This is a genomic window from Nostoc spongiaeforme FACHB-130, assembly GCF_014698475.1.
GTDB classification, from domain to species: domain Bacteria; phylum Cyanobacteriota; class Cyanobacteriia; order Cyanobacteriales; family Nostocaceae; genus Nostoc_B; species Nostoc_B spongiaeforme.
The window spans coordinates 1-57,671 of the sequence record NZ_JACJTB010000011.1 but is presented as its reverse complement, the minus strand read 5'-3'; the positions used below and the strand labels follow the sequence as shown (position 1 = coordinate 57,671).

Below are 57,671 nucleotides of genomic sequence, written 5' to 3'. Positions count from 1 at the left end.
AACAATTTTTGAGACAAATGAATTTTCTGGCTTCTCCAGTCTCCTGCTTACCATCCGTCTTCGTAGGTTAAACGATATTAGTTCCTGATGTACCTATACTCTTAACTGAGTAATGGCGATATTGCCAGAAAAGCAAACATCCACATCACTACCAGGAGTGCGATCGCGTTTCCCATATTCCCCTACATAATAAAATTCATTGCCATCCACACGATAATTAATCGGCAAAGCTTTATTACAGGGTTGACAAAATACCATTTTGGGGTCTGGTTCTCCTGGCTGTAAGTGGGGGAGATTTACATTCCAGAAGCATCCGGGTTCGAGAGGTCTTGGAATTAAATCAGCCAACACCTCAGCTGTTAATTTTGCGGCTAATTCCCAATCAAAATTTTGCTTGGCTTTGCGATAGTGAGAAATAGCAATTCCCCCAATCCCATTCATAGCGGCTTCGCGCACAGCAGCTACAGTCCCAGAAATATAAACATCGACACCCAGATTTCCACCCGCATTAATTCCAGATAAGACTAGTTTGGTCTCTGGGCAAATTTGCGATATGGCTATTCTCACACAATCCGCCGGAGTCCCAGCGATCGCATATTCCTGCTCGGAACGCTGTTGAATATTAATAGAACGAGTTGTAGTAACTTGATGTCCACAACCTGATTGATGATCTTTAGGCGCAGCAACAATCACATTTTCACTGTTCACAGCCCTCAGCAAAGCTTTGATTCCAGGCGCATCAATACCATCATCGTTAGTCAAAATTATCGTCATTTATCAGCCTAATGAATTGGAATAGTAATCGTAAATTCTGAACCTTTCCCTGGTACAGAATATACATCCAATTTACCTTGATGCTTTTCGACAATAATTTGATGGGCAATTGATAACCCTAAACCTGTACCTTGCCCAACTGCTTTAGTCGTAAATAAATGCTCAAAGATTTTTTGCTGAATCTCAGCAGACATTCCCACACCATTATCTTTAATCCGAATCAAAGCATTCTGTTTATCTTCACTTAGAGAAGTTGTAATCCAAATGCGATTCGGATGCTGCTCAATTTCACTATAGCTCCGCCCTATATTCGACTCTTCTAAGGCATCAATAGCATTAGTTAAAATATTCATAAATACTTGATTCAATTGACCGCTAAAGCAAGTCACAGAAGGTAAATTGCCATAATTTTTCATCACTTCGATTTCTGGGCGAATTTTGGAAGCTTTCAAGCGGTGTTTGAGAATCATAATTGTACTGTCTATACCATTATGAATATTACAGAAAACTTTCCGATCTTGATCAGAACGCGAAAAATTCCGCAGACTAGTACTGATGTTACGAATGCGCTGAACTCCTTCTTTCATTGAAGTAATTAAGTTAGGTAGGTCAGAGCGCATATAGTCTAAGTCTGTTTCTGCAATTTCGGCTTGAATAGCAGCTACAGGTTCAGGATAGTTTTGCTGATAAAGGTCAATTATCTTCATTAGGTTATTAAAATAATTTGTAGTATGAGCCAGATTGCCATGAATACAACTCACAGGATTATTAATTTCATGAGCAATACCTGCGACTAACTGACCTAAAGCCGACATTTTTTCTTTCTGAATTAATTGCAGTTGATATGCTTGTAAATCTTTTAATGCTTGGGATAGTTCGGCGGTTCTTTCTGCAACTCTTTGCTCTAAAGTTTTAGTTAAATAACGTAGTTGTAAGTGGGTTTTAATTCTTGCTAATACTTCTTCTTTTTGACAAGGTTTAGTAATATAATCAACAGCTCCTAAACTTAAACCTTTGACTTTAGTTTCTGTATCTGAAATTCCCGTCATAAAAATTACTGGGATATCTTGAGTTAAGGAGTCTGTCTTTAACTTTCGACAAGTTTCCAATCCATCGATTCCAGGCATCATTACATCTAGTAAAATTAAATCTGGTAACTTATCTTGAATTTGCTGAAGTGCTTTTTCGCCATTTCTCGCTGTAGTCACACTAAATCCCGCATTAGTCAATGCGTCAGAGATAATTTCTAGATTTGTGATAGTATCATCTACGATTAAAATTAAACTATTTTCTTGTAAATTCAGCATTGGGATGTTTTGGGTTGAGATATTAAAACCGGAATCAGCAAGTTGATAGCAGTCACAAGTATAAAAACTCTAGAACAGTTAGCAAATATTTGGTCAAATATACGTAGGAAAAATTAAGATAGAGAGAAAGCCTGTAACTACTATCCACTGTTAGTTATTTTTCCCAAAGCAGCAGCAGCAGTTACTATTGCTGTGAAAATTTTCTTCACCAACTCTGTCTTTATGGCAAATTTACAACAGCAATAGAAGAATCAGGATTTATAACAATCAATGCTGACTTCTCGATTCTGAATTCTGACTATATTATTTCTTTTCCACCCCAATGAACTTCAGAAACTTCCTTGGTAAATGGGAATGGTGATCACAAATTTAGCGCCTGCTCCTGGTGAAGCATCCACTTCTAAAGCGCCTCCGTGTTTTTCCACAATGATTTCCTGCGCGATCGCTAACCCCAAACCCGTACCTTTACCTAGGGGTTTGGTGGTAAAAAATTGCTCAAACATTCTCTGCTGGACATCCACAGACATCCCAACACCATTATCAGCAATCTCAATCAATACAGATTTTTGATCACTGTTAACTTTTGTGTTAATCCAAATAGTTGGAGTTTGCTCACTTGCATTTGACTCTTGCTTTTCTATCGCTTCATCAATAGCATCAATGGCATTTGCTAACAGGTTCATCAAAACTTGGTTAATTTTACCTGCATAGCATTCTACCAAAGGTAAATCACCATATTCCTTCACAACCTCAATCGCCGGACGTGCGGCTGTGGCTTTCATCCGACTGCTTAAAATTACCAAAGTGCTATCAATACCTTCATGCAAGTCAAATGCCTGATATTCTGTGTCATCTAATCGAGAAAATAAACGGAGCGATCGCACAATTTGTTCCACACGTTCCGACCCCTTCTTCATCGAAGATAAAAGTTGCGGTAGGTCTTGCTTGAGAAAATCTATTTCTATTTTCTTCGAGAAAATTTTAATTTCTGGAGTCGCACTATTTGGATTTTTTTCATATAGTTCTAGTAGTTTCAATAAATCATCAATATATCTTTCAGCGTGAATTAAATTACCACAAATAAAATTAACTGGATTATTAATCTCATGAGCAATCCCAGCTACTAATTGTCCCAACGCCGACATTTTTTCTTCCTGCGTTAACCTTAATTGCGTTCGCCGCAGTTCTAAATGAACATTAATTCTTGCTAATACTTCTTCATGTTCAATTGGTTTAGTAATATAGTCTACTGCACCTAATTGTAATCCCTTTATTTTATTAACTGGCTCCGATAGTGCCGTCATAAATATAATCGGAATATCTTTCGTTCTTGGGTTTGCTTTTAAAATCCGACAAGTTTCAAACCCATCCATACCAGGCATCATCACATCTAACAAAATTAAATTTGGTATTGCCTCTTCTACTTTTTCTAAGGCACTTTTACCATTTTTAGCCACAGAAACTCTGTAACCTGCTTGAGTTAATATTTCCAATAAAATCTTGATATTAATTGGAACATCATCAACAACGAGAATCGAATTATTAGGTATATTATTCATTGAAATATTGATTAAATCAAGATTTATTAATTTAAGTATGGTTTTAACATTTCTACAATAGCTTCATCTTCAAAATCTTCAATTAATTTTAAAACTTTATGAGTAAAAATTGCATATTTATAATCTAAGTTTTGAATCCGATTTATCTCTTCTTGAATACCCATCACATAACCAGCTTTAGCAGCTTGATATAAATTTATTAATTCGGTTGCAGGTGGAAAAATTATTTCCTCATTCACGTTGTCAGTAATCTCAACAGATGGCTGGCTATGTGCATAAATCCAATCTAAATTTAAATAGAACTTCAGTTGAGCAAATAGTTCTTCAGCTTGTACAGGCTTAGGTAAAAAATCATTACAGCCTGCTTCTAAACTTTGGATGCGGTTTAAGGTAAATACACTTGCAGAAGACGCAATAATCACTATTTCTGCAAAGTCTGGTTGACTACGTAGATTTTGTGTCATGTGTACCCCATCCATTATTGGCATTTCTAAGTCAGTAATAATTAAATCTGGTTGATACTCTTGTGCTTGAATAATACCTTCCTTACCATTCAGAGCTTCAATTACACAAAATCCTACGGGTTTGAGTAAATTTATAATCACAGCACGATTATCTGCAACATCATCTACCACCAAAATTGTTTTTTGATTTCCTTTGTATCTAATGATGTGATTGCTACCTTTGTCAAGATGTGGAACAGCAGATGATACGCAATCTTTAACTTTTGGTAAATCTAGATCAAACCAAAATTTGCTACCTTGACCATAGTGGCTTTCTACTTGAATTTGGCTCCCCATCATTTCTACAATTTGACAGCTAATAGCCAGACCCAAGCCTGTTCCTTCTACCTTTCTATAACTATCTCCTACTTGTTCAAAAGGTAGGAAAATTTTCTGTAATTCTTCTAAGCATATGCCAACTCCAGTATCTTCAACTTGAAATCTGATTGTGCTACATGGATAATCTGTAGTCATTACATCAGTTTCAATTACTTCTACACTGAACTTCACTGCACCATTATCTGTAAACTTGATGGCATTTCCTAACAGGTTTAGCAATACTTGACGTAACCGTTTTTCATCAGCATTAATAACGCTTGGAATCAAATCACTGATGTGATAGCTAAAAGGGAGATTTTTTTGCTCTGCTTTAATTCGGCAGATATCATATACACCTAAGAGAAAATCATGAAACTTAAATGTATGAGGATATAACTCTAATTTTTTTGATTCAATTTTAGCAATATCTAAAATATCATTAATTAACATTAATAAATGAGAACCACAGTGATAAATAGTTTGAATGGCATTTTGTTGTGTAGGGCTGGCTGTGCTATCTCGTTGGAGAATTTGTGCATAGCCAAGAATACCATTCAAAGGTGTGCGAAGTTCATGACTTATGTTGGCAATAAATTCGCTTTTTGCTTGATTGGCAGCGTCAGCAGCTTCTTTAGCAGTTTTTAATTCTTTGGTTCTTGATTCCACACGTTCTTCTAGCTCTTGATTGGTATTTTCTAAAGCCGTGAAAAAATCATTCAATTGTCCTGCCATTTTATTAAATGATTGAGCTAGAATACTGATTTCTTTTACACCAGAAAATTTAACTGTTTGATCAAGATTTCCAGAGGCGATCGCACTACTAGCTTGTGTTAAATCTAAAATAGGTTGGGTAATCCAACGAGCAGTATATATTCCCAAAACTGTAGCGAAAACCAATGCACCTACACAAAGCAAAATAGTCGTATTATTGTTAGCATCTATTTCTGCCATAAAGTCAGTTTCAGGCACAATCACAACTACTAGCCAATCTAATCCTAATTTATCCTGCCAAGGTGTGACCTTTACAAACTGCCGTTCACCTTGAAGTGTTAAGGTAAACTGTTGTGTATCATGAATTTTTTGAAAACTACCAAACTTTTGCTGTAAATAATCCGCAATACCTTTGATTAAATGATTATTACTATTAAATACTGATAGTCTATGTGCTTTACCATCAATTACATTGTATGGCGCTTCATTAGTTGAAGAAGCTACAATTAATCCAGACCTTTCTAAGAGAAATACTTTTCCTTGTTTACCAAATTTTAAATCTTGTAAAAAGTCACTAATTTGCATGAGCAATAAATCTACACTCAGTACACCTATAATATTGCTAGATTCATCATATAGCGGATAACTAGAAGATATGGAGAAAATTTCGGGTTTATCTTCCCATTGATAAATTTGACTCCATACTGGTCTACCTATTTTGACCGCATCAGCATACCAAGCTTCTACACGGGGATCATAATCTTTGATTGCTGTTAATTGATCACGATTGCCTTGATTATCTGTTGTATACACATAAAGTTTACCTAGTCCGTTTTTCTTAGAAACTTCATTAATTAACAGTCCACCATTATCTAAACGTTCAACCCCAATAAATTCACCTTTAGGATTAGCAAAGCTAATATAGCCAATATTAAACACTCGCATTTGTTTCCAGAAATAGCGACTTGCCACCTGATAGTCTTGGAGGTTTAATATTCCTAGGTTGATGGCTGCTAAATTAATTTGATTCACCTGATGCGGAGTTGCGAGATAAGTATTCAGATGCTGTTCTACAAGTCCATTCACTTTGGTAGTCAACTGATCTGCAAGGTTATTAACTGCTTTTTGACCATTTCTAAACGATAAATAACCTACTAAACTAACTGCGGCAAAAATTTGCAGTACAAAGGGTACAACCAAAATCAGTCGCAAAGGCAATTTTGATGAATGCAGAATACCAAAATGCTTCATAATTTTCTGAATAGTGAGAATTTTCAACTACATACCTATAATTAGTTTGCCCATTCTCCCAGTCTCAGTATCATCAGCTATCACTATCTACTGGCTAATACTTAAGGAATTTTTGACAGACACTAATAAATTTATTAATAATTAATCTTTTCATGTTTAGTTATCTTAAAATATTAAATTTGACAACTGTAATTATAATGAAATAAATTTCAGACAAATTAAATCTCTACCTGGAGAATGATTTTATTTTAATTGGGTCAAATAGTGTATCTTTTTTCTTTTAAAAAGTTTAAAATACCGATACTAACCAACTGAAGCAACCTCAATTTTATCGATAATAGGAAAAATAAATAGATGTTTATTTATCCTGGTCAATTCACTTCGGAAAAATAAATATTGAGCTCAACTTGATAGATGTTGTTAAACAACTGATATCAACATTACCAAAGACTAATCATTTCAAATTTACCTAATCTTTCGATTAGTAACAATAGGCTAACAGTCCGGCTAACTTTAGCAAAATAATTTTTGCTAGATATATACCTGTTTGTCTGTATACAAGGTATATGTACAAAATTTCGTTCTGTCTGTCTCTATTCTTTAACTAACTCCATATTCACTGGAATTCAGTTAAATTTCCGTTTCATAATTAGATCCAGTAACCAAAAGTATGCAGCAAGTTTTGGCATTAATCGAAACCAAAAAACAAGAGTTTGCTCAGTTGCCTCTATTCTCTTTTATGCAAAATCAAAGTATACACCCCAAAGATAGGCTTTGTTTTGCACCATTAATTGTTCCTTTGGCTATGGGTTTTGGTGAATTATGTAACTATGTTTTCCGCGAAGAACCAACGACTAACAAAGTTCAAAGCTTACTAAATAGACACACCTACGAAGAGCATTTTCATTGGCAATGGTTGTTAGAAGATTTAGAAAAGCTTGAACTACATCATTGTTCTAAACTAACGGATGCAATGTTATTTAGTTTTGGGGATGCTACTTTGAAGTCACGTAATGTCTGTTATCAACTACATCATCATAGTTTCCAAGCAGACCCGATTGTAAAATTCGCAGCTATGCAAGTTGCTGAAGCTACAGCAAATGTGTTTTTTAATGTCTCACAGCCGGTAGCTTTAGAACTAAAAGCAATCACAGGTAAAGAATATCGTTATTTTGGGATGTGTCATTTACACGAAGAAGAACATCACCATATCAATACCCCAAACATTGTGAGTTTCTTTCAACAAATAGAACTGAATGATCAGCAAAGACAGCAAGCCCTACTTGCAGTAGAGGCAATCTTTACAGCTTATACAGAAGCTATGAATTCTTTTTTGGACTTTGCTAAACAACAAATGTCAACACAGCAAACTAAAATTCTGCTGGAATCAGTTAACTAGCATCAGGAACTTTGAATTTAGTTAGAAGTTAAATTTCTTCCATAAAAAAGAGATAGTTACATCATAACTATCTCCTTCTTAATCAATGTTCCAATTAAGCAATAACCTGATCAACACCAGTGAGTACAACCTGTTGTGTTTGTGGCAATAAACGCTTCACACCTTGGTTAACAAAACCTTGCAGAAAAGCCATCTGCTGATTTTGCTGAAATACCTTTTGTAAAGTTTGGCGCAATGTGTCGAGATTGAAAGCATTTCCTGAATTGAATGCGATTTCTTGCTGCTCAAAATACTCTACTAAACTCAACCCTGCGACTCTGGTGAGATAAGCAGCACTGACACCTTGCACTAAACCACCAGCAACAAAGGTAATGGCGTTACTCTTAAGGACAGTACTTACCGCTTTTGTCGAAATTTCCACTAAACCCAACTTCAGCATCAAACTTCCCATCGTTCCAGCTACAGTTTGTGCCTGTTCTAGAGATAATTTCTGCTGATAGATATTACCTAAATCAACGACCATTTGAGCATTTATGGCCGCAGTTGCCAGTATATCTAAGGCGGGTACTGGGTTAGCAAAGGCTGTAGCCGCAGCTATCCATTGATATTGTTCAATAATGGGAGTAGCGCGATCGCACCTAATTTGATTTAACCAACTTTTTGCTTCAGCTTTCAGCGCCACAGCTTTTCTCATCGTCGTTGTCCAGACTAACTTTTGGCCTTGCTGTGCCGAAACTGCGTTTAATTGCTGTGTGAGTTGGCTAATATCCGGTGCTGGCTGTTCCAGCCATTCTTGCACAGAACCATCAGTTTCATGTTTCCGCACTTTGATCGGAACTGGAGATACCGCAGTGGCTACCACATTACCAGGAATTCTTTGTTGTAACGACAATAATAGACTGGCACGCTCATCAGCTAAATACTGGTCTTGTTTGTTAAACACCAGAATTGTAGACTGATTTGCTGCTTTGAATTTTTGTAAGGTTTGGTGTTCGGTTTGAGTTAAGTCACCGTTGATGAGAAACAGCACAACATCAGATTTGGCGACTTCTGCTAAAACTGCTGCGTCTGACTTGTCAGTTGTTTCCTGAAACAAAGGTGCTGTTTCTTGCAAATGGAATTTTGGCTGTTTTTCTTGCCAACCACTAGAATTCAGCACTTGAATTAAACTGCTTTTACCTACGGCTTTACCACCAGTCACAGCCACTTTAATTTCTTCTCTGTCTAACTCCAATGACAGGTAAGTTAATTTTTCTCGCAGTGTATTTAGAGAGGTGTGGTTTTCTGCTTCTTGTGCGAGTTGGTTAATGACTGCTTCTGCTTTGGCGATCGCACTTTCGGCTGCTGCCCGATCTACAGGTGTACAATCTAGTGGTTCCAAACTTGCTTTTGGACGATTTTGCTGCCATAACCACAAGCCACCACCAACTGCTAGGGTACTCAATAAACCCAATTCACCTAGCTGTACGATGGAATCATGCCAGCTTTGTAGTATCCAAAGGGAAAAGGAAAGTCCTAATCCTCCCACTAAAATAGGTCGTTCTAACTTCACAACCATGATTCTCCGAGCTTTTTGGAAGGTTTTCTTCAGAATAGATCAAAACCTTGCTTTGCGAATCAGACAAGCGAATGTACACAATTTTCTTTACTTACGGTTGCTTGTAAAATTAAATCCCAAGCGGGGTTTACGCTGTCTTTTTTCAGCTTCCACAAGGTGGATTTCGCTACCATATCCTATGAATACATCTACCGGGAAGAATGGTATCCCCAACTATGTCAACAGCAAAACAGATTACTTATCCAGCTACCCACAAAAGCGAACAAGTGGATAACTACCACGGAACTGTAGTTGCAGATCCTTACCGTTGGTTAGAGAATTCTGATTCTGAAGAAACGAAAGCTTGGATTGATGCTCAAAATAAGATTACTTTTGACTTTTTAGGTGAAATTCCGGCTATTGACAAAATTAAACAACGCTTAACTAAACTTTGGGATTATGAAAAGTACGGTATCCCATTTAAAGAAAGTGATCGCTATTTTTATTTCAAAAACAATGGGCTGCAAAATCAAAGCGTACTATACACCTTAAAAACCCTGGATGACGAACCGCAAGTTTTACTCGATCCAAATAAACTTTCTGCGGATGGAACGGTTGCTTTATCAGGATTATCGATTAGCGATGATGGTAAATTTTTAGCTTATGGTTTGGCAACTTCTGGTTCGGATTGGCAAGAATGGAAAGTTCGTGATGTTGCCACAGGCAAAGATTTAACCGACCATTTAAAGTGGATTAAATTTTCTGGTGCATCTTGGACAACTGACAACCAAGGATTTTTTTACAGTCGTTATGATGAGCCAAATTCCAAAACTCAATTAGAAGATGTTAACTATTATCAAAAGCTTTATTATCACAAATTAGGTACTCCCCAATCAGAGGACATTTTAATTTATCAACGTCCTGACCAAAAAGAATGGGGATTTGGTGGTGGTGTCACAGAAGATGGACGCTTTTTAATTATTTCTGTGTGGTTGGGAACTGATTCGCGCAATTTGGTATTTTATAAAGATTTAACTAATTCCGAAGCGGAAGTTGTGGAATTAATTAGCGAGTTTGAGGCAGATTATAGCTTTATTGATAATGATGATAGTGTTTTTTATTTCCGCACAGATTTAAATGCGCCACGGGGGAGGGTGATTGCTATTGATATTAATAAGCCTGATAAATCAGCATGGCAAGAAATTATTACCCAAAGTGCAGCCACTTTAGAAAGTGTCAATATCCTCAATAATCAGTTTGTGGCTGATTATTTACAAGATGCGCGATCGCAAATTAAAATTTTTGACCTTAAAGGTGCATTTGTCCGTGAGGTAGAATTACCAGGCGTTGGTTCAGTGGGTGGTTTTGGGGGTAAACGTCATGATCAAGAGACTTTTTATAGTTTCACTAGTTTTACTACCCCAGGCACAATTTACCGCTACGATATGGTAACAGGAAAAAGTCAGTTGTTCCGTCAACCGAAAGTCGGCTTTAATCCTGATGATTATGAAACAAAACAAGTATTTTATCACAGCAAAGATGGCACAAAGGTGCCAATGTTTATTACTCACAAAAAAGGGATTAAATTAGATGGGAATAATCCCACTTATCTTTATGCCTACGGTGGGTTTAATATCTCTTTAACGCCAACTTTTTCTGTGAGTATGTTGGTGTGGATGGAAATGGGTGGTGTTTATGCTATGCCAAATCTGCGTGGCGGTGGCGAATATGGCGAAGAATGGCATCAAGCCGGGATGAAAGACAAAAAACAAAATGTGTTTGATGATTTTATTGCGGCGGCGGAATGGCTAATTGCGAATAAATATACCAAAACTACCAAACTAGCGATCGCAGGTGGTAGTAATGGTGGTTTATTGGTGGGTGCTTGTATGACACAACGCCCTGATTTGTTTGGTGCAGCATTACCAGCCGTTGGTGTCATGGATATGTTGCGCTTCCATAAATTTACTATCGGCTGGGCTTGGACTAAAGAATATGGTTCACCCGATAATCCTGAAGATTTCAAAACACTTTATGCTTATTCACCCTTGCATAACCTCAAACCAAATACAGCTTATCCTGCCACTTTAATTGCTACCGCAGATCACGACGATCGCGTTGTACCTGCCCATAGTTTCAAATTTGCGGCGGCTTTGCAAGCAGCCCATCAAGGTGATGCACCAGTATTAATTAGAATTGAAACAAAAGCCGGACATGGTGCAGGTAAGCCGACAACTAAGATAATTGAGGAAGCGGCGGATAAATGGGCGTTTTTAGTGCGGACTTTGGATATTAAGATTTAAACGCAGAGTATTGAGGGTGTGTTTCTGCAATGGTAGAACACACCTTTTTTGTTAGAGAACCAAGTTACACTATTGAATAGATATGGGTAAAAGCTATGCAAGTTACACAACAGCAATACTACACCCCAGAGGAATATTTACAGTTAGAGGAAGCGGCTGAATATAAAAGTGAATATATTGATGGACAAATAATTCCAATGGCAGGTGGAACAGTTAATCACGCTCGAATATCACTTAATCTTGGTTCGGTGTTAAATTTTGCATTTAGACAGCAAAATTACGAGGTATTTGTGGGCGATGTCCGTCTGTGGATATCACAAAAACGGATTTATACATACCCAGATGTGATGATTATCGCAGGTGAATCGGAATTTTTTAAAAATCGCCAAGATATTATTACTAATCCGCAAATTATTGTAGAAGTGCTATCAAAATCTACTAAGAATTATGATTATGAAGATAAGTTTGCGGCGTATCGCACAATTCCCACGTTTCAAGAATATCTCTTAATTGACCAATATCGAATTCATGTAGAGCAGTTTTCTAAGATTGGGAAAAAACAATGGAATCTGCGTGAGTATGATGAAGAAGATAATGCGATCGCATTTGCATCTGTAGCTTTTGAGATTTCCTTGCAAGATTTATATAACAAAGTCAATTTTGATCTGGTTGAACCAGAAAATGAAACAATCTGAACACAGAATACAAGAATATCGCTGTGCTAATGATTCATCAGAAAAAAAGGCTTATTCACTGAAACTCTGGCAATCATTTAGTACAGGTTGGCATAAATAAATAGGCCATCTGGAATTGCTAAAAGGATTGTGGTAAGCTGTTGCACATTTAACTTGCATAATATAAGCGGGCAAGATGCCCCACCCCACAAGAGTTTAATATAATTTAGATATGCAAACTAAATGTTTTTTAGCTTATAACTATTCTTTCTTTTTCCTTTTACCTTTTTACTTTTGCCTTGTTGTACTAGTTTCAGCAAATAAGCCGGAAGCGTATTCAATTAAGCTTCGACTTTTACGCCCTTCCAGAAAGCGACGTAACCTTCAATATTTTTAGCTTTTTCCTTGGCGCTGGGATAGTACCAAGCAGCATCTTGATTTACCTGTCCATCAACTGCGATGCTGTAGTAACTAGCAACACCTTTCCAGGGACAAGTTGTGTGGGTGTTACTGTCTTGGAAATACTGCTTATTAATTGCGTCGGGAGGAAAATAATGATTACCTTCCACGACTATAGTTTTGTCGCTTTCGGCTAAAGTTGCACCGTTCCAGATTGCTTTAGGCATAATTGCGTTTTTGAGCAAAGTTTACACTTAATATTTTGACACTGTACTGCCTAAACTCGGAGTCTGCTGTAAGATTTTGCGTGGAAGTATGATTACAGTGAAAAATCCAGCTTGTATGGCTGAGAATGAAAATAGCTAGTTATCTTGAAATGTAATTAAGCAAAAACTCATAATAGATATATGAAAAAACGTTATTTTTTAGAGGCAAGTGCCGTGTTAGCAGGTGCAGCCTTATTATCCCAGTTTATTAATCCGAGGGCAGAAATCGTGACAAGTTCTAACACTGAGTTTGAAGTTACCAAATCTGAAGATGAATGGCGCAGTCTTTTAACACCAGAACAGTTTCGTGTTTTGCGTAAACATGGAACTGAACGGGCTTTTACCAGTCCCCTTGATAAAGAGTATTCACAAGGTACTTATGTGTGTGCAGCTTGTGACTTACCACTGTTTAAATCTGATACCAAATTCAATAGTGGTACTGGCTGGCCTAGTTTCTTTCAACCAATTGAAGGTGCGATCGCCACTACTGTAGATCGTTCATTATTTATGACCCGCATAGAAGTTCATTGTCATCGCTGTGGTGGACATTTAGGCCATGTATTTCCTGATGGCCCTGCACCCACAGGTCAGCGTTATTGTATGAATGGTGTGTCGTTGAAATTTATTCCAGCTTAATTAGTTAAGTGCGATCGCTCTCAATTATTGAACAATAAGATACCTGACTTCTTTAAGAAGTCGGGTATCTGAACCTCTCGATTTTTATAAATCAAATAAAATTGCTATCAAAGCTCAGTTTGTTTAAGCTGGGCTTTTCCTTTTTTACAAATCATTAAAAATCACTATATTTATTCTTTGAACAACAAGATTCTAAAATTCTCAACAATTAGATATTTTGTAAGAATTCAGCACCCAGGAGTCAGAAGTCAGAATTTAGAGGTATCTAGCAGATTAGTAAATTGAGTCATCAAATATTTCTCCTCATTCTTTAACCCTTCTGGCTTCTGGATTCTGAATCCTGAATTATTACAATATTTTTATACCTATCGATATAATTAAATCCATCTTTGTTATGAGGATTTTTATACATTAGCTGCACTAATCTTCTTAAAGAGATACAACTAAAACAGAGTTTTTCTATGTCTCAAAATGTATTTGAGTTATCAGCACCACCAGTTAATTCTATTGTTGGTCATTTACTAGAACTGGGACAAGACCCATTAGGGTTTCTCAGTCGCTGTCGTGATTATGGTGATATTATTCCCTTGCAGTTGGGGTTAACACCTGCGTGTTTAGTGACTAATCCTGACTATATAGAAGAAGTTCTCAAAAATCGTCACGATTTTATTAAAAGCCGAGGTTTACGTAGCTTAAAAACTCTTTTAGGAGAAGGTTTATTAACAGCAGAAGGAGAATCTTGGTTTTGGCAACGTCGTCTTGCTCAACCAGTATTTCACCAAAAACGAATTAATGGATATAGCCAAATTATGGTGGAGTATGCCAACCAAATGTTACAAACTTGGCATGATGGCGAAACCCGTGATATTCATGCAGATATGATGCAGTTGACGTTAGAAATTGTGATGAAGTGCATATTTAGTGCTGAGGTGGATGCAGGTGAAGCCAAGGTTGTGGCTAATGCACTTGATATTGCAATGCACTGGTTTGAGAGTAAGCGGAAGCAGAATTTTCTGGTGTGGGAGTGGTTTCCCAGACCAGAAAACATCAATTATCGTCGTGCTATTACCCAGATGAATGAAGCGATTAACAAACTGATTCAAGAACGTCGCCATAGCCAGGAAAAAACGCATGATTTGTTGACGATGTTAATGGAAGCAAAGGATGAACAAACAGGTCAACAAATGGATGATAAATTACTACGGGATGAAGTTGCTACCTTAATGTTGGCAGGTCATGAAACTACAGCCAATACTTTATCCTGGACATGGATGCTTTTGGCGCAAAATCCGGAAGTTCGAGAAAAATTACAATCAGAACTTGATCAAGTTTTGCAAGGAAAGTTACCAACATTAGAAGATTTAGGCAAGTTAGTTTATACACAGCAAGTCATCAAAGAATCAATGCGGTTATATCCTCCCGTATCTTTGATGGGACGAGAAGCCGCCGTAGATACCCAAATTGGCGATTACGAAATTCCCCAAGGCACATCAATTATGATTAGCCAATGGGTAATGCACCGTCATCCAAAATATTTTGAAAATGCTGAAGCTTTCCAACCCGAACGTTGGACAGAAGAGTTAGAAAAACAACTACCCAAAGGGGTATATTTTCCTTTTGGTGATGGGCCGAGAATTTGTATTGGTAAAGGTTTCGCTCAAATGGAAGCGGCTTTATTATTAGCGACTATTGCTCAAAGCTTCCAAATAGATTTAGTGCCAGGATACCCCATTGTGCCTCAGCCTTCAATTACGTTACGTCCCGAAAGTGGACTGGAGGTGGAAATCAAGCAAAGAAAGTTGAACATTGCTGAAGATGGGAAAAAACCCATATCTGGTGCAGGTATTGTCTAATTATTGTTAGTTGCTTTTCAGAGAAAAGTTTAGCATCAATAATTAATTACACAGATTGTTGCTTGTTTTCTCTGTTCATCAACAAATAGCATGGCTCAACTACAACGAATCGCGATCGCACCTGCTCAATTTCAACAAGACCAAATTTTACTGACACCCCAACAACTACATTATCTAGGGCGAGTCTTGCGTTTGCGTGAGGGCGATCGCTTTATTGCGATGGATGGTATGGGTAAATGGTGGTTAACACAGCTAACAGGAAAACAAGCCCAGGTTTTAGAAACTCTTTCCGTAGAAACAGAATTACCTGTAACAATTACACTGATGATTGCGTTGCCCAAAAGCAGTGGTTTTGATGAAGTTGTGCGTTGCTGTACGGAAATTGGTGTAACTTGTATTGCCCCGGTGATTAGCGATCGCACTCTTCTTCATCCGAGTCCGCAAAAACTCGAACGTTGGCGGCGGATTGCGGCTGAAGCTGCTGAACAATCGGAACGCGCTTTTGTCCCCACAATTTTAGAACCAGTGGCTTTTAGTGAGGCTTTGTCAACAGTCAATGGTCATAAATATATCTGTGAAGCGCGGGGTAACTATCCTCACTTCCTCAACTGCTTACCAAACAAAGGACAAATGACAAATGACAGAGAACTAATTATTGCTACAGGCCCCGAAGGAGGATGGACAGAACTAGAAGTTGAAAATGCGATCGCTTCTGGTTTTCAAGCTGTATCCCTCGGTCGTCGGGTTCTCCGCGCCGTTACTGCACCCATCGTTGCTTTATCCTTAGTTACCGCAACCTGTGAAGTATAAATGATAATAAGCCGCTTCCAAAAATCAACGCGGGATGCAGGGAAACAAACTATGATTGAGCGAGTTGCAATCGCTTTTGACCGTAAAGATTATCACACTGCTGCTAAATTACTCCAGCAGTTGTCAAAAGAATCACCGGATAATCCTTGGGTGCAATTTTACATTGCCAGACTTTACGAAGTATCTCATAAGCAACAAGATGCGGAAAAAATTTATCGTCAGTTATTGCGGAGTACAACCAACTCTAAAATAGTTTCGCAAGCACGCCAAGGTTTACAACGCCTCAAAGAAGTTGAACAAGAACAACGACAACGCGCCATTGCTAAAGCCACAGCCGAACCTAACAGTAATGAACCAGGGATACTTGTTTTAGAGCCTTTGACTAATCAAGAAAAGTCAACAGTTGCAGCGCAATTTGCTCAAATTATGCAGCTAGACACCTATACAGCTAGACTAATTCTCCCCAGCCGCAGTTGGAGAGTATATCGCTATGGCCAAGTAGGAGAATTAAAATTTTATGGTGAACAGCTACAAGCGGCCGGAATTCCTTGTTTTTGGTCAACAATCAGTGCTGTTCAACAAATACAAGTTTATCAAGTTGAATATTTTTCGGAATCTGGCACACAAGCTACTGTTGTTTGTCGCAACCAAAATCATCAACTGGGTTCTCTGACTTTTAATTGGTCAGAAGTACAAGCCAGAGTTGCTGGATTATTACCAATTTTTGAAGAAGTTGTCGATATTAATGCTCGCCACAAGCTAGAGCGGAAAACTCAAACCCAAGATTACGCTCAGTTTTGTGATTTACATCTACCTGGGCGGCGTTGCATTCTGCGACTGTCTGATCAAAGTTATGATTTCCAACAAGGTGTAGAAATCGCTGCTCTAGCTAGTCAAAATACAATCCGCATTAACTGGAATAAAGTAATTAACTGGCTAGAACAGCATCTGCCACAAGTGAAGCTTTGGTCAGATTTCACACCTTTTGCGGAGACGATTCTAGATCAAACGGAAATGTTAAGCAATATCACACCCAATATCAATTTAATGCGTCGAGAACCGACGAATTGGGATGCAGCTTTTCAGTTGTATAGCGGATTAGTGTTTAATAAATGCTTGGCGATCGCTCACAATGAAAATTAAACCACTAAGCTTGGTTAGGAGTTTTAACTTGACCTGCCATATCTAAGAAAGAACTCATATTTGCCCCTGGACGGCGGCGACCATTAGAAGCACCAGAAGGCGCTAAATATTTGGGTGCAAATGTAGTTATGGCTGGTTCTTTCTTGACAGCTACAGCAGTTGCAGGTGCTTTTTCTGGTTCAGCAGGTGCAGCTTTACCATTTTGGGATGCTTTGACAGCTTTAGCAGCAGGTTTTTTGGCTGGCTCAGGTGCTGCTGTTGCTTTTGTACCGTTGGAAGTAGCTGCTGGTTTTGGTGTTTCTGCGGGTTTGGGTGCTGGTTTGACTTCTGCGCCACTTTCATCTAATTGCAGGTAGTAGCCACCATTTTTTTTCTTACCACCGAGCAAACCTGTAAAGAATCCTAAAATCCCAGCGATTAAATTTTTGATAAAACCGAACATTAGAATTTCTCCTGCCTTCTATATTTCTGTAAATCTGACCGTAATGTTAAAAATTGCAGCCTAATGCTACATTTCTTTGCGCCGTACTATGACTTTGACTAGCTTGATAGTTGAGTGTTTGAGTAACACTGGCATAAGACTACAGAGCAAATGTCTTTGATTTTTCAGGCACTTGCAGCCTGTATATATCAAGACTCATTATTAAATTTTACCGTTACTATAAGCAAGATTATGAAAGTTTGCTTAATAAAATTTAATAGTACTCTGCGGAAGTGGGGAATAGGGAGTTGGAAGTGGGGAATAGGGAATAGGGAGTGGGGAATATTCTTTTGTGATGTTCGGTTGTGAGATTGTCTGATGAATACCGAATGCTAAAAACACTAGTACAGGTCGGCAGAAATAAACAGACCATAAGGAATTGCTAAAAGGCTTGTGGTATCACTATTCTTTCTTTTTCCTTTTGACCTTTTACTTTTGCCTTGTTGTACTAGCCCCTAGCCCCTAGCCTCTAGCCAGTGGCTTGAGTGTCATAACTTATTCACAGATAGCAACATAACTTAGCTAGATTTTTGACAGAATTATGCAATCAAACCCAGCAATGAACTCAATTAATCAGCAATACAACCCAGTTTTATTAATACACGGGATTGGAGATACAGAAGCAGTATTCCGTAAAATGAGAGGTTACTTACAGGAGAAAGGTTGGTCTGTATATGCTTTGAATCTAGTACCGAATAATGGCGAAGTTGGTCTTGATGTGTTGGCACAGCAAGTAGCTAATTATATTGCCACCACCTTTGAGCCAGAACAGAAACTAGATATAGTCGGTTTCAGTATGGGCGGCGTTGTCAGTCGTTATTATGTCCAACGACTGGGAGGTATTGAGCGCGTGCAGCGATTTATTACTATCTCATCACCTCATCATGGAACTTATATTGCCTATGGTTCTTGGCGGCCTGGTTGTGAACAAATGCGTACTCACAGTAACTTCCTCAAGGATTTAAATTCGGATGCTGTGATGTTGAAGCAGTTGAATTTTACATCAATTTGGACACCTTATGATTTGATGATTGTCCCCGCCAACAGTTCCCAAATGCCCATAGGTACAGAGGTAATTATCCCCGCAGCATCTCATCCTTGGATGTTAACTGACTCTAGAAGTTTAGCCGCAGTCGCCACAGCCTTAGCCGAACCAATTAGGAATTACTCACAGAAATTGTCAGTTGAGACTGGGTTTAGGGGTGAAAGGGTGTAGGGTGTAAGGTTTTTGGATGCTTACACCTTTACCCTAAACTGGGTTTTTCATTTTTATGCGTAAGTAGCTTGGCGGGAAAAACAAAACTACGGTGAAGCTCAAACCCTCTTTCCTCTTGCCTTCTGTCAACTAAAAATGTTTACACAGTTATAGTTAAGTCCTAATTAAGCGCGATCGCCAATTTGGGTATACTCCTCATAACTCCCAAAAATCGCCTCTGGGTAGCGATAATATTTAAACTCCAGCAAATTATAAAAAGGATCTTCTAAAAAGAAAGTCCGATGTTCTAAAGGCGAACCCACAAAGCGATCTTTAGCTTCTTCTCGAAACAATAGTTGGTGCTTCTGTGCTGTTGCTAACAAACTTTCCCAGTCCTTTTCTTGGGGAAAGATTAACCCAAAGTGTCTAGGATATATCGTCCGTTGCCTTGTTAAAGGTTCTTTGGTAGTGTGCGCTACCAGTTGATGCCCATAAAGATTGAGAATCAAAGCATGGGGGTTTTCCCGCCCCGGAATACAGCCCAAACCATCGACATAGTAGGCTTTTGCCTGTTGGATATCACTCACAGGAAAAGCCAAATGAAATATAGGTTTATTCATACAGGTATTGTTTGTAGTTGCTATCTACAATTTATGCCCTGAAAACTTGTTTGTGGTTAATTGGAACACAGTTTTATATTGCTGTTACTTATATGCTGTTAGCGATATTTATGGACTGGAACAAGAAAGTGGTGAGTAGGGCGTAAGTCCTTAATCTGATTTACTAGCTTGTAGCCTCTAGCCCCTCTTTTCGCTCAAAATCTTGCCTGTTTTTTCTCTCACTAATAGTAAAAGTAAGAGAATCTATGGACTTTTAGAATTAAAAAATGAGGAATAACATCTCAGGTTTAAAATTAGCTATTCTGTTGGTATGCTGGCAATGACAACATTACTTGTGATTCACTGCTAATGTTACCTTTACTTGACTCTGCGAATCCCTGGTTAGTGGGAGTAGGATTAAACACCGTTTTATTGGGTTTAGTTGCGATCGCTCCTAAAAAGCTGCTGACCCCAGCAGGTATATTTCATGCTGGAATACTGGGTGTCATCGTTTGGGGAACGTTGGGTTGGCAGGGATATTTAGTAGTGGGATTTTATTTCCTGGTGGGTTCCGGCGTGACGCGCATCGGTATGGCACAGAAAGAAGCCCAAGGTATAGCCGAGAAGCGTTCTGGTGCCAGAGGCCCGGAAAACGTCTGGGGTTCAGCCTTAACTGCGGCGTTATGTGCTTTGGGTGTAGGGGTAATCAATTCAGGGTGGTTGGTATCTGATCCCCAATCTTTAGTTCCCAATCCTGTATCTTTGCTGTTGTTGGGCTATGTGGCAAGTTTTAGTACCAAGCTATCAGACACATCCGCCAGCGAAGTGGGGAAAGCTTATGGGCAAAGGACTTTTTTGATTACCTCATTCCAACCTGTCCCCCGTGGTACAGAAGGCGCAGTGAGTTTAGAAGGAACCTTAGCAGGTGTAGTGGCATCGATCGCGATCGCCTTGGTGGGCTGGACAGTAGGATTGATAGACTTATTAGGGGTTGTTTGGTGCATCTTAGCCGCGTTCATTGCTACCAATTTAGAAAGTGTCATTGGAGCCACACTACAATCTAAATATGCTTGGCTAACAAATGAACTGGTCAATATTTTAAATACATTAATTGGTGCGATCGCTGCCATCATTTTTGCTTGGTTGTGGAAAATTGCGATCGGCTAGTACAACAAGGGAAAAGGCAAAAGTCAAAAGGAAAAAGGCAAAAGGGCAGATTTTTAATCAAAGGTAAAGCCTTTTGCAACGCCCATTTGAGTTTAAGTCTCCCGCCACAATCTGAGAATTTGGCGGTCTCCCCTATGGGATGCTACTCGAAAGATGAGAGACGGGTTGAATCCCCTTGAATCTAACTCCTGCCTTCTTCAATACTATTTTGGATTTGAGATTTTGAATTGGGAATTGTAGTCTCTATCTGACTTTCAGCCACTCCATCCGTCTGAATCTTGTTTCCCATCTCTCGGAATTATGAACTTTTAGCTGTTTTTCTTGAGTTATTTCATGGAATCTTTATCATTTCTGTCAATAAATGATCATCCACTCCCAATCACACAGGCAGTAAAATATCTCCAAGCTTCCGGCAAATTATCCCAGTTTATTGGTGATATTCTCCGGCAGTATGTGATTGAGCAAGAAATCCAAACTAGAGATGATTTAGATATCAATCCAGCTTTAACCGAACAAGCAGTTATTGACTTTCGTTTAAAAAATCAACTCACCCAACCCCAAACTTTTCAAGAATGGTTACAAACAAATGGTACAGATTATGAAACATTTCATAGATCAATTACATTAGGTTTCAAGTTAGAAAAACTTAAAACATTAGTTACACAACCTCACATTCCCGAATACTTTATTGAAAGAAAAATTTATTTAGATCGCGTTGTTATTTCTCGCATTATTGTTGATAGCCAAGAACTTTGCGAAGAACTCAGAACTCAAATCGAAGAAGGAGCCAGCTTTGAACAACTAGCCAGAGAATATTCCCTAACAGACGATCGCATAATGAACGGCATGATGGGAGCAATCAGCCGTGGCACCATGCCAGATACATTGCGGGCAGCGATTGATGTTGCTAGTTCTGGACAATTGGTGGGGCCAATAGAACTAGAAGGACGTTATGGTTTGTTTCGAGTCGAACAATTTCTGCCAGCGTCTTTAGAAGATACTCAACTCCAACAAGCATTACAAAATGAGTTATTTGAAAAATGGCTAGCAGAGAAAATTCAAAAGCTAACAGTGAAATTACAGATGGGTTAACAAATCTGGATCATGAATCTTTAGAAATTAACGCTATAGCAGAAATACCTTGGCAGCAAGGGCCTTTATGTTGGCTAAGTAGCGAACAACAAGCCAGATTGCGTAATCAGTTAGTTATCCATCGTTACCAATTAGGAGAAAAAATCTGGTCAACGCAAAAACGCGGCTACCAATACTACATAGTCTCAGGTAAAGTCAGGCTCAGACAAGAACAAGATAGCAAAGCGATCGCCGCCTTACAAACTGGAGATTGGTTCGGCGACCTCTACAAAATCGCATTAGACTGCAAAGCCGTAGCCGCCAGTAAAGAAGTCATCGTGGCTTGTTGGGACAGTTCCCTGTGGACAGAATTTAGCACTCCCGAAATTGAACAATTCTTCTCTGGTTCCCCAACCGCAGCCGCACCCAGCAATTCTGAACCCCAACCCAGCCTCGAACCACAACTGCCCCTACCAGCCACAACTGTTACTCCCGAAACTCAGCCACCAACTCTCCAAGAATTACTCAACCGCACTCCAGATAATTCCAATTACCCTTTTATTGCCCACGCTAATACCGCAGCCGCTTGTCTGACAATGGTGGCGCAACACCTAGACAACCCAGTACAACTGGAATGGGTGCAGCGTCAACTGCGCGGACAAAGCCCCAAACACATCGTCGAAGCTGGCGAAAAACTGGGACTGGTGTTGCGACGACTCCAAGTGAGTTGGGAAGAACTACCCAAACTTTCCTTTCCGGCTTTGATGTTATGGCAAGGTGAAAATCAATCCCAACCGACTTGGGTAGTTGTTTACGCCATCAAAGGTTCCCGCTTAATTGTGGCGAATCCCCTCAATCCAGGGCAAATCTGTGAAACTCTGCCCCAATCAATTGTCGAAGCAATGTGGGATGGGCAACTATGGCAAGTAGAACTGATTAATAAACATGAAAAGTTCAACCTCAGTTGGTTTATTCCGGCTGTCTGGAAATACAAGGGATTATTAGGGGAAGTTTTACTGGCATCCTTAACCTTACAACTGTTTGGGTTAGGTACACCCCTCATTACTCAAGTCATCATCGATAAGGTGATGGTGCAAGAAAGCTTGCCCACTTTGGATGTGATGGCGATCGCTTTATTGTTAATTGCTTGCTTTGAGGCGGTTCTGGGTACTTTACGTCTCTTCATCTTTACCCATACAGCTAGACGCTTGGATTTAAGCTTGTCGGCGCAGCTATTTCGCCATCTTATGCGCTTGCCTTTAGCTTATTTTGAATCTCGGCGGGTGGGTGATACCGTTGCCCGTGTTCAAGAACTCGAACAAATCCGGCAATTTCTCACAGGTACAGCTTTAACAGTCATTCTTGACAGCATCTTTGCCGTTGTTTATTTGGCATTGATGTTTTACTACAACATCCCTTTAACTTTTGTTGCTTTGGCAGTGTTGCCATTGTTTGCCGCTTTAACGATTTTTTCCACACCTATTTTACGCAACTGGCTAAACGAAACCTTTAACCGCAGTGCCGACAGTCAATCGTTTTTGGTAGAGACAATTACAGGTATTCATTCTGTGAAAGCCCACGCGGCTGAACCAGTAGCGCGGGAACGTTGGGAAGGTTTATTTGCCCGATTTATCCGTACTGGGTTTAAAGCTTCTACTACATCGAATATCAGTAGTAATATTGGTGACTTTCTCACGAATTTTTCGACTTTACTGATTCTTTGGGTGGGTGCAAAATTGGTAATTGACCAACAACTAACAATTGGTCAGTTGGTAGCGTTTCAAATGTTATCGGGACGGGTAACAGCACCTCTATTGCGGTTGGTACAACTGTGGCAAAATCTCCAACAAGTCTTGCTGTCAGTCGATAGAATTGGTGATATTCTCAACACAGCCCCAGAAGCCGAACCAGGTACAGGATTAGTTTTACCCGCATTAAAAGGGCAAGTAAATTTTGAACAGGTATTTTTCCGTTACCAAGCCCATACTGAACCAGTGTTACGCGGCATTACTTTTGATGTCCAGCCAGGGCAGTTTATTGGCATAGTCGGACGTAGTGGTTCGGGTAAAAGTACGCTGTCCAAGTTGTTGCAACGCTTATATCAAATTGAATCGGGACGCATTTTAATTGATGGCTTTGATATTAAGAGTGCTGATTTAGCATCACTGCGGCAACAAATTGGCGTAGTTTTGCAAGAGGACTTTTTGTTTAATGGTTCAATTTTAGAAAATATTACTTTGGGCAATCCCAATATTACGGCGGAACAGGTAGTAGAAGCGGCGAGATTAGCTGTAGCCCATGATTTTATCAGTCAATTGCCATTCGGTTATGAGACGAATGTGGGAGAGCGAGGTACAGCTTTATCTGGTGGACAGCGCCAACGGATTGCTTTAGCACGCTTGTTTTTATCCGATGCTCCGATTTTAATTTTGGATGAAGCGACAAGTGCTTTAGATAGTGAAACTGAACAACAAGTACTCCAAAACCTCCAAAAAGTTTCGGCCAATCGCACAGTGTTTTTGATTGCTCACCGCTTTGCCCCACTTAAACGGGCTGATTTAATTGTGGTGATGGAAAAGGGCATAATTGCTGAACGGGGTACTCACACGCAACTTTTACAGCAGAAGGGTTTGTATTGGTCTCTTTATCAACGTCAACAGGCTAATGTGTAGGTAAAAGGCAAAAGGCAAAAGGTAAAAGGTAAAGATTTTAATTTCTAGGCTCTAGCTAATATAGGTCGGTGGAAATCAACAGACCATCTGAAATGAGTAAAAATCTTGTGGTATGAACACTCTTTCTTTTTACTTTTGCCTTTCTACTTTTGCCTTGTTGTACTAGTCCCTAGCCTCTTTTTCACATCTACCAACCTTGTTCGGCTTTTTGAAAAACGTAAGCAGCGACATCCAAAATTTCTTCGGGTGTTAACTTGTTTTTGAAGGGGGGCATGGCATTTTTGCCATTTTGGATTTGATGAATAATTGCCTGAAGGGAGTCGGTGTTATAGTCTGCCAAGTATTTTGATAATGCTTCTTGGTTTAAGGTTTTTTCGGCAACAAGAATGTTACCGCCACCTATGTGGCAAGAAGCGCAATTGGCGCTAAAAATTTTTGCACCGTTGGATGTTTCGGCGGCTAATGCTGGATAAGTAAATGTTAATTGGAAGAGCGCGATCGCTAGAAATAAAATTAACAACAGTCTTCTCAAGTTATTCTCCAGACTCTAGCGCCTAAATAGAGTTCTCATCTATACTTTGACTGCTACATTTTATCAGTTTTAGATTTAAATAAAATTAGCGGTGACGAGTTCATCTCTGACATCGCTGGGCGCTGTTGAGCATTTTGGGCGGAAATCAAACTCGTCACCGCTATTGATTGATTTGTTGTATATGCCAGATTCTGGCATTCTTTAGTTTGTCAATTTTCCTGAACAGCTAGAAAATTATCTAGTTTCGCCAGTGCTATTTCTACTATTGAACAATGATGTGACCAACCATACCAGCACCACGATGAGGTTCGCAATAGAAGGTGTAATCACCAGCAGGTGCATCAGATGGGATGGTGGTTGTTTGTGTTTGACCAGGACTCATTAACAAGCTTTTGTGAGATAGAGATTTAGCTAAATCTGCACTCTTAGCGGGGTTGAGAGCCGCATCAAATACAACGTTATGGGGAGGAACTTTGTTGTTTACCCATTCAATTGTATCGCCGGGCTTCACTGTTACCTTGCTGGGTTCAAATGCCAGCATTCCTTTATCGCTACCCAACTTGATTTGGTGGGTTTCAGCAGAGGCTGGAGGTGTAAAAATAGCAAAGCTGCTGACAACTAAAATCATGGTCAACACAGCTAGGCTCAAGCGTCTCAGACTTGCCGCAATCAATTTCATGACTTTCTCCTAACAGATGGTTTTATAGTCCCTATCTCATTTTAAATAAAATCAACGCCAAAGTTTGACAATATGTCGTAGATCCAATTTATTTTATTTATCGGGTCATAAATTAATATTCAGAAACCTAAAAATCACAAATAACTCTGATTTTTGTACACTAAATAGCTTTTACGTCAAGTAGGAAAAATCCCAAAAACCAGTTTTAATTCTTAAAAAAATATAAAAATTGGGAATTAGTCACTGTGAAGTATCAAGATTGAAGAATGAAGGCTGAAGAATAAAAGTAAAAATTAGTACTTTATCTTAGCCTGCGGCAAGCCGCTACGCCTCTACATACTTGTTTATTCCCAGTATCTAATTCCCTAAGACTCAGCAATTATGACTGAGGTTTAGTAATAGATTTTGCCACCGCCCCACTTAGTACCTACGACTTTAGGTTGTAGCAGGATGTGACCAGCTATGGCTACCAAATCGTCTTCGGTCAGATTTCGCATTGTTGTGAAAATATCTGCACTCTTGAGACTGGGGTGTAATTCAGAGATTTCCTCTTCCCCATCATAAGTGGTGGGATTTTTCATGTAATCTACCAAACCCTCAATGTTGTTGCGGTTTGGTGTAGCCAATGCTAATGCTTCTGGTTCCAGACCTACGTTTTGGTTGGTTTTGGTAACGCCACCTACATGACATTGAGCGCAAGCGTATTGAAATAAACGTTTGCCTTCTTTAACTTGTTTGAGGCTGAGAACAACGGTATCACCTTTGTCATTTAATGGCACTGTTCTGGTAGCTGCGTCTAGTTCCACAGCTGAAGCCGCACCAACCATTAACTGAAATGTCAGTAAAACAGTAACCACAACAACGCCAATTAATCTTCTAAACATGTTTCCCCTTAAAAATTTTGACGCTCAACACAGCTAAATAATGCGATACTCAATCTCTATGTTGCTAACGGTTGTTATATGTTGTTAAAAATTCGCTCCAGCCTGAAATCGCCCACAAGGTGACTCTGGTATCACTCACCGAGTCGCTAGTACCTTGCTGGTGAATTTCAGACGATGTTTGCGCCATAATTGCTTTTGCATTTTCTAACGCCCAATGAGCCTTGTGGCATTTATAGGCAGTTCTCAATTGGTTATCCAGAGAAAACACTTGCGCCACAGTCATACTGTAGTATGTTGCTATCTCTGCGATCGGTAGACCTGCAAAACCCATAATGTTTGGTTAACTAACAAATAGAGATTGAGTCGCTGTAATACCAATATCACGTTAGGAGTGCAATTTGTTGCCCAAAATTTGGATGAAGGGTGGGGATGGTTGGGAGATAAGGGGGACAGGGGAGACAAGGGAGACAGGGTAGACAAGGGGGAAATAGTTATGAGTATATTGGTTCAGGTTATCCTTTCCCGCCTGTAAAGGTGGCGCTTTGAATAAAGTAGCGGTTGAAGAAAGCATATATACCTAACGCTGGCAGGGTAAAGACCATCGAAGCTGCCATAATGTAGTTCCAATAGCTGATGTATAGACCTTTAAATGTGTTTAAGCCTAAAGGTAAGGTAAACATTTCGGGGTCAAATAAAATCACGACAGGTAGCAAGAAATTATTCCAACTACCCATAAAGACAAACACGGCTTGGGCTGCAAGTGCTGGTTTGGCTAAAGGTAAGACAATATGTCTGAAGATTCCCCAGGTATTTAAGCCATCTAATTGCGCGGCTTCTTCTAACTCCCTGGGAAAATTCACGAAAAACTGCCGCATCATAAAGATAAAAGTAGCGTTAACCATTCCTGGCACAATCATACCTTGATAAGAATTTAGCCAAGCGATCGCCTTTAAAATCAAAAATGTCGGAATCAAGGTAATTTGTGCCGGAACTGCCAAAACTGCCAAAATCAAGAAAAACCAGAAGTTTCTCCCAACAAAGCGCAGTCTAGCTAAGGCATAACCCGCCATAGAGTTAAATATCAAGTTTAATAACGTGACGCTGACAGCAATAAACACACTGTTGAACAACCAACGCCAAAATAAAGGTTCTTGTAAAAATATTTGCGTGTAATTATCTAAAGTAAAGTTTTTCGGAATAAAATTACTGCCACCGTTGACAATTTCTGATAGCGGCTTAAATGATGCTGACAACGCCCACAAAAAGGGGATTAGGGTAATAACTGCATACAGTGTCAACACCATGTATAACAATAATTTGAGCCAAGGAATGCGAGAAATTTTAGTCACATTTTTTCGCCTCCAAATAAACGCCGTTGGATTAAAGTCATGGTGATGATGACTAATGCCAATAAAAATGCGATCGCAGCAGCATAACCCATTTGTAAATTACGAAATACAGCTTGGTAAATCAATAACACTAAAGTCAGAGTTGCATTATTCGGCCCGCCAGTCCCACCAGAGAAAATATATGATTGGTCAAATAACTGAAAAGTCCCAATTATGCCAATAGCTACAACAAAAAAGGTTACAGGACGGAGTATAGGGATGGTGATATAGATAAACTGCTGCCAACCATTTGCTCCATCTAGTTCTGCCGCCTCGTATAATTTTTGGGGGATATCTTGCAACGCCGCCAAATAAATCACCATATAAAACGGCGCAGTTGACCAAATATTCATAATCATGATGCCTTTGAGTGCCACATTTGGATCACCCAACCAGTTATAAGTAGGTAAACCCACAAAAGCCAAAACATCATTCAGTAGCCCATCCGTGTTATAAATCCACATAAAAATCAGCGTCAGCACTGCGGAAGAAGTCACTGTGGGTAAAAAATAAAGGATGCGCCACCAATTTTTTCCCCGAATCCCGGAATTTAGAGTTACCGCCAGAACTAAAGCCAAAATTGTTTGCGACGGTACAACAATAGCCACGTATTCTGCGGTGTTTTTCAAAGCTATCCAGACGCGTTCATCTTCGATTAAGCGGCTGAAATTGCGAAAGCCGATGAACTCATATTCAATTCCGCCGAGAAGTTGCACTTTGTGTAGCGAAAGAAAGACGGCGTAGAGAATGGGTAACACAACAAAAGTACCCAAAATCAACAGTGTGGGTGCAAGGAAAAAATAACCAGCTAGATTTTCCGTCAGATTCCACCTAGCATTTTGCTGTCGCCTGCTAACTTGCCACACAATTCTACCTCCGCTTAATTATGTACAACCTTGTTGTAGCGATGGGTAATACATGATTATTTATGGTAGCGTTTGATGAAATATGTTTAGAAATAATGGCGATCGCTTATGTAAGTTACTGTATATCTCATTTTGGGAAGAATATATTTGGTGATTGTCAGGAGACAGAATGTTATATACAGCCTACTTAAACTCGATTAAAAACGAACTGCAAAGAACGGGTAAAACCAAAAAAAGCTTACGAGTTAAAACCATCATGGAACAGTTTGGCTATCAACGCAGAAGTCAGGCATTTATTGATGATTTTAATACTGCTCTGGAAAATTTAGGATTGTCTGCTGAACCTGTTTTTGATTTATATATTCCTTTAGATACAAAAATAGATATTTCTCTTAAAGGTATAGAACTTACTGATGAAATTTTCAACTCAGCAGCAATTTCGCAAAAGTTGAAAGAAACAATTCAAGTCAAACATGATTTCTTTTACTATTTATTTGACTTTGGATCTGAGCAAGAATATGAACGCTTTCAAGCTTGTTTAGATTCAAATCAACCGATGGGGATTTTTCTCATTCCCCAAGATGTCGATTTCTTTTCTGATATTGTTGTCAAAATTTTTAATTATGAACTGATTAGAAAATTTCAATATCAAGGTTTAACTGAAGTTACAAGTTCTTCTGTACGCCAATTTGCAACTAAAATTATTGACTCTGATGATGATTGTGAAAACGAAAAAGAAAATTCTATTAAAGGTGCTAATATATTTCATTTTTATCGTTCAACAATGACAAGTGTCATCTTAGGTGACACTGGCTTAGAATTACTAGATTCGGAAAAATTTGATGAGCAGTTTGAATCTATATCTTTATCTTTAAATAAGTATAATTCTACACAATCATTTATTTTATTTCACTGTCCATCAGTGTTAGAAATTCAAGCCCAACAAAAAGAAGATAGTTTAGGGCATTTAGTCGATACAGTTGCGAGTAAAATTCCCTTTACTTTTACCCTCAGATGTAAATATTCTCATGAAGCTGCCATTGAAAAAAAGGAAGAGATTTTAGCTCATTTCCGTCTATTATTAGAACTGCCTTATTATCAAACAGAGGAAGATGATGTATCTCTCCTCAATTATTTCTTAGAATTGCAAAAAGCTCAAATTCAGGCTGAATCACAGTTGTTACTCAAGATGAAGCCTGAACATCTTTATCATCTAAAGTGGCAACAGGAAAGCACTGAGTACATCTATCTGAAATATTTTGCTATCAAAACATTAGAAAGTCTTGGATATGAATTATCGCATATTGGCTGTGAAATTGAATTAACTTCTCAAGATGAAGATAATAGCGATGATGATGAAGACGAATATCAAGAATATCAAACTGAAAAAGTAGAAGTATATATTAAAAATAAAATTGTTGTAGAAATAGAAACTCTCAAATATAACGAGTTTTCTGACAATAATCTCTTTTTTGATATGATTAAGAGAATTTTGCGAAAATCTCAGGTATGGCCAAACAATTTAGAAAGTATTTGGTTAGTAGTACCTGGGTTTGAAATTGCTCGCAATTACTATCAACTCAAAAAAACTAAAGAGATTTTAGAATCTAAACTATCAGAATATTATGGTGCTAACTTTAAAACTATAGTGATGACACCAGATTATGAAAAACATCAATTAGTCCCTGTAGCATTTGACACTATTGATTATCCGACTTTTGAATATAGAGTCAAAAGACAAGCTACAAGACAAATCACCCCAGTTAGCAAACAAGTCAAACTTGACTTTAGCCAAGTCAAAGGTCTGAATGAAGAAAAAGAAAAATTAAATAAGCTGCTCAAGTTACAATCTAAAGGGCATAAAGGCGCAATTGGGGGAATTTTGTTTTATGGATTACCTGGATGTGGTAAAACATTACTAGCCAATGCTTTTGCTAATGAATCAGGGCGATATTTCTTTAAATTTTCTCCGGCTGATATTATTAGTGTATGGATAGGTCAAAGCCAGAAAAATATTCGAGATATTTTTGTCCAAGCTAAGAAAAAAGCTCCTTCTGTATTATTCATCGATGAATTAGATAGTATTGGTTTTAATCGTAATGATGAAAACTCCCATACTGACCAAAGAGCCACTATCAATCAATTATTGATTGAACTGAACAATATTAAAAATAGTGATGTCATTGTCATTGCTGCTACTAATTATTTAAGTGGCATTGATAATGCCTTAAAACGTTCTGGCAGATTAGATTGGAAAGTACCAATCTTTCCTCCCAATCAAGCAGAGAGAGTCGAAATATTTAAGCATTATCTATCACAATTGAATGTAGAGCAATCAGTTAATTTTGAAATGTTAGCTGAGAAAAGTATCCGATTTACTTCATCTGATATTGAGTTAGTTTGTCGAGAAGTCAATAATGCGATTTTATTAGAAGAAATCAGTTCATATTTGACAACTGCTGATGTGATTACTTTTATTCATAATCTCCAAGATGGGGGTTTAAGTTTGACTCAAGAACAGGTGAAGGAATTTTTGGAAGAATGTAAGCGATTGAGTGTGAAAAATCCTAAGTTGGAAACCTTGAGATTAGAATGGGAAATTGATTAGGTATCAGGCGACTGGAAGTCGCGGCTACATAGGTAAAACCCGCCTAAGCGGGTTAAAAACTTTGATTTTCTTTTAGTCCGCGCAGGCGGACTTTGTTTGTATAGCCGCGAATTCAATTCGTCGGGGCTAGGTGCTATTCCATCAATTTAATTTGTTGATTAGCTGCGGTTTGCGCTTTTAACATTGCTTGCTGTAATGATTGTTGTCCTAATAAAGCACTAACAAACTGATTATCAAAATTATTCATAATAGCTGCGGGATATTTACCAACTTGCCAAGGTGTTGCATAACTAACTCCTGCAACCAATGGTTTTCGTAGAATATCTTTGTCATAGCCTAATTTTTGTGCTATTGATTTTCTGGTTGGTAGCGCAAATCCTGTGGCTGTCCATTTTTGCATTCCGGCTTTACCAGTCAGGTAAGAAATTAACTCCCAAGCTGCTGCTTTCTGCTGAGATTGCTTGTTCATCACATAGGCTACAGTAAACACCATTGTGCCTTTTTGATTATTAATTGTGGGTAATTCTGCTGTGGCAAATTCTAGTTGAGGAAAGGTTTCTTGCAGATAAGGAATCGCCCAGTTACCTTCAATCACCATTGCGACTTTACCCTGTCCAAACATTTCGCTACCTGAGTTTGTCCCAACATCAGATTTTTGAGCAGAGGATTTATCTTTTTGATACTGTTCGATAACTAATTGTAAGCCTTGTAAGCTTTGTTTGCTGGCAAAAGCAGCGTAACCGTTCTCATCAATAACTTGTCCATCAAAGGCTTTAATTTTATAGATTTGACGCGCTAATTCAGGTAATTCACCAAAACCATATTTGTTGAGCTTGCTTGTTAATTTTTGGGAGTAAGAACGCAGTTCTGACCAAGTAGTTGGGGGAGTATTCAAGCCTGCCGCAGCAAAAGATTTTGTGTTATAAAAAAGAGCTAATGTAGAATAGTCTTTTGGTAGCCCATAAATATGGTTTTGATATTTAAAGCTATCTAACAGGGTAACTTCAAAGTCTTCTATATTAAAAGCTGGTTGAATGTAATTATCTAAAGGTTCCAAAACATTTTGACTCATCAAAAAAGGCGCTTCCAGTGCATCAAGATAAAATACATCAGGAGCCGCATCTCCAACCAAACGGGTTTTGATTACGTCCATATATTGGTCGGAAATAACTTCGTATTTAACTTTGATGTTGGGATGCTGGGCTTCAAAGTCTTGTAGGACTTGTTTTAATAGCTTTTGCTCAACTTGGGAACCAGCCCAGCCACTCAGTTTAACGGTGACTGCGTTGGTTGTTGCTAGTGGTAGCCTGTGATAGCCAATAAGAGCGATCGCGATCGCTATAACTACACCCAAAAATTTCCACAAATTGATTCTTTTCACAGATGGATGACAGTAGTTTTTACTTCACTTATATCGTCTGTAGCTCAAGACAGATGTTTAATAAATCTGAATTTTTCTTGAAATTAAGCAAGATAAAATAACAAAAAATTATCTCCACAACTACGCTGAGGTGCGTTACTTCAAAAACAACTATGGATTCTGTTCAGGTTGAAACTGCTGCTTCTCTGACTCTGGAAATTACCCAAGAAATCACCCAGATTGTCACACCGCCAACCACACTGGTTCCTACTCCCAAGCCGATTTTCCGTATTCCCAAGGATGCTATTCGGACTAGTTTACGCGCCTCTACAGTGGATGCTGTTTTAGCAACAGTTTTTGGAATCACTACAGGCGGTATTTTACTTAGCAATTTCCTTGTGGAATTAGATGCTAGTCCGGTGGTGTTTGGGTTGTTATCTTCTATACCAATGCTGGTGAATCTGATTCAGCCTTTGGGTGCTTATTTATCAGAACGTACTACTAGCCGTTTTCGCTATGCTTTAGGAATATATGGAACAGCTAGATTATTGTGGCTAATTTTAGCGATCGCTATTACTATTTTTAGTTGGGGCGGTATCAGTTCTCAACAGTTAGTTGTATTGACCTTATTGATTGTTTTAGCTACTCATCTTTTAGGAGCTTTGGGTTGTGCATCTTGGATGAGTTGGTTAGCAATAATCGTTCCCCGAAAACTGCGCGGTAGGTATTTCGGGATTCGCAACAGTGCAATCAGCTTAACTAATTTAATTTGTATGCCTTTGGCTGGTTTAATTGTATCTCATTGGTATGGTGGCAACATCCAAGGTTATGGAGTAGTGCTGCTAATTGGGATTATATTTGGCATTGTTAGTATTGGTTTCCAATATTTCAAATTCGATATCAATCCTCAATTACAAAATTCTTTAGCTTCCACATCTACAAATAACCAAACAGATGAATTAAATTATTCACCTACTATTAGTATTTGGAAAAACTACAATTTTTTAATATTTCTGATTTATATCAGTTTATGGATGTTTGCTGTTCATTTAAGCGCACCTTTTTTTAACCTTTATATGTTAGATACTTTGAATATAGATGTTAGTTGGGTGACGCTTTACGGCAGTTTACAGGCTGGTGCAAATTTATTAATGCTAATTTGGTGGGGCAAATTAGCAGATAGGGTAGGAAATTTACCCATCTTAATTTTTGTGGGAATTTTGGTAGGACTGACACCAATTTTGTGGTTGGGAATTAATGCCAGTCAACTTGATATTTGGCTGTGGTTGCCACTTTTACATATTTTGGCTGGCATAACTTGGGCAGCAATTGACTTGTGTAATAACAATTTGCAATTAGCGATCGCACCCATGAAAAATCAGTCAATTTATTTTGCGATCGCAGCTGCGATTGCTGGTGCTAGTGGCGCTTTAGGCACAACTATCGGCAGTTTTATCGCTCAATTTGCCCTGTGGGGCGGCTTACTTGGCTTATTCGCCCTCTCTGGCTTGTTGCGCCTAGCCGCACTTGTACCACTGTTTTTTGTGCAAGAACCAGGAAGGTGAGAAGGCAAAAGGCAAAAGTAAAAAGGCAAAACAAATCTTAACTTTTACCTTTTTACTTTTACCTTTTTACTTTTATTCAACTGCTGTAGAACTCAACGTCATCGACTCCCACAGCATCATCGAAGGGGCTGTTGTAACTGGTTGGTGTAAAGCAATTAGCTGTGCTAAGGTTTTCTTTAACTGAGTACGAGGCACAATCTCGTCTACAAAGCCATGCTTGAGTAAATCTTCCGCAGATTGGAAATCTTCAGGTAATTTTTCGCGGAGGGTTTGCTCAATGACGCGCCGACCAGCGAAACCGATTGTAGATTTGGGTTCTGCCAAGATAATATCGCCTAACATGGCAAAACTAGCGGTTACGCCGCCTGTGGTCGGGTTGGTCAATACGGGAATGTACAATAATCTAGCTTCACGATGGCGGTCTAAAGCTGCGGAGATTTTCGCCATCTGCATCAGGGAAAGCATACCTTCCTGCATTCTCGCGCCGCCAGAGGTGCAAACAATCACTACAGGGTAGCGTCGTCCGGTGGCTTGTTCAATTAAGCGGGTGATTTTTTCGCCGACAACGGAACCCATACTACCACCCATAAACCGGAAGTCCATTACTCCCAAGGCTACAGGCATTCCGTCGATTTGTCCCAAACCTGTTTTTACTGCATCTACAAGACCGAGTTTGGTTTCCATTTCCCGCAGGCGATCGCTATAAGGTTTGCGATCGCGGAATTGTAAGGGGTCAGTCGGGCGCAAATGCTCATTTATCGGTTGCCAAGTATTGCTATCTATCAATTGGCGGATGCGTTCATCACTATCTACCCGATTATGATGTCCACATTCGACGCAGACCATTTGATTAGCTCTCAAATCTTTTGTATAGGTTAAAACACCACACTGAGAACATTTATGCCATAGCCCGTCAGCAATTTCCCGTTCTTGTCGTTCCAGGTTGGTAGAGCCTGATTTTTTTCGATTTGCAAACCAATCAAACAGAGACTTTAAACCGCGTGATTCTTCGTTGTTTGCCATTTTTATCTTATTCAAGTGGGTATGGGTCGAAAAGTCATTTGTCCTTTGTCATTAGTCATTTGCCAAAACAAGTGCTTAATGACTACGTAGCCAAAATTACGCTTATAAGCAATTCAGACCTTATTTTGCATCTTTGGTTGCCAGCTTAACGAAAATGCTTATACCAATACAAGTCTCTCGCGGATATGATTTTCTAAATGTATTAGTCAAGTCAAGTCCATTGGAACACCAACTCCCGAAAAAAAGATGCTGTTACCCAACCCTAGCGGCAATCTACTGTTTCCATATTTTGTAAATAATTTTGCTAGTTTCTGAGCAGTTAGCATCTGTGGCTTTAGTCTTGCCAACGGGTCGCTTTCGTTAAGAGGGTAATACAAGTCACAGTGTTGATAATATTATCAAAAGGTGAAGCGGCAATGGGGTAATGACTGTTACAGTCATTAATAATCGTCAGTGCTTGTCTTAAACAGGACACCAAAAACGCATAAAGAGTCTTAGTTATATTATTTTATCAGGCGATCGCTTGCAGGTTACAGAATATTCAACTTGCGATCGCCCAGCTTCTATTGCCATGAATCGCTGCAATTTGTTTGATGTTACGATCAGGCAATAATATCAATATCTTATTTTTAGCGAACTATGCAGCTTGAAGACTACTTTAATTTTCTGGCACCTGATGATATTAGACTCCAGGGTACAAGAGTAGGAATCGAAACGATTTTATTTGACTACCTGTTCCGTGCTAAAACTCCCGAAGAGATTGCTAAAACCTATACTTCACTTACTTTAGAGCAGGTTTATGCTACTATTCTCTACTACTTACACAATCAACAAGCTGTAGATGCTTATCTGAAAGATTGGCTAGAGTGGGGCGATCGCATGAGAGAAGAGCAAAGCCGCAACCCTAATCCAGTTGTTGAAAGGCTACGCAAATTAAAAGCTGAAAAAATGGCGATGCAAACTCATAGCAATTAAAATGGCGATCGCCAACATTTTGCAATATCGAGTAAATAACGCCTTTCATCTTTCATAATGCAACAGCTTCACTTAAAACTTTATCTCTAATTAGTTCATGTAAATTACTTGGCTTGGTCACATCAACTTTTCGTTTTAATAACTCTTCTCAATCTTGCATTAAGCCAATTCTATCTAATAAATTTCGCCCTGGTTCTAGTTCTACTAAAAAATCTACATCACTATCTGGTCTGGCTTCGTCTCTTGCTACTGAACCAAACACTCGCAGATTATAAGCTCCATATTTAGACGCTATTCTTAATACTTCTTCTCGAAAAGGTAGTAATAATTCTTCAATTCCCATTGTAATAATTCGATTTCCTAGTAATAATTTATGAGTTCTGTGCAGGCGTTTTAAAATTGGCGCATACCACTTGATTAAGTCGTGGGTTTTTTGGATGAGTAACTTAATCATACAAAAAACCTAAAAAAATTTGATCGCACAGAGCGCGAAACGGAAAGGAAAAAGAAATAGTGTAAAGTGCGAAAGGGTAAGAGTATAAAGGGCTAAGAATTTCTCCCGATACCACACAAGACACGAAAACCAATATAGTCGTAGATGTAGTCACGCCCCGCCCAAAATTTGCTGCCACAGGACGCAGAACGGCAGTCGTAAGGATGGTCGTCCCAGGAACCACCCCGCAAATACCTTACTATACCTGCTCCTTCAGTTAACCAAGTCCTTCCATCTGTTGGTACATTATTATAATCTTTGTGCCATTTATCCTGACACCATTCCCATACATTACCGCACATATCGAATAAACCAAAGGGGTTAGCCGGAAATTTCCCAACATCGGTTGTCTGCCCACGATATTCACCTTTAGGCGCAGAACCGTAGGTGTAAGTTCCGTCATAATTCGCTAAATCTGTGGTAATTGTTTCTCCAAAATAAAACGGCGTAGTTGTTCCCGCCCGGCAAGCATATTCCCACTCTGCCTCACTGGGTAAGCGATATATCTTACCAGTCTTTTTCGACAATCGAGCGCAAAACTCAACTGCATCATCCCACGAAACGCTCTCAACAGGGCGGTTAGCACCCTTAAAACGGGATGGGTTGGGGTCTAAATCAATATTTACCTTATCAAGAGCCGCAACGGCTTGCCATTGCCCTTGAGTAACAGGAAATTTCCCTATGAAAAAGGGTTGGACGGTGACATTATGCTGAGGACTTTCAGCGTCATATCGTCCCGTCTCACTCTCTGGTGAACCCATGAGGAATGTACCACCAGGGATGGATACCATTTCTAAAACTACGCCATCACCTAAGTCTTCAGCAAAAAACTCGGCGCGTCCACGTCTGCGACTAATCTCACAGCTTTTACCAATTCCTAAAAACCCAGAGTTTACACCAGTTATAGTGGCTGTTTCAAATTCAAAAGGCCGAGTTTGAATACCTTGAGTTGATTGTGTATTTTCTTGTGCTTGGCGTAATCTTTCTTCTTCCTGGCGTAACCTTTTAGCTTCTTCTCTTTGGTATTCGCCTATTTGTTGTTCCTGGCGTAATCTTTCAGCTTCTTGTTTTTGATATTCGACTCTTTGTTGTTCCTGGCGTAATCTTTCAACTTCTTCCTGACGTAACCTTTCCGCTTCTCGTCTTTGATATTCGGCTCTTTTAGCTTCTTCCTGCTGGCGTTGATATTCTGCTTCTTTAGGAGATAAAATGCGTTGTTCTATTGGTGCAACATCTTCATCTCGCAAACTTAAAATCTTTTGTAAGCGTTTTAAAGCATTACGGTCTCTTTCAGTCAGAGGATATTGTGTCAGCTGAGATAACGCTAGTTCATAACGTTGTAGTTTTTCTTGGCGTTTGCGATAAGGTTTTAGTACTTCAAATTCAATTGCATTCACCTCATCAACAGATAATTCCAAATTATTTCGCAATTCATCCAGATAAAAGCGATTAACCACAAAAATCTCGCCTTCATCCTCAAGAGCAATTTTCTCAACTTCCTTGCGATATTGCAGCTTGGGGTCATCCTTGGGCGATTTCGCCAGAAAAATCCGATAACCTTCTTTAACAGGATAAAATTCTGGTGTCATCGCGGGTGATGCTTCTTGCACTTTGCTTTTCGTATATTTGTGCAACTCATCCACCGCAATTAAACCATCACCATCTAAATCTGCTGCACCTTTTTCTATGCCTTCTACCAGATAATGAGTGTAAATCGACAAGTTTAAACCATCAGACTCAAAAGCATATTGTGTAGAAGAAGAAGCTGTGAGAATTGCTCTACCCTCACCGCCTAATTTTTGTTCTAGGTCAATATTATCAATGTCTTTTGCTGTCAAACCTTTGGCAAAAGCACCACTAAAGCAACAGTCTAAAATTACTACCTGTCGCTTAGATTTGCTTTGGTTCATCCAGCTATGTACATTTGTCCCAGCTAAAGCTGTGGTAGGAATTAATTTATTTTGATTTTTTCTGGTGATGGAAGTTGAGAAGTAAAAATCACCGCTTTCAACTGTTACTCCATGACCAGAAAAGTAAAACAGCAGTAAGTCATCGTTGTCACGATGGGCGTACAAGTTATAGATAGCATCTTCCATCTCTTGCCGTTGGGGATTTCTCAGCACTGTGACATTCTCTGGTGCAAAATCACCCATTTCTGGGTTTACCAGAACTCGCCGCATCGCCTCAACATCATTCACAGCATTGGGTAGCGGTGTTAGTCCTGGTTCATATTCGCTAATCCCAATTAACAGTGCTACCTTAGCCATTATTGCTGTCTTGTCTATTTTTGGCGTTGTTCAATAAAGTTTCGGTTTTTTCGAGGATGAAGATCAAATCTTCTTTGCTACTAGCTTTCGCCTTGAATTTTTCTCCGTAAGCTTCTACTTCAATTTCAAAGGTTTTATTAGACAAACGCCCTAAAAAATCAAACACAGGCTTAATTAAAGTCGGTTTCACCAGTGCTTTGAATGTCCCCAGAGAAAAACCACCCAACGCCTTAGAACCTTCTGGTACTTCTGTAACCGCAACTAAATCTGCGTCTTCTACCCCATCCACATCTCGCAACTGGGGGAGTAAATTTTGTACTTGAGTTTGCAATTCTTCATCATCCAAACCCAATTCCGTCAGGGAAACTGTCACCTGAACATCAGATTTAGTTACCATAGCGATCGCTTAAATATAATGTAGAGTCTGTTTAAACGATTGTATCGGTTAATCTGGGTGTTTGATTAACCCGCGCAGGCGGGTTTTGTCTGTGTAGCCGTGACTTCAGTCGCTAGGACGGAAAGGCAAATTTCAAATAAGCCGATAAGATGGCTGGCCCGGTAAAGACAGTGATGATTGCGCCTAGTGCTAAAAAAGGGCCGAAGGGGATTTTCACTCCGGTTTTTTTAGGCGATCGCACCAATACTAATCCACCTATTAATACTCCCACAGCGCAGGCAATTAAACTAGCTAACAGCAAATATCGCCAACCCAGCCAAGCACCCATCATGGCTGCAAGTTTGGCATCTCCCGCACCCATCGCCGTTTTACCCAGAACTATTGAACCACCAAAAGCGATGCCATCAAATAGCCATAAACCAATAACAGCACCAACTATCCCCATCATTAGGTGCTTAACTATACCCACACTGCTGACTTCGTGAGTAAAACCGCTAATGATTTGAAATCCCAAGCCTAACACTAAACCTGATTGTGTTAGGGCATTGGGGAGAGTCATAGTATCTAGGTCAATTAAGGCTAATGCCAACAGCCAACTACAAAAAGCCCAATATCCTAACGTAGCGATGGAAACTTGAAATACTAAAAAAATCACAACAAAAATTATTCCCGTTATTGCTTCTACTACGGGATAACGAACAGCTATTTTACTTTTGCAATAACGGCATTTTCCACGTAACCACAACCATCCCAGCACGGGTACATTGTCATAAGCTTTTAGCTGGTTTAAGCAATGGGGGCAACGGGACGGTGGCCAAAGAATCGATAACCCCGCAGGGATTCGATAAACGACAACGTTAATGAAGCTACCTATAGATGCACCCAAGGCGAAAACAACAATAATCGCCGGAACGGCCATTAAAAAGTCCATATAGTCATTTGTCAATTGTTCTGTGTCATTTGTCGTTTGTCATTTGCTCTTTGTCAAATGACCAATGACCAATGACCAATGACTCATAACTAATACATGTGGGACTCAATTTGATTTAGAGGCACAAAACATTCTTGCGGTAAGAGAACGGGTTGGTTGGTAAAAATGACTTTACCTCGATGGGTAACACGATTAATTGCTACCCCAGAAGGCTGCCCCGCAATTTCAGGATGTACTTCACAATAAGTGTAGTAAATCTTGCCAGCCGCCCTGATGATTGCGGGATCAATCAGAGGTGGCTGGATTCTAGAGGCGGTGAAATTAGTTGTCTCTTGTCGTAAAGCGTACACTATGTTACTGCTATCTACTTACTAGATTTTGTCTATAGTGTACCCGAAACTTTCTCTAAAGATTGCCAATTTGGCGAGTTTATGCAAAAAGAATTATTTCTCTAGTGCTTGAATAAGTGAGTTACCCATTGCCTGACAACCCAAAAGGTTCATTCCTGGTGACATGATATCGCCTGTGCGATCGCCTTGCTCTAAAACTTGCAACACAGCTTTTTCAATGGTATCTGCTGCTTGTGGCTGATTTAACCCGTAGCGTAACATCATTGCCGCACTCAAAACCTGCGCTAAAGGGTTAGCTTTATCTTGTCCTGCAATATCCGGTGCAGAACCGTGGACTGGTTCATATACACCGGGGCCAGAAGCACCCAAACTCGCAGAGGGTAGCATCCCTATACTGCCAGTTAACATCGCCGCCGCATCGGAGAGAATATCGCCAAACAAGTTCCCTGTGACAATCGTATCGAATTGTTTCGGAGCGCGGACTAATTGCATCGCGGCATTATCAACATAAAGGTGAGACAGTTCGACATCGGGATATTCGGCGGACAGTTTCGTGATGCGATCGCGCCATAACTGCGATACTTCTAATACGTTGGCTTTATCCACAGAACAGAGTTTACCGCGTCTTTTTCTGGCAGTTTCAAAGGCAACTCTCCCGATGCGCTCAATTTCTGACTCGCTGTAAACCATTGTATTTAGACCGCGTTTCTCACCTGTTTCGGTTTCAAAAATGCCTTTAGGTTTACCAAAGTAAATTCCACCAGTGAGTTCCCGCACCACCATAATATCTACGCCTTCGACAACTTCCCGTTTCAAAGTCGAAGCGTCAATTAACTGCGGCAAAATTTGGGCGGGGCGTAAATTGGCAAATAAGCTCAAACCCGCGCGGAGTCCTAACAAACCTGCTTCTGGGCGCTGGTGAGATGGTAAAGTATCCCACTTATAACCACCAATAGCGGCGAGTAATACAGAATCACTATTGCGACAAGCGTCTAAGGTAGCGGCTGGTAGAGGTTCGCCTGTCGCGTCAATGGCTGCACCACCAATTAAAGCTTCTTGGAAGGCAAACTCAATATCAAATTTTTTCCCTACGACTTTCAGCACATCTACCGCCACTGCCATAATTTCAGGGCCAATGCCATCGCCGGGAAGTAAGGTAATGCGGTAGTTTTGAGTCATAGCTAGTTTCTATTAGGTAAATGCTTGCAGATTAAATATCATACCGAGCAAGATGCACATCTGGAAGCTTTAATTTTTGCAGTGGGTATTGGAGGTAACAAATGCTAGACGTGACTAAACTCACTCAAGCTGAAATTAGAAGGTTGGGAATAGAAGCCCTCACAAAAGCTCTTGGCCCTGCGGGAATGGCAAGATTTATGCAGCAATTTGAACTAGGAAGTGGAGATTACACAAAAGATAGAGATCAAATTTTAGGCAATCCTTCCATTGAGGAAATTATTGCCGAAATTAAAGAAATGGAAAAAGAACAGTAATCAGTTAATTTTGTCACATTTACTACTGATTATTCAGCTTCTATCAACTGTTAAATCTGCTATCTCGTATTTATCCAAACATTAAAAAAAACTGTTACTGAAAACTTTTTGCTCAGTTTCTTGTAATGTTTTGGATAAAACTAGCAAGAAATAAAAAAGTTTATGAATTTTAATCAAATTGGTCAAGTAGCAGTTGCACTGTTAACGACTTTTGGCTTGAAAATCCTGGGTGCGATCGCTCTGTGGATTGTGGCACAAAAGCTGATTGATTTTGCACTCAAGTTAGTCAGACGTGGTTTCCGCAGTCAACACGTTGATCCAACTCTAGTTAACTACCTGCTTAATATCATCGGCGTAACTTTAAGAATTGTTTTAGTTGTCGCCATTCTCGGCTTTTTTGGTATTGAAACCACTTCGTTTGCTGCATTGTTAGCCGCCGCAGGTATAGCCATAGGTGCAGCGTGGGGTGGATTGTTAGCTAACTTTGCTGCTGGTGCGTTTTTGATTGTGTTTAGTCCATTTAAAGTTGGCGACTTTATCACAGCAGCAGGTGTCACAGGTACAGTTACAGAAATTGGACTGTTCACAACCAATATCACCACACCGGATAATGTGTTAACAATTGTCGCCAATAACAAGATTTTTTCTGATAATATCCAAAATTTCTCAGCCAATCCCTACCGTCGAGTTGATCTACTGGCACAGCTACATCACAATGTTGATCATAATGATGCGATCGCTCGTCTCAAAGCCAGAATCAGCCAAATTCCCAACGTCGTTAATAACCCTGCACCAGATGTTGAAATTATCACATTTAATTTAGCAGGGCCAGTATTAGCCGTCCGTCCTTACTGCAATAACGAACATTACTGGCAAGTTTATTTTGACACCAACAAAGTTATTCGTGAAACCTTTGGTGAAGCCGGTTATCCCATTCCAGAACAACGCTATGCCTTTAGTAATCAAGTTACAAACAACACACCAGAAGATGTCCAGTCTGTTATCTCATCTGCATCTTTGATGAGTTAAGTCTGCGTCATTTCAATTTAATTACATTTGCCTCGATACCCGAATTTGATCAATCATTCGGGTATTTTTTTATGTAATCAACACACAAGAATTTTTCCTCAATTAATCTCATACTCCCTTGTCTACCTTGTCTCCCGTGTCTACCTTGTCCTCTTTCCCTTATCTATCTCCAACAAGACTCTGTAATAACTACGTAACATTAAACACTAAATATCAAATTCCGATAAACTCAGTTTCAATTTCGGAAACAAGACTGACAACAGTGGTAGAGAGAGGCTAGGTTAGTTAAGAATCAATCACCGTACTCTCGCAGCTATGGTAAAAGAATTAGCAATTCGCACCTGTGGACTCACCAAGCAATTTGAACGGTACATAGCCGTAAATGATGTTCATTTGGAAATCGAAACGGGTGAAGTCTACGGACTGATAGGGCCGAATGGTGCAGGTAAAACAACTCTCATTCGGATGTTAGCAACGGCTGAGGAACCAACTACAGGTGAGATATATATTAACGGCGATCGCATGGTACGGGACAAGAGTAACCCGACTATCAAGCGTCGTCTTGGCTATTTACCCGATGACTATCCCCTGTATGAAGATTTAACTGTTTGGGATTACCTCGATTACTTTGCGCGGTTGTATCGTTTGCGCGAACCACGTCGCACTCAACGTCTACACGAAGTTTTAGAACTCATTCAGTTGGGTAATAAACGCAACAGTTTAATTTCTACACTGTCGCGGGGAATGAAACAGCGCCTCAGTTTAGCACGCACTATCATCCATGAGCCAATTTTATTACTGCTAGATGAACCTGTATCTGGACTTGACCCCATCGCCAGAATGCAATTCCGCGAAATTATCAAAGCATTGCAAGAAGCTGGGATGACAATTTTAATTTCGTCCCATGTTCTCAGCGATTTAGCGGAACTGTGTACTTCAATTGGAATTATGGAGTTAGGTTTTTTAGTAGAAAGTGCTTCACTCAAACAACTTTATCAGCGTTTGGCTCGACAACAAATTATGTTGTCAACCTTGGGGAAAATTGATGCTGTAATTAGTGAATTAAAAAATCATCCTTTGGTAGAAGCATGGGAAGTTTTACCGGGGAGTAATAATCTGCGCGTGAATTTTTCTGGTGATCAGAATGCTTGTGCAGAATTGTTGCGATCGCTAATTCAAGCTGATATCCCCATCACTGATTTTCATTGCACCCAAGAAGACCTAGAAAGCATTTTCCTCAAACTTGGTCATAAACAAGCATCTTAAAATATCAACTCTCAAACCTAGAATCATTCCTCCTATGTATCTCAATCTTTTGGATAAAATTGGCGATTGGAACCCTCAGCTTCTCCGAGAAATCAAAGGTCGTCTTAAAGTTTTTAACTTACTATTTGCTTTCGCTATCTCTCTAATTGCTCAGTTGGGATTGTTTATCTATCATCTTGGGAAATATCCTAATAATAAATATCCCATGAATGGCTCGTATTGTAATCTGAGCAAGGTTTATCAAAAGCAAATTGAATCAGTTTATAAACTCATAGATCAGACTCAAAAACAAGTCAGCTTATATGGCAGTAAGCAAAACTACGACCTCACAAAACTTCTGGAATCCCAAGATAAATTACAATCTCTCAAAGCACAACAAAAACAGTTAGAATATAGCCTATATCAGCAACCATGCCCCATTTCTGAAATCAACTTTCAAATGTGGTGGCGTGACCACTGGGAATACATATTTATCACACTCTGCATAGTTTTTATCTACATACTATTAGTTGCTGGAACATATTTACTCGTCAACAATCTCGCTCAAGAAGAAAAGCGCGGTACTCTGAATTTTATCCGCCTCAGTCCCCAGTCAGAAACCAGTATTTTAACTGGCAAAATGCTTGGAGTTCCAATTATCATTTACTTGATAATTTTGCTGGCAATTCCCTTACATATCTGGTCAGGAATTTCTGCCCAAGTTAATATCAGTTATATTTTCAGCTTTTATATCATCTTAGCTGCTAGTTGCTTCTTCTTCTACAGTGCCACATTATTATTTGGCTTGATGAGTAATCGATTTAGTGGTTTTCAACCTTGGTTGGCTAGTGGTGCAGTTATCCTATTTTTGCTAAATACAATGCAATTTGCATTTAATAGTGAAGGCTTACACACCACAGCAGCTTGGCTGAGGCTATTAAGTCCTTTTGATATGCTGAAATATATGTTTCCAAATCTCTTGAATAGAAGCAACCCATCATTGTTAGGAGAAACTCAATTTTTCTACCTACCATTAGGAAAAAATATTTTGACATTTACTGGGTTACACCTACTCAATTATGGTGTTGGCTGCTATTGGATTTGGCAAGCACTTAAACGGCGGTTTCGTAATCCTAATGCTACCTTACTCAGTAAAGCACAAAGTTACTTACTTGTAGCTGTTTCTCAAGTAATTTTTTGGGGCTTTACCCTGCAATATACTAAAAATTACTGCCCCGCTTACCGACAATATAAACCAATAAACTGTTACTATGATTTGAATTATCAAATTGGTCAAAACTTCTTCTGGATTGTATTCTTTAACTTCGCTTTACTAACTTGTTTGTTCATGATTCTGTCTCCTCATAGACAACAAGTACAAGATTGGGCAAGATATCGCCATCAACAAACATCTAGCAGCAATGCTTTTAGCAATAAATCTGTATGGCGTGATTTAATTTGGCATGATAAAAGCCCCGTTATAGTTTCAGTTGGGTTGAGTTTAATGATCATAACTATCCCCTTACTAGTTTGGATTGTACTCGCCCCAGCTTTGAATATTCACCATAACAATGCTATTGACTGGGTGAATAAAATTGGCAGACTGAAAGCTATTTTAGGAGTGGCAATGTTTATTACTATAGCGATGATTTACGCCACTATAGTGCAGAGAATCCTATTGTTAAAAACTTCCAGGCGGGTGTTTTTTGCCAGCATGATTCTAGGTGCATTGATGTTTACGCCACCGATAATTTTTGGTCTATTGCAAATTAGACCTGAAGTCAATAATGTCTTTTGGTTATTTTCTAATTTTCCTTGGCCTGCTTTAGAACATTCAGCCACAACAACAGTTTTTATGTCGCTTTTAGCCGAGTTTACTGTTTTAGCTTTGTTAAATGTACATTTGACAAATCAGGTGAAGTTAGCTGGAGAATCTGCAACAAAAGCATTATTAGCCGGACGGTAATTCATCAGCAATATAGCAGTCCTATTTGACAAGGGGGACAAGGGAGACAAGCTCATACCAATGAAACTTGTTTCATAGCCAAGCATGAAAGTTAGATACACTTATACTCCCTTTTTTCCTGTTCCCTTGTTACACGAAGATGTTCATTCATAACATCAGATTCCTGTAGATAATTAACTAATTACCACTAATTACCAAGGAGAAATAGTCATGATACAAGCCTTAATAAATTACTTAGGAAACGGAAATCCGCAGCTATTTCGGGAACTTAAAGGGCGGCTGAAACCACGAAATATTTTATTAACATCTGCGTTATCATTACTGGGTCAATTTATCTTATTCATGTCCTTTCAAGCCCTGTTACCTACACGCCGTGATGGTTTGCAGAATCTGACTAATAGATACTGTACGAGTACGACAGAATATGACTTACCTAGATGTCTTGCTGATGGGTTTGGTAATGTGATGATCAATTGGCAATTGTGGTCTTGGGATGTCTTCACTTGGTTAAATATTATTGTGAGCTTTGGTTTATTAGCAGCAGGTAGTTATCTACTAATTAATGACTTAGCTACCGAACAAAGACGCGATACCCTAAATTTTATCCGCCTGAGTCCCCAATCACCACAGAGTATTTTATTAGGAAAAATGCTTGGTGTTCCAGTTTTACTTTATGTGGCTGTAATATTAGCATTACCTTTGCATTTATGGACGGGTTTGAATGCCAAAGTTTCTGTGATGGAAATTATCAGTTTTGATGCAATAGTCATCGGGGCTAGTTTTTTCTACTACAGTGCTGCATTACTATTTGGCTTGGTGGGTTCTTGGTTAGGAGGTTTTCAGCCTTGGTTGGGAATTGGCGCATTATTAGGATATCTCACATTTACTCAGCAAGCTTTATCATATAATTTTTATGCTAACAATCCGGCGAGCTTTTTTGGGCTACTTAACCCATATTTTTTAATGCCATATTTTGATATTGAAATAGACGAGAAATTTAGTTTTGCTATTCCCAATTTCAAATCTTTTCATTGGTTCATGTTATCCATAGGAGAAAGTTTTATTACTACGGCTGTCTTTGCAGTAGTAATTTACTTTATCGGGGCATACTTTTTTTGGCAATCTTTACAGCGTTGTTTCCGTGATCCTAATGTAACTATGTTGAGCAAAAAGCAGAGTTATTTACTAACTGCTGTTTTTAATTTCATCATTTTAGGATGTGCTGATTGGCAAGATTTAATATTCGATAAATTACCTAGAACTTATTCAATTCAGGAAAATTTTGGGTTTTTAATGGTTTTGAATTTGGGGCTATTTTTATATTTAATTGCTGCGATTACCCCTGGTCGTCAAACACTGCAAGATTGGGCTAGATACCGACATATTGAGCAAACTGAAAAATTAAGTAAAACTAGTTTAATTGATGATTTAATCTGGGGAGAGAAAAGCCCAGGAATTTTAGCGATCGCTATTAATGCCATTATGTCTGTTACTTGGTTAAGCTGCTTTGCTTTGATTTCGCAAGTCAGCATCGAAAGTAAAACTAGTTCATGGATGGCGCTACTGCTTGCAGGTAGTTTAGCTGTGATATTTGCAGCCTTAACTCAGTTAATTCTCTTCATGAAAAACGAACAGCGCCAATTATGGGCAACAGGGGTGTTAATGTCTGTAATTATACTCCCTCCTATTATATTAGTAATATTTTTTAATAGACCTGACAACTACCCTGTAGTTTGGCTATTTTCCATTGCTGCACCAGTCATTGTTTTATATCCAATAAGCATTGATGGATTACTATTGGCTTATTTTCTGGCAATCTTAGGACATTTTGCGATCGCAACATTTTTAGTATCTCAACTAACGCGCAAGTTGAAAAAAGCAGGAGAGTCTGCAACTAAAGCATTGTTAGCAGGAAGTTGACTTTCAATTACCTTGTGCTACATTGAGTTACAAGGTAATAATACATCTGCTCAACTATGGTTCGGGTTCTGTATACCCGGCTGGTGCGCCAACCTCTGGATTGAGCGTATACCGTAGAGTAATGGCTTGTTACTCCATCGTTTGATTAGCTCAGTGGTAGAGCAGCCGAGGTACTCTGCTAGTCGTAGGTTCGACTCCTACATCAAACACCCGAAAGTTAGCTCACTGGTAGAGCAATCGACTCTTAATCGATGTGTTGCAGGTTCAAGTCCTGCACTTTCTCCCACCTTGTCTAGGTTAAAAGACAAATTTGCGGAATAGAGCAGTTGGGTAGCTCGTTGGGGCCTGTCCCCAAAGATCAGTGGTTCAAATCCACTTTCTGCCACCAAAACCCTGTCCGGGTTAAAAGACACTATCCTGTCACGATAGCTAATTGAATTTGAGTAAAAACTCTGCATTGTAGGTTGACTACTAATATTACTTAGTGATGTTGGTAGTCACAGTTAAGGAGCCTGTGCAAATGTTTTCGCCTGAACTTGAGTATGTCCTTCGTTTACTTCCAGTTTTCTGGAATGGGCAAACTGAACAACATATTTGAGCGTTGCTGTCTTTTTTGAGATTATCTTTGGGTAGTTTCAAGAAAGTAGTAACAATCTTAATCCAGTTTTGGAGATACATTTGCCCGCAACTAAGCTGTAAAAACCTACATTTGCAGAGTTTTAAAATGAGTGGTCAAAATCATCAGCAAGACAATATTGAACAGTTAAAAAAATACAATTTAGATGTCTATAATAATGCCGAGCAGATTGCATCGGCTATGGAAATTAGTATTGATAAACTGCGGTTTCTTACCTTTACTTCTAGAACTTCCCAGGTTTCACATTATATTTACTTCAAAACTGCCAAAAAACTTGCAGGCGATCGCATCATTTCCGCACCATTGCCTGATTTAAAACGCGCTCAATACTGGATTTTGCAGAATATCTTACAAAAAATTGCTATTCATGACGCTGCACATGGTTTTTGTGGCGATCGCTCCATTATTACTAATGCTAATCCCCATGTTAGTGCAGAAATAATTATTAATATCGACTTGCAAGATTTTTTCTCGGCTATTACATATCAGCGTGTTAAAGGACTCTTTCAATCCTTTGGTTATACTTCATCTGTAGCTACAATCTTTGGGCTATTATGTACCGCGCCTGTCGTGGAAGAACGCAACTTAGATAATAAAACAGACTTTGTGGAAATCAAGCAACGTCATCTTCCCCAAGGTTCCCCAGCCAGTCCCGCAATTACCAATATTATTTGTCGTAATTTAGATCAGCGTTTGTGTGCGATCGCAGAAAAATTTGGGTTTACATACACCCGCTATGTTGATGATTTAACATTTTCTGCATTAGGTGAGAATCTTAAACATACCAAAAATATCATCAAGCAAGTTCAGTCAATTATCTCTGACGAAGGATTTGCCATTAATCCCGACAAAACCCGCATTTTACGAAACTCTCAACAGCAAGAAGTTACAGGTATTATCGTTAATCAAAAAATTAATATCCCCCGGAAAAAGTTAAAGAACTTCCGTGCAACTTTATATCAAATAGAAAATGAAGGCTTAGAAGGTAAGCATTGGGGTAACTCATCCAACCTCATCACCTCCATCACCGGATTTGCAAACTTTGTCGCAATGGTTAACCCCGAAAAAGGCGCAGAGTTTCAACAACAAATTCAGCGTATTCAAGAAAAATATGGCAAGAATAAGTAGGTGGACACAATAATTGAGCATTGAGCATTTCGACTTCTCCCCAAGGGAGACGCTACGCGAACGCTCAATGCTCAATCAACTGAAGAAAAGAACGCTGTAGAGGATGTGGATACTTTGACTGCGCTCAGTATCCACACCCGGTAATTTCAAGTTAGGTTTATGGGACGTACGCAAAAACCCTCTCAAATCCTCTTAACTTCGTGTCCTTTGCGCCCTTTGTGGTTCGTTGTTTCATGATTCTGCGTAAGTCCAGGTTTAATTGAGTGCTTCGACCTAATCCTCAATAATTGACAAAAATCCCTCCCTTGTCTCCCTTCTCTCCCTTGTCTACCTTGTCTTTTATATTCATCCAAACCAGACTGCCAAATTATCTTGAGTTACATTAATGAGTGATTAGGAATACATTGTGCAAGGCTCTAGTGTGGGTTCTGTATACCCAACTGGTACGTCAACCATTGGATTGAACGTATACCGCCGCACGATATGTAACTAGTCATCAGAAAGTTTACTCCTTTGTGAGCGATCGGTGTATCGCCGATTGATAACAGGTAAATCCTGTACTTTCTTCCATCACACTCCGCCTCAAGGCACCTTGTTAGGGACAAGGCTAATTCGTGTTCCGAAAATCGGGAAAAAGCAAAGACAGAAAAATCTGCTTTGTTTAGTAAACTCTGCGATGTTGGGGTTCTGCTAACGTTGATTATTCGTAATCTTCGTTAGTGACAGCAAAGAAGCCAGTGCAATTGTTTTCTCTGGAATTTTGAGTATGTCCCTTCGTTGGTCACATCTAGTTTTTTGGAACTGACAAACTGAACGGCATATTTGAGCGTTGCTGTCTTTTTTGAAATTATCTTTGGGTAGTTTCAAAAAAGTAGCAACAATCTTCATCCAATTTTAGAGATGCAATCTGCCCGCAACTAAACTGTTAACACTGACATTTGCAGAGTTTAAAAATTAGAAATTGAGTATTTATTTTTCAACTCCTAATAATAAATTACAGATATCTGATGTGAGGCTGAAACCTTTGATTTTGACAGGAAACTCGGAACAGCAATTTTTTTATAAAAATAGCTTTTTTTGAAATACTCTAGAGTAATTAGTTAAATATTAAAGATATTTTAAAGTTAGTATATTAGCTGCGTAATTGCACCAATTTTTAAAAAATTGTGTGATTTTTGATTCCAATTAACCCCATAATAGAAGCATAGCCTAGTCAAAAATAGATCACTCAATCTAGGAAACTTCAATGACTCAACATATCACACGTGCGGTTAATTCAATAGTGACAAAATTTTCACGACGAAATGCTCTTTTGTGGCTAGGAGGTAGCGGCTTAGGTACTGCTATAGTTGCAGGAACCCAAAAGGAAGTAGTCGCTCAGGGTAATGCAAATAAAAATGTGACTTTGCTGAATCCACCAACGTTATATAATGCACCTCAAAATGGCTATAGTCATATAGCGATTACACCACCAAGAACAAGAACCGTGTATATTTCTGGTCAATTTGGTTCAGATTTACAAGGTAATGTGATCTCCAATGATTATGAAGAACAATTAGTCAGAGCTTTCCAAAATCTGCGCTTTGCTTTAAATGCGGCTGGTGCAAGACCTAAAGATGTAGTCAAAACAACTGTTTTGATAGTAAATCACACTCAAGAAAAATTAATTCCATTAGGACGCGAAATTGGTAATTTGTGGGGTAATCAACCACCTGCAAACACGCTAATTCCTGTTCCTCGATTGGCGCTTGATGGTATGTTATTTGAAATTGATGCTTATGCTGTGATTCCAGAATCAGGCAATAATGGCTGGTATTAATTTCTAGATAATTAATTAAAAAAGCCCACAGAATAAGTCAGGGAAGAAACTCCCCCTGACTTAAATCATAATTATTGAGGGTTGACAAGACAAGGAATTAGGAGGACTAAAACTTTAGTTAGTTTTGCTTTCTAAAGGATTAGCAACATATTTGAAAGCAGGTTCAGAATTCCAGGGGCCGCGCTCATCGTGACCATTACCATTACTAGAAAGGTTGTAGTAAATATTCACGGTTTCATCAGGCTGAATATTACCAAAGAATGGATCGGTTAATTTACCCAGAGAATCTAATGCTTTCATAAACATCTGAGTATGGGAAATTTCTCTGGTTAACAAATGCACCAAAGTATTTTTTGTACCTTGATCGGGTGCTAACTTAATTAACTCTTCGTAAGTTTGACGAGCGCCAGCTTCAGCAGCAATATTAGCTCGCAAATCACGGACTACATCTCCACCTTCGTTGATATAGTTAGCTGTCCAAGCATTCCCTTGACTATCTAAAAAGTGGGGGCCAATTCCGCGAACAGCGAACAGAGTACTTTTATAAGCCTCGGTTTGGTCAGTATCTTTAGTGTGAGCTTCAATTAGTTTTCCAACCATTTCTAAATGCCCGAATTCTTCAATGGCAATATCTTGCAACATATCTCGAATCCCAGCATTTTCCACATGAAAAGATTGCACCCAATATTGCAAAGCGGCGGTTAGTTCTCCTGTTGCACCACCAAACTGCTCAAGCAGTAACTGAGCAAAACGGGGGTTGCTGTCATTAACGTTGACAACATGAATTGGATCTTTCTTATGGAAAAACATGCAAGACCTCTGCGATTATTTTCAACAAAACATAGCGGGCAATAAATTTATTGCCTTGGCAGTTGATAGCTTTTAACTGCTTTTATAGATAAACAATATGATTAGTGTGTTGTTGGCAAACTAGCTTTCTACAGTAGGTATGTCAAAACCAGATTTCGGGGTTGTAAAGAGTGTTATTGGGGAAATTTACCAAACACACTCTCGGTTTAATCATGCTTTAGGCATTACTGCTTCTTCGCAACAATCCCCACAAATAAATAGCAATAATGGCACCAATAACTGCTATAAATAAACCAGGAAGACTAAAACTAGTGGCTGTCAATTGCAAAGTTCCTGTTTGCAACAAAGTATATAAACTTCCGCCAATAAAAGCACCAACAATACCTAAAATCATTGTGGAAAGAATACCGCCACCTTGATAACCAGGGTAAATGGCTTTAGCGATCGCACCAGCTAATAGACCTAATATTATCCAAGCAATAATATTCATAACGACCTCGAAAATCTCATCTGTACTCAGATTAACAACATTGATTTATCGGCGTTTCTTCCAGATGAGGTAACTTTTGAAGTCAAAAGATAGATAGATTTTTCTCTACCAATTTATAGATAACAATACCTAAATATAACCATCCTATTTGAGATACGAATATGATAATTCAGAGCGAAAAGGGAGATAAGGGAGACAAGGGAGATATATGTTTGTAACTTGCTTAGGCTTGCTATATCTCAATATGCTTGTAGTTTCTCAGTACCAAAGAAGGTGGTGAAATATGAGATATTTACATAATAGTCTATTGAGAATTTGCAGGCGATCGCATTACCAAAGTCTTAAACACCCAGTTAATTTATCGATAGTTTGAATGAAAACAAGCTAGAGATAGTTTTGATATTATGTGCGATCGCTAGTATATTTATTGCGCGAAGGTTCTAAAAAATAAGTTTTAATCCTCACGCAAAGGCGCAAAGAGTTATAAGATTAATGTATAATGTCTAATATTTTGTCTTAACTTTGCTCATAAGTAAGAATTACTTAAATACTAGACGAGACCAACTATCAATAATATCAACCATTTTATCACCACTAATACCTTTAACTTGTTTTTTACCCGATGTAATTGTTACTCTCGCTATAACATCTTTTAACGAATCAAATGGTTTCTTTTTACGAACTTTCTCAATACTTTCAGCAACTTGAGCTGCTTTCTTATCTGTAAATCCGGCAGTTCTTAATCTTAAAGTGAGTTCTAGCACATTTAAACTATTAAATGCTTCTAATGGTGTAATTTGTTTGGGTATTTGATTTTCAACTGACTTTATGTATTCATAGAGTTTTTGTCTTTCTTTCTTTTCTTGCGCTAATTCTAATCTTAAGTCATTAATTTGCTTTTCTATTAAACTAATTTCTTCCTTTTCCAAGCTTAGTTTAGATTTGTTTGTTTCTGTCGATACTATATTTGCTTCTATAGTATTAGAATATTTCAATTCTCGAAATGCTGCTACTTGCTTCAGTAGTATATCCTCATTTTTAGGTGAAATTACAAAAGCATTAACCATTTCACCCTTTCGGGGATTTTTTTCTTTTGCTTTTACAGCAGCATAGTACTCAAAATGCCCATCAATAACTGTATAATTTTCGGCATCTGTCGGTTTTAAGACTAATGGTCTTATAATTCCTCCACTTTCTAGAATAATCTCTGCTAGGTTATCTAAATCAGCTTCAGAAAAATTTGAACGAGGTATATTAGAATTAATATCTTTCACGTCTACAAGATAAAATTTCATCATTAATTAACCCTCCATTTTTTGTAAAACTTCATCTGCTAAAATTTCAAACTCCATAGCAGATTGTTCAGCATTAGATTTTATTTCTGCGTATTTAATAACAGACTTGGGATCTGGATACTCTAATTCTCCAACTGTTATTGTTTGATTCATACACTCTGACAACACTGTTCTATCATAAATTACTGCTTCGAGCAGAGGTAGATTATAGCGTTCTAATATGACATCTCTCTGTTTTGGAAAGGTATATTGTAAAAATTTAGCATTCGTAGAAATTTTAGAAGCAAGAACGCCTATTATATTAATGGGTAATTTGCCTATATCATCTCTATATTCATTAACTTGTTTAATAAAATTTATTACTGTCGGTAAACCTTGATTTGCAAATGGTTTTAAATCAGAAGGAATTATTAAGTAATCAGCTGCAATCAAAGCAACTTCAGCATAATAATCCCTTGAGGGAGGCGTATCAATAATTACAATATCATAATTACTTTCTACCATATTCAATTTTTTTACTAACCTACGTCTAGTAGCAGCAATTTTGTTTAATGTATCTTGATATTCAATCAAGGTTATATGAGAAGGTATGACATCAATCTCAGGATTATTAAAGTATTGAGACTGACGAACAATATCTGGAATATAATTAAATTCTCCTGATTCTATTAAATGGTATACATTTTTGTCTTTTAAATCATCATCTTCTTCAAATTGAAATTTAATTAGCCCTGTAGCAAAAGTGGTGTTTGCCTGGGAATCTATATCAATTAATAGAACTCTTTTTCCTTTCTTGCTTAAAGCTGCTGCAAGGTTAACAGCAATAGTTGTTTTTCCGACTCCGCCTTTATTATGGTAGATTGCTATGGTCTTCATGTAATTCTTACCCTGTTCTTGTGAATTCAATTGTTCTTGATAATCAGCAATTACAATTTTATCTATTACCTTATTTTTGTTGAGACTATCTCTACCAATCAAGCTTTTAATTTCTTCTATTTTTATCTCTACATCTTTACCTGCACAAGAAAAAACTAACTGAATATCATCACCTGATTTTTGATAAATTCTAATCTCTTTACCGTTAGTCAATAATCCATATCTCACATTCAAGCTGGTTAAATAATGCCTGAGTCGGAGAAAGTGATTATTTAAGTTTTGTTTAGGATGCTTTGCTTCCATCACCACACTCAATGGCGAGTTAGCGTCCATAACAAATGGTAGGACTTGTGCGGCAAATGCGAGAAAATCTAGGCGGATGCTACCAACTGCGACTTCTTGATGCCAAGTGTCTGGTGTATATCCTAACTGTGGTAGCAAATATTGGACTATGAGTTTGCTTTCAACTTCACTTTCGTTACGGCACAACTCAGGATTGAAAGCCAAATTATTTACCTCGATAGAATTTAATTTATTGCATCATGCTTATATCTGTTTGATTCTGCCACAAAATTACTGACTAAGATTGTGTATAAATATTTTTTAAGTATTTGTAAAAAAAATAAATATCATTTTGAACAGAGTAATTTCCACAAACCTCAGATCCCCAATTTCTTCCAAAAGTTGAGGATCTGTTTGTTGGGGAATGATTTAAGACTGCTATAATTTGAAGGTTTTAATTTTTGATTTCCCACAAATATTAAATTTAACGAAAGTTTTAAGCGTTCAGGATGGGTGTACGCTACCTAGATGGGAATGCGTCATCAGAGGAAATAACCAATGGGATATGTAATTGCTACTGCAAATATGAAAGGCGGTGTAGGGAAAACGACTCTCACCGTCAACTTAGCTACTTGTTTGGCGAAAAATTACGGTAAAAAGGTACTGGTATTAGACTTAGATACTCAAATTAGCGCCACGCTGAGTCTGATGTCGCCTTTAGATTTTGCCAAGCGTCGCAAACAAAGATTGACATTTAGATATTTAATCGACGATGTGATCAATCCAGATCCTAATAGTAAGGTAACAATTAACGATATTATTCAAACGCAAGTTTGTGGACTTCCAGAACTACATTTATTACCAGGTGATATCGATTTATATGATGAGTTTGTGGTGTCAGAAATGCTGCACAAGCAAACAGTTGCTTTTGGTGAACAAAACTTTGAAACTGTGTGGAATCGCTTTGAGCGAGTTTTGATAAATAACATTTTAAAACCCGTGCGCGATCAATATGATTTTATTCTGTTAGATTGCGCTCCTGGTTACAATTTGTTGACTCGCAGTGCTTTAGCTGCTAGTGATTTTTACATTCTACCAGCCAAGCCAGAACCATTATCTGTAGTCGGGATTCAACTTTTAGAAAGACGCATTGGCCAGTTAAAAGATAGTCACGAACAAGAAGCACAAATCAATATCAAAATGCTGGGAATTGTATTTAGTATGTGCAATACTAATTTGCTCACTGGCAGATATTACAAACAAGTTATGCACCGGGTTGTGGAAGATTTTGGTGTAGAACAAATTTGTAAGGCACAAATTCCTGTTGATATTAATGTGGCTAAAGCTGTTGATAGTTTTAGTCCGGCTGTTTTGAATGCACCTCAATCTGCTGGTTCTAAAGCATTTTTGCAGTTAACTCAAGAGTTATTGCAGAAGTTGTAGTAATCATTTGTAGAGTAGAGACGTTATATATAACGTCTTTACTTTCGCACAATAATGGATGCTCTGGTGATTCTCCCATATAGCTCAATACGGTTCAGTTAAGAGAATAGTAGGTTGGGTGTAGCGATAGCGTAACCCAACAAAGTCTTGAAAATGTTGGGTTCCGTTCCTCAACCCAACCTTGTATATTGAGGGAAGTAGTAGACCGTCCCAACCTTGGTCACAATAGACCGCTATGTAGCACGGGTCACTACAAAAATCTCTTTGACAGAACTCGAACAGTCGCCAGGGG

47 protein-coding genes, 2 tRNA genes and 1 pseudogene are annotated in these 57,671 nt (G+C 38.8%); 24 read left to right on the top strand and 26 right to left on the bottom strand.

Going from position 1 to position 57,671, the window contains the following annotated elements:
* Positions 1-93: 93 nt before the first annotated feature.
* The 4 genes from surE to H6G74_RS11155 all read right to left on the bottom strand — a co-directional run bounded on the left by surE (position 94) and on the right by H6G74_RS11155 (position 6,423).
* Positions 94-774, bottom strand: coding sequence for a 5'/3'-nucleotidase SurE (gene surE, locus H6G74_RS11170; protein ID WP_190967740.1), 681 nt, complete (start codon positions 772-774; stop codon positions 94-96).
* An 8-nt stretch (positions 775-782) separates the two neighbouring features.
* Positions 783-2,081: a hybrid sensor histidine kinase/response regulator gene (locus tag H6G74_RS11165; protein ID WP_190967739.1), complete on the bottom strand. Its 1,299-nt coding sequence runs from the start codon at positions 2,079-2,081 to the stop codon at positions 783-785.
* A gap of 329 nt (positions 2,082-2,410) precedes the next feature.
* A complete protein-coding gene (locus tag H6G74_RS11160) occupies positions 2,411-3,640 on the bottom strand; it encodes a sensor histidine kinase (RefSeq protein WP_190967738.1) in 1,230 nt (409 codons plus the stop codon).
* A gap of 26 nt (positions 3,641-3,666) precedes the next feature.
* Positions 3,667-6,423 (bottom strand): HAMP domain-containing hybrid sensor histidine kinase/response regulator, encoded by a 2,757-nt coding sequence (locus H6G74_RS11155; protein ID WP_190967737.1) that lies wholly within the window; start codon positions 6,421-6,423, stop codon positions 3,667-3,669.
* Between the two features lie 670 nt (positions 6,424-7,093).
* Between H6G74_RS11155 and H6G74_RS11150 the strand changes: the two genes are divergently transcribed.
* Positions 7,094-7,822, top strand: a complete 729-nt coding sequence (locus tag H6G74_RS11150; RefSeq protein WP_190967736.1) for a hypothetical protein — start codon at positions 7,094-7,096, stop codon at positions 7,820-7,822.
* Between the two features lie 94 nt (positions 7,823-7,916).
* On the opposite strand, the gene H6G74_RS11145 is transcribed toward H6G74_RS11150, so the two are convergent.
* On the bottom strand, positions 7,917-9,380 hold the full coding sequence (locus H6G74_RS11145; protein ID WP_190967735.1) for a YcjF family protein: 1,464 nt from the start codon (positions 9,378-9,380) through the stop codon (positions 7,917-7,919).
* 215 nt (positions 9,381-9,595) lie between these two features.
* Between H6G74_RS11145 and H6G74_RS11140 the strand changes: the two genes are divergently transcribed.
* On the top strand, positions 9,596-11,662 hold the full coding sequence (locus H6G74_RS11140; protein ID WP_190967734.1) for a prolyl oligopeptidase family serine peptidase: 2,067 nt from the start codon (positions 9,596-9,598) through the stop codon (positions 11,660-11,662).
* A gap of 95 nt (positions 11,663-11,757) precedes the next feature.
* Positions 11,758-12,357 (top strand): Uma2 family endonuclease, encoded by a 600-nt coding sequence (locus tag H6G74_RS11135; RefSeq protein WP_190967733.1) that lies wholly within the window; start codon positions 11,758-11,760, stop codon positions 12,355-12,357.
* A 320-nt stretch (positions 12,358-12,677) separates the two neighbouring features.
* Here H6G74_RS11135 and H6G74_RS11130 read toward each other — a convergent pair whose 3' ends face one another.
* A complete protein-coding gene (locus tag H6G74_RS11130; RefSeq protein WP_190967732.1) occupies positions 12,678-12,962 on the bottom strand; it encodes a DUF427 domain-containing protein in 285 nt (94 codons plus the stop codon).
* Positions 12,963-13,142: 180 nt separating this feature from the next.
* On the opposite strand from H6G74_RS11130, the gene msrB reads away from it, so the two are divergent.
* The 4 genes from msrB (at position 13,143) to H6G74_RS11110 (ending at position 17,443) form a co-directional block, all read left to right on the top strand.
* Complete coding sequence (gene msrB, locus H6G74_RS11125) at positions 13,143-13,637, top strand: peptide-methionine (R)-S-oxide reductase MsrB (protein ID WP_190967731.1); 495 nt, start codon at positions 13,143-13,145, stop codon at positions 13,635-13,637.
* A 461-nt stretch (positions 13,638-14,098) separates the two neighbouring features.
* The gene (locus H6G74_RS11120) at positions 14,099-15,490 is read left to right on the top strand and encodes a cytochrome P450 (protein WP_190967730.1); all 1,392 of its coding nucleotides are present in this window, start codon (positions 14,099-14,101) and stop codon (positions 15,488-15,490) included.
* A 90-nt stretch (positions 15,491-15,580) separates the two neighbouring features.
* Positions 15,581-16,300, top strand: a complete 720-nt coding sequence (locus tag H6G74_RS11115) for a 16S rRNA (uracil(1498)-N(3))-methyltransferase (RefSeq protein ID WP_190967729.1) — start codon at positions 15,581-15,583, stop codon at positions 16,298-16,300.
* A 51-nt stretch (positions 16,301-16,351) separates the two neighbouring features.
* Positions 16,352-17,443 carry a tetratricopeptide repeat protein gene (locus tag H6G74_RS11110; RefSeq protein WP_190967728.1) on the top strand — a complete coding sequence of 364 codons (1,092 nt, stop codon included), beginning with the start codon at positions 16,352-16,354 and terminating at the stop codon, positions 17,441-17,443.
* Between the two features lie 4 nt (positions 17,444-17,447).
* Here the strand turns inward: H6G74_RS11110 and H6G74_RS11105 are convergent, their stop codons facing one another.
* The gene (locus H6G74_RS11105; RefSeq protein ID WP_190967727.1) at positions 17,448-17,885 is read right to left on the bottom strand and encodes a hypothetical protein; all 438 of its coding nucleotides are present in this window, start codon (positions 17,883-17,885) and stop codon (positions 17,448-17,450) included.
* Positions 17,886-18,483: 598 nt separating this feature from the next.
* On the opposite strand from H6G74_RS11105, the gene H6G74_RS11100 reads away from it, so the two are divergent.
* Positions 18,484-19,140, top strand: a complete 657-nt coding sequence (locus H6G74_RS11100) for an esterase/lipase family protein (RefSeq protein WP_190967726.1) — start codon at positions 18,484-18,486, stop codon at positions 19,138-19,140.
* Positions 19,141-19,304: 164 nt separating this feature from the next.
* Here the strand turns inward: H6G74_RS11100 and H6G74_RS11095 are convergent, their stop codons facing one another.
* On the bottom strand, positions 19,305-19,739 hold the full coding sequence (locus tag H6G74_RS11095; RefSeq protein WP_190967725.1) for a VOC family protein: 435 nt from the start codon (positions 19,737-19,739) through the stop codon (positions 19,305-19,307).
* Between the two features lie 348 nt (positions 19,740-20,087).
* Here H6G74_RS11095 and H6G74_RS11090 point away from each other — a divergent pair, with 348 nt between their 5' ends.
* From H6G74_RS11090 to H6G74_RS11080, 3 genes are all read left to right on the top strand, one after another.
* Positions 20,088-20,885: a TIGR00297 family protein gene (locus H6G74_RS11090; RefSeq protein ID WP_190967724.1), complete on the top strand. Its 798-nt coding sequence runs from the start codon at positions 20,088-20,090 to the stop codon at positions 20,883-20,885.
* Between the two features lie 333 nt (positions 20,886-21,218).
* Complete coding sequence (locus H6G74_RS11085) at positions 21,219-21,977, top strand: peptidylprolyl isomerase (RefSeq protein ID WP_190967723.1); 759 nt, start codon at positions 21,219-21,221, stop codon at positions 21,975-21,977.
* Positions 21,926-24,628, top strand: coding sequence for a peptidase domain-containing ABC transporter (locus H6G74_RS11080; RefSeq protein WP_190967722.1), 2,703 nt, complete (start codon positions 21,926-21,928; stop codon positions 24,626-24,628). Before H6G74_RS11085 ends, H6G74_RS11080 begins: the two co-directional genes overlap by 52 nt.
* Positions 24,629-24,815: 187 nt before the next feature.
* Here the strand turns inward: H6G74_RS11080 and petJ are convergent, their stop codons facing one another.
* From petJ to H6G74_RS11050, 6 genes are all read right to left on the bottom strand, one after another.
* Complete coding sequence (gene petJ / locus H6G74_RS11075) at positions 24,816-25,160, bottom strand: cytochrome c6 PetJ (protein WP_190967721.1); 345 nt, start codon at positions 25,158-25,160, stop codon at positions 24,816-24,818.
* A gap of 262 nt (positions 25,161-25,422) precedes the next feature.
* Positions 25,423-25,839, bottom strand: coding sequence for a plastocyanin (gene petE / locus H6G74_RS11070; protein ID WP_190967720.1), 417 nt, complete (start codon positions 25,837-25,839; stop codon positions 25,423-25,425).
* A 392-nt stretch (positions 25,840-26,231) separates the two neighbouring features.
* A complete protein-coding gene (gene psbV, locus H6G74_RS11065; protein WP_190967719.1) occupies positions 26,232-26,723 on the bottom strand; it encodes a photosystem II cytochrome c-550 in 492 nt (163 codons plus the stop codon).
* 64 nt (positions 26,724-26,787) lie between these two features.
* Positions 26,788-27,054 (bottom strand): hypothetical protein, encoded by a 267-nt coding sequence (locus H6G74_RS11060; RefSeq protein ID WP_190967718.1) that lies wholly within the window; start codon positions 27,052-27,054, stop codon positions 26,788-26,790.
* 181 nt (positions 27,055-27,235) lie between these two features.
* A complete protein-coding gene (locus H6G74_RS11055; RefSeq protein ID WP_199340966.1) occupies positions 27,236-28,027 on the bottom strand; it encodes a carbohydrate ABC transporter permease in 792 nt (263 codons plus the stop codon).
* Positions 28,028-28,068: 41 nt separating this feature from the next.
* Positions 28,069-28,977 (bottom strand): carbohydrate ABC transporter permease, encoded by a 909-nt coding sequence (locus tag H6G74_RS11050; RefSeq protein WP_190967716.1) that lies wholly within the window; start codon positions 28,975-28,977, stop codon positions 28,069-28,071.
* Positions 28,978-29,146: 169 nt separating this feature from the next.
* On the opposite strand from H6G74_RS11050, the gene H6G74_RS11045 reads away from it, so the two are divergent.
* A complete protein-coding gene (locus H6G74_RS11045; RefSeq protein WP_190967715.1) occupies positions 29,147-31,585 on the top strand; it encodes an ATP-binding protein in 2,439 nt (812 codons plus the stop codon).
* Between the two features lie 133 nt (positions 31,586-31,718).
* Here the strand turns inward: H6G74_RS11045 and H6G74_RS11040 are convergent, their stop codons facing one another.
* Positions 31,719-32,966: an ABC transporter substrate-binding protein gene (locus tag H6G74_RS11040; RefSeq protein ID WP_190967714.1), complete on the bottom strand. Its 1,248-nt coding sequence runs from the start codon at positions 32,964-32,966 to the stop codon at positions 31,719-31,721.
* A gap of 152 nt (positions 32,967-33,118) precedes the next feature.
* Here H6G74_RS11040 and H6G74_RS11035 point away from each other — a divergent pair, with 152 nt between their 5' ends.
* Complete coding sequence (locus tag H6G74_RS11035) at positions 33,119-34,510, top strand: MFS transporter (RefSeq protein ID WP_190967713.1); 1,392 nt, start codon at positions 33,119-33,121, stop codon at positions 34,508-34,510.
* Between the two features lie 72 nt (positions 34,511-34,582).
* Here the strand turns inward: H6G74_RS11035 and accD are convergent, their stop codons facing one another.
* Positions 34,583-35,533: an acetyl-CoA carboxylase, carboxyltransferase subunit beta gene (accD, locus tag H6G74_RS11030; protein ID WP_190967712.1), complete on the bottom strand. Its 951-nt coding sequence runs from the start codon at positions 35,531-35,533 to the stop codon at positions 34,583-34,585.
* Between the two features lie 639 nt (positions 35,534-36,172).
* On the opposite strand from accD, the gene H6G74_RS11025 reads away from it, so the two are divergent.
* Positions 36,173-36,508, top strand: coding sequence for a DUF433 domain-containing protein (locus H6G74_RS11025; RefSeq protein ID WP_190967711.1), 336 nt, complete (start codon positions 36,173-36,175; stop codon positions 36,506-36,508).
* A gap of 52 nt (positions 36,509-36,560) precedes the next feature.
* On the opposite strand, the pseudogene H6G74_RS31810 reads toward H6G74_RS11025, so the two are convergent.
* From H6G74_RS31810 to leuB, 6 genes and pseudogenes are all read right to left on the bottom strand, one after another.
* Positions 36,561-36,851, bottom strand: a pseudogene (locus H6G74_RS31810) (nucleotidyltransferase family protein).
* Between the two features lie 203 nt (positions 36,852-37,054).
* Positions 37,055-39,268 (bottom strand): caspase, EACC1-associated type, encoded by a 2,214-nt coding sequence (locus H6G74_RS11015; RefSeq protein ID WP_190967710.1) that lies wholly within the window; start codon positions 39,266-39,268, stop codon positions 37,055-37,057.
* Positions 39,261-39,665, bottom strand: coding sequence for a sugar ABC transporter permease (locus tag H6G74_RS11010; protein WP_190967709.1), 405 nt, complete (start codon positions 39,663-39,665; stop codon positions 39,261-39,263). Before H6G74_RS11010 ends, H6G74_RS11015 begins: the two co-directional genes overlap by 8 nt.
* 112 nt (positions 39,666-39,777) lie before the next feature.
* Positions 39,778-40,596 (bottom strand): prepilin peptidase, encoded by an 819-nt coding sequence (locus H6G74_RS11005; RefSeq protein ID WP_190967805.1) that lies wholly within the window; start codon positions 40,594-40,596, stop codon positions 39,778-39,780.
* Between the two features lie 89 nt (positions 40,597-40,685).
* Entirely contained in the window at positions 40,686-40,946 is a 261-nt protein-coding gene (locus H6G74_RS11000; protein WP_190591786.1) for a hypothetical protein, read from the bottom strand.
* Between the two features lie 93 nt (positions 40,947-41,039).
* Positions 41,040-42,125, bottom strand: coding sequence for a 3-isopropylmalate dehydrogenase (leuB, locus tag H6G74_RS10995; RefSeq protein ID WP_190967708.1), 1,086 nt, complete (start codon positions 42,123-42,125; stop codon positions 41,040-41,042).
* 101 nt (positions 42,126-42,226) lie between these two features.
* On the opposite strand from leuB, the gene H6G74_RS10990 reads away from it, so the two are divergent.
* The 9 genes from H6G74_RS10990 to H6G74_RS10950 all read left to right on the top strand — a co-directional run bounded on the left by H6G74_RS10990 (position 42,227) and on the right by H6G74_RS10950 (position 52,183).
* Positions 42,227-42,439 (top strand): hypothetical protein, encoded by a 213-nt coding sequence (locus H6G74_RS10990; protein WP_190967707.1) that lies wholly within the window; start codon positions 42,227-42,229, stop codon positions 42,437-42,439.
* Positions 42,440-42,601: 162 nt separating this feature from the next.
* On the top strand, positions 42,602-43,468 hold the full coding sequence (locus tag H6G74_RS10985) for a mechanosensitive ion channel family protein (RefSeq protein ID WP_190967706.1): 867 nt from the start codon (positions 42,602-42,604) through the stop codon (positions 43,466-43,468).
* A gap of 315 nt (positions 43,469-43,783) precedes the next feature.
* Positions 43,784-44,734 (top strand): ABC transporter ATP-binding protein, encoded by a 951-nt coding sequence (locus H6G74_RS10980; protein ID WP_190967705.1) that lies wholly within the window; start codon positions 43,784-43,786, stop codon positions 44,732-44,734.
* A 34-nt stretch (positions 44,735-44,768) separates the two neighbouring features.
* On the top strand, positions 44,769-46,679 hold the full coding sequence (locus H6G74_RS10975; RefSeq protein ID WP_190967704.1) for an ABC transporter permease subunit: 1,911 nt from the start codon (positions 44,769-44,771) through the stop codon (positions 46,677-46,679).
* Between the two features lie 210 nt (positions 46,680-46,889).
* Complete coding sequence (locus H6G74_RS10970; RefSeq protein ID WP_190967703.1) at positions 46,890-48,599, top strand: hypothetical protein; 1,710 nt, start codon at positions 46,890-46,892, stop codon at positions 48,597-48,599.
* Positions 48,600-48,738: 139 nt separating this feature from the next.
* Positions 48,739-48,808: transfer RNA gene (locus tag H6G74_RS10965), tRNA-Tyr, on the top strand.
* A gap of 2 nt (positions 48,809-48,810) precedes the next feature.
* Positions 48,811-48,885 (top strand) — tRNA-Lys (locus H6G74_RS10960).
* Positions 48,886-49,323: 438 nt separating this feature from the next.
* Positions 49,324-50,364: a reverse transcriptase family protein gene (locus tag H6G74_RS10955; protein ID WP_190967702.1), complete on the top strand. Its 1,041-nt coding sequence runs from the start codon at positions 49,324-49,326 to the stop codon at positions 50,362-50,364.
* A 1,246-nt stretch (positions 50,365-51,610) separates the two neighbouring features.
* Positions 51,611-52,183 (top strand): RidA family protein, encoded by a 573-nt coding sequence (locus H6G74_RS10950; RefSeq protein ID WP_190967701.1) that lies wholly within the window; start codon positions 51,611-51,613, stop codon positions 52,181-52,183.
* 114 nt (positions 52,184-52,297) lie between these two features.
* Here H6G74_RS10950 and H6G74_RS10945 read toward each other — a convergent pair whose 3' ends face one another.
* The 4 genes from H6G74_RS10945 to H6G74_RS10930 all read right to left on the bottom strand — a co-directional run bounded on the left by H6G74_RS10945 (position 52,298) and on the right by H6G74_RS10930 (position 56,161).
* Entirely contained in the window at positions 52,298-52,993 is a 696-nt protein-coding gene (locus tag H6G74_RS10945; protein ID WP_190967700.1) for a manganese catalase family protein, read from the bottom strand.
* A 217-nt stretch (positions 52,994-53,210) separates the two neighbouring features.
* Positions 53,211-53,483, bottom strand: coding sequence for a GlsB/YeaQ/YmgE family stress response membrane protein (locus H6G74_RS10940; RefSeq protein ID WP_190967699.1), 273 nt, complete (start codon positions 53,481-53,483; stop codon positions 53,211-53,213).
* A gap of 539 nt (positions 53,484-54,022) precedes the next feature.
* Positions 54,023-54,781, bottom strand: a complete 759-nt coding sequence (locus H6G74_RS10935) for a ParB N-terminal domain-containing protein (RefSeq protein ID WP_190967698.1) — start codon at positions 54,779-54,781, stop codon at positions 54,023-54,025.
* Between the two features lie 3 nt (positions 54,782-54,784).
* Complete coding sequence (locus H6G74_RS10930) at positions 54,785-56,161, bottom strand: AAA family ATPase (RefSeq protein WP_190967697.1); 1,377 nt, start codon at positions 56,159-56,161, stop codon at positions 54,785-54,787.
* A 333-nt stretch (positions 56,162-56,494) separates the two neighbouring features.
* On the opposite strand from H6G74_RS10930, the gene H6G74_RS10925 reads away from it, so the two are divergent.
* On the top strand, positions 56,495-57,379 hold the full coding sequence (locus H6G74_RS10925; RefSeq protein ID WP_190967696.1) for a ParA family protein: 885 nt from the start codon (positions 56,495-56,497) through the stop codon (positions 57,377-57,379).
* The last annotated feature ends 292 nt before the right edge of the window (positions 57,380-57,671 follow it).

Coding starts and splice junctions, on each gene's coding strand:
- H6G74_RS10940 (WP_190967699.1), bottom strand. CDS start 53,483: ATGAATATTATTGCTTGGATAATATTAGGTCTATTAGCTGGTGCGATC.
- H6G74_RS11085 (WP_190967723.1), top strand. CDS start 21,219: ATGGAATCTTTATCATTTCTGTCAATAAATGATCATCCACTCCCAATC.
- H6G74_RS11115 (WP_190967729.1), top strand. CDS start 15,581: ATGGCTCAACTACAACGAATCGCGATCGCACCTGCTCAATTTCAACAA.
- H6G74_RS11045 (WP_190967715.1), top strand. CDS start 29,147: ATGTTATATACAGCCTACTTAAACTCGATTAAAAACGAACTGCAAAGA.
- H6G74_RS11025 (WP_190967711.1), top strand. CDS start 36,173: ATGCAGCTTGAAGACTACTTTAATTTTCTGGCACCTGATGATATTAGA.
- H6G74_RS11130 (WP_190967732.1), bottom strand. CDS start 12,962: ATGCCTAAAGCAATCTGGAACGGTGCAACTTTAGCCGAAAGCGACAAA.
- H6G74_RS11140 (WP_190967734.1), top strand. CDS start 9,596: ATGTCAACAGCAAAACAGATTACTTATCCAGCTACCCACAAAAGCGAA.
- psbV (WP_190967719.1), bottom strand. CDS start 26,723: ATGTTTAGAAGATTAATTGGCGTTGTTGTGGTTACTGTTTTACTGACA.
- H6G74_RS11110 (WP_190967728.1), top strand. CDS start 16,352: ATGATTGAGCGAGTTGCAATCGCTTTTGACCGTAAAGATTATCACACT.
- H6G74_RS11145 (WP_190967735.1), bottom strand. CDS start 9,380: ATGGTTGTGAAGTTAGAACGACCTATTTTAGTGGGAGGATTAGGACTT.
- H6G74_RS11105 (WP_190967727.1), bottom strand. CDS start 17,885: ATGTTCGGTTTTATCAAAAATTTAATCGCTGGGATTTTAGGATTCTTT.
- H6G74_RS10955 (WP_190967702.1), top strand. CDS start 49,324: ATGAGTGGTCAAAATCATCAGCAAGACAATATTGAACAGTTAAAAAAA.
- H6G74_RS10925 (WP_190967696.1), top strand. CDS start 56,495: ATGGGATATGTAATTGCTACTGCAAATATGAAAGGCGGTGTAGGGAAA.
- H6G74_RS11055 (WP_199340966.1), bottom strand. CDS start 28,027: ATGGTGTTGACACTGTATGCAGTTATTACCCTAATCCCCTTTTTGTGG.
- H6G74_RS11010 (WP_190967709.1), bottom strand. CDS start 39,665: ATGGTAACTAAATCTGATGTTCAGGTGACAGTTTCCCTGACGGAATTG.
- accD (WP_190967712.1), bottom strand. CDS start 35,533: ATGGCAAACAACGAAGAATCACGCGGTTTAAAGTCTCTGTTTGATTGG.
- H6G74_RS11150 (WP_190967736.1), top strand. CDS start 7,094: ATGCAGCAAGTTTTGGCATTAATCGAAACCAAAAAACAAGAGTTTGCT.
- H6G74_RS11160 (WP_190967738.1), bottom strand. CDS start 3,640: ATGAATAATATACCTAATAATTCGATTCTCGTTGTTGATGATGTTCCA.
- H6G74_RS10975 (WP_190967704.1), top strand. CDS start 44,769: ATGTATCTCAATCTTTTGGATAAAATTGGCGATTGGAACCCTCAGCTT.
- H6G74_RS10950 (WP_190967701.1), top strand. CDS start 51,611: ATGACTCAACATATCACACGTGCGGTTAATTCAATAGTGACAAAATTT.
- H6G74_RS11100 (WP_190967726.1), top strand. CDS start 18,484: ATGAACTCAATTAATCAGCAATACAACCCAGTTTTATTAATACACGGG.
- H6G74_RS10970 (WP_190967703.1), top strand. CDS start 46,890: ATGATACAAGCCTTAATAAATTACTTAGGAAACGGAAATCCGCAGCTA.
- H6G74_RS11135 (WP_190967733.1), top strand. CDS start 11,758: ATGCAAGTTACACAACAGCAATACTACACCCCAGAGGAATATTTACAG.
- H6G74_RS11060 (WP_190967718.1), bottom strand. CDS start 27,054: ATGGGTTTTGCAGGTCTACCGATCGCAGAGATAGCAACATACTACAGT.
- surE (WP_190967740.1), bottom strand. CDS start 774: ATGACGATAATTTTGACTAACGATGATGGTATTGATGCGCCTGGAATC.
- leuB (WP_190967708.1), bottom strand. CDS start 42,125: ATGACTCAAAACTACCGCATTACCTTACTTCCCGGCGATGGCATTGGC.
- H6G74_RS11120 (WP_190967730.1), top strand. CDS start 14,099: ATGTCTCAAAATGTATTTGAGTTATCAGCACCACCAGTTAATTCTATT.
- H6G74_RS10945 (WP_190967700.1), bottom strand. CDS start 52,993: ATGTTTTTCCATAAGAAAGATCCAATTCATGTTGTCAACGTTAATGAC.
- msrB (WP_190967731.1), top strand. CDS start 13,143: ATGAAAAAACGTTATTTTTTAGAGGCAAGTGCCGTGTTAGCAGGTGCA.
- H6G74_RS10990 (WP_190967707.1), top strand. CDS start 42,227: ATGCTAGACGTGACTAAACTCACTCAAGCTGAAATTAGAAGGTTGGGA.
- H6G74_RS11015 (WP_190967710.1), bottom strand. CDS start 39,268: ATGGCTAAGGTAGCACTGTTAATTGGGATTAGCGAATATGAACCAGGA.
- H6G74_RS10980 (WP_190967705.1), top strand. CDS start 43,784: ATGGTAAAAGAATTAGCAATTCGCACCTGTGGACTCACCAAGCAATTT.
- H6G74_RS11155 (WP_190967737.1), bottom strand. CDS start 6,423: ATGAAGCATTTTGGTATTCTGCATTCATCAAAATTGCCTTTGCGACTG.
- H6G74_RS11095 (WP_190967725.1), bottom strand. CDS start 19,739: ATGAATAAACCTATATTTCATTTGGCTTTTCCTGTGAGTGATATCCAA.
- H6G74_RS11080 (WP_190967722.1), top strand. CDS start 21,926: ATGGCTAGCAGAGAAAATTCAAAAGCTAACAGTGAAATTACAGATGGG.
- H6G74_RS11035 (WP_190967713.1), top strand. CDS start 33,119: ATGGATTCTGTTCAGGTTGAAACTGCTGCTTCTCTGACTCTGGAAATT.
- H6G74_RS10935 (WP_190967698.1), bottom strand. CDS start 54,781: ATGATGAAATTTTATCTTGTAGACGTGAAAGATATTAATTCTAATATA.
- H6G74_RS10985 (WP_190967706.1), top strand. CDS start 42,602: ATGAATTTTAATCAAATTGGTCAAGTAGCAGTTGCACTGTTAACGACT.
- H6G74_RS11090 (WP_190967724.1), top strand. CDS start 20,088: ATGTTACCTTTACTTGACTCTGCGAATCCCTGGTTAGTGGGAGTAGGA.
- petE (WP_190967720.1), bottom strand. CDS start 25,839: ATGAAATTGATTGCGGCAAGTCTGAGACGCTTGAGCCTAGCTGTGTTG.
- H6G74_RS11005 (WP_190967805.1), bottom strand. CDS start 40,596: ATGGACTTTTTAATGGCCGTTCCGGCGATTATTGTTGTTTTCGCCTTG.
- H6G74_RS11165 (WP_190967739.1), bottom strand. CDS start 2,081: ATGCTGAATTTACAAGAAAATAGTTTAATTTTAATCGTAGATGATACT.